General features: G+C 69.1%; 37 protein-coding genes (1 of these 37 only partly in view). 12 read left to right on the plus strand and 25 right to left on the minus strand.

Annotated features, from left to right (window positions below):
* Positions 1 to 384, minus strand: the start of a protein-coding gene (locus VZL07_RS28770; RefSeq protein ID WP_426751063.1) for a phytoene desaturase family protein. The gene continues 1104 nt to the left of window position 1, outside the view; the window shows 384 of its 1488 coding nt (coding positions 1–384); its start codon is at positions 382 to 384; the stop codon falls past the left edge of the window.
* Positions 385 to 693: 309 nt separating this feature from the next.
* Between VZL07_RS28770 and VZL07_RS28775 the strand changes: the two genes are divergently transcribed.
* On the plus strand, positions 694 to 1719 hold the full coding sequence (locus VZL07_RS28775) for a tetratricopeptide repeat protein (RefSeq protein ID WP_426751064.1): 1026 nt from the start codon (positions 694 to 696) through the stop codon (positions 1717 to 1719).
* Between the two features lie 9 nt (positions 1720 to 1728).
* On the opposite strand, the gene VZL07_RS28780 is transcribed toward VZL07_RS28775, so the two are convergent.
* The 3 genes from VZL07_RS28780 to VZL07_RS28790 all read right to left on the minus strand — a co-directional run bounded on the left by VZL07_RS28780 (position 1729) and on the right by VZL07_RS28790 (position 5198).
* Entirely contained in the window at positions 1729 to 2487 is a 759-nt protein-coding gene (locus VZL07_RS28780) for an energy transducer TonB (protein WP_426751065.1), read from the minus strand.
* A 168-nt stretch (positions 2488 to 2655) separates the two neighbouring features.
* On the minus strand, positions 2656 to 3372 hold the full coding sequence (locus VZL07_RS28785; protein WP_426751066.1) for a response regulator transcription factor: 717 nt from the start codon (positions 3370 to 3372) through the stop codon (positions 2656 to 2658).
* Positions 3369 to 5198: a sensor histidine kinase gene (locus VZL07_RS28790; protein ID WP_426751067.1), complete on the minus strand. Its 1830-nt coding sequence runs from the start codon at positions 5196 to 5198 to the stop codon at positions 3369 to 3371. Before VZL07_RS28790 ends, VZL07_RS28785 begins: the two co-directional genes overlap by 4 nt.
* A gap of 186 nt (positions 5199 to 5384) precedes the next feature.
* Between VZL07_RS28790 and VZL07_RS28795 the strand changes: the two genes are divergently transcribed.
* Positions 5385 to 6134, plus strand: coding sequence for a pyridoxal-phosphate dependent enzyme (locus tag VZL07_RS28795; RefSeq protein ID WP_426751068.1), 750 nt, complete (start codon positions 5385 to 5387; stop codon positions 6132 to 6134).
* Between the two features lie 22 nt (positions 6135 to 6156).
* On the opposite strand, the gene VZL07_RS28800 is transcribed toward VZL07_RS28795, so the two are convergent.
* The 4 genes from VZL07_RS28800 to VZL07_RS28815 all read right to left on the minus strand — a co-directional run bounded on the left by VZL07_RS28800 (position 6157) and on the right by VZL07_RS28815 (position 13497).
* Positions 6157 to 6927 carry a hypothetical protein gene (locus tag VZL07_RS28800; RefSeq protein WP_426751069.1) on the minus strand — a complete coding sequence of 257 codons (771 nt, stop codon included), beginning with the start codon at positions 6925 to 6927 and terminating at the stop codon, positions 6157 to 6159.
* A 129-nt stretch (positions 6928 to 7056) separates the two neighbouring features.
* Positions 7057 to 9459: an ABC transporter permease gene (locus tag VZL07_RS28805; protein WP_426751070.1), complete on the minus strand. Its 2403-nt coding sequence runs from the start codon at positions 9457 to 9459 to the stop codon at positions 7057 to 7059.
* A 161-nt stretch (positions 9460 to 9620) separates the two neighbouring features.
* Positions 9621 to 10301, minus strand: coding sequence for a hypothetical protein (locus VZL07_RS28810; RefSeq protein WP_426751071.1), 681 nt, complete (start codon positions 10299 to 10301; stop codon positions 9621 to 9623).
* A gap of 121 nt (positions 10302 to 10422) precedes the next feature.
* On the minus strand, positions 10423 to 13497 hold the full coding sequence (locus VZL07_RS28815; RefSeq protein ID WP_426751072.1) for an ATP-binding protein: 3075 nt from the start codon (positions 13495 to 13497) through the stop codon (positions 10423 to 10425).
* Between the two features lie 323 nt (positions 13498 to 13820).
* Here VZL07_RS28815 and hppD point away from each other — a divergent pair, with 323 nt between their 5' ends.
* From hppD to VZL07_RS28830, 3 genes are read left to right on the plus strand one after another with little or no spacing between them, the layout of a single operon-like run.
* Positions 13821 to 14894 (plus strand): 4-hydroxyphenylpyruvate dioxygenase, encoded by a 1074-nt coding sequence (gene hppD / locus VZL07_RS28820; protein ID WP_426751073.1) that lies wholly within the window; start codon positions 13821 to 13823, stop codon positions 14892 to 14894.
* A gap of 33 nt (positions 14895 to 14927) precedes the next feature.
* Positions 14928 to 16265 (plus strand): homogentisate 1,2-dioxygenase, encoded by a 1338-nt coding sequence (gene hmgA / locus VZL07_RS28825; protein WP_426751074.1) that lies wholly within the window; start codon positions 14928 to 14930, stop codon positions 16263 to 16265.
* 7 nt (positions 16266 to 16272) lie between these two features.
* Positions 16273 to 16653, plus strand: a complete 381-nt coding sequence (locus tag VZL07_RS28830) for a Rieske (2Fe-2S) protein (RefSeq protein WP_426751075.1) — start codon at positions 16273 to 16275, stop codon at positions 16651 to 16653.
* Between the two features lie 2 nt (positions 16654 to 16655).
* Here VZL07_RS28830 and VZL07_RS28835 read toward each other — a convergent pair whose 3' ends face one another.
* The 3 genes from VZL07_RS28835 to prtB all read right to left on the minus strand — a co-directional run bounded on the left by VZL07_RS28835 (position 16656) and on the right by prtB (position 20062).
* The gene (locus VZL07_RS28835; protein ID WP_426751076.1) at positions 16656 to 18062 is read right to left on the minus strand and encodes an MATE family efflux transporter; all 1407 of its coding nucleotides are present in this window, start codon (positions 18060 to 18062) and stop codon (positions 16656 to 16658) included.
* Positions 18063 to 18487: 425 nt separating this feature from the next.
* Positions 18488 to 19261 (minus strand): trypsin-like serine peptidase, encoded by a 774-nt coding sequence (locus VZL07_RS28840; RefSeq protein ID WP_426751077.1) that lies wholly within the window; start codon positions 19259 to 19261, stop codon positions 18488 to 18490.
* Positions 19262 to 19264: 3 nt separating this feature from the next.
* Positions 19265 to 20062, minus strand: coding sequence for a M57 family metalloprotease PrtB (gene prtB, locus VZL07_RS28845; RefSeq protein WP_426751078.1), 798 nt, complete (start codon positions 20060 to 20062; stop codon positions 19265 to 19267).
* A gap of 449 nt (positions 20063 to 20511) precedes the next feature.
* Here prtB and VZL07_RS28850 point away from each other — a divergent pair, with 449 nt between their 5' ends.
* Positions 20512 to 21693 (plus strand): DUF6068 family protein, encoded by a 1182-nt coding sequence (locus VZL07_RS28850; protein ID WP_426751079.1) that lies wholly within the window; start codon positions 20512 to 20514, stop codon positions 21691 to 21693.
* A gap of 180 nt (positions 21694 to 21873) precedes the next feature.
* Positions 21874 to 22995, plus strand: a complete 1122-nt coding sequence (locus VZL07_RS28855) for a hypothetical protein (RefSeq protein ID WP_426751080.1) — start codon at positions 21874 to 21876, stop codon at positions 22993 to 22995.
* A gap of 151 nt (positions 22996 to 23146) precedes the next feature.
* On the opposite strand, the gene VZL07_RS28860 is transcribed toward VZL07_RS28855, so the two are convergent.
* Genes VZL07_RS28860 through VZL07_RS28870 form a run of 3 tightly spaced genes read right to left on the minus strand, consistent with a single transcriptional unit; the run spans position 23147 to position 26935 of the window.
* Positions 23147 to 24061 (minus strand): putative DNA-binding domain-containing protein, encoded by a 915-nt coding sequence (locus tag VZL07_RS28860; RefSeq protein WP_426751081.1) that lies wholly within the window; start codon positions 24059 to 24061, stop codon positions 23147 to 23149.
* Positions 24045 to 24965 carry a DUF692 domain-containing protein gene (locus VZL07_RS28865; protein ID WP_426751082.1) on the minus strand — a complete coding sequence of 307 codons (921 nt, stop codon included), beginning with the start codon at positions 24963 to 24965 and terminating at the stop codon, positions 24045 to 24047. The genes VZL07_RS28860 and VZL07_RS28865 overlap by 17 nt, the downstream gene beginning before the upstream one ends.
* Before the next feature lie 20 nt (positions 24966 to 24985).
* Positions 24986 to 26935 carry a ferritin-like domain-containing protein gene (locus VZL07_RS28870; protein ID WP_426751083.1) on the minus strand — a complete coding sequence of 650 codons (1950 nt, stop codon included), beginning with the start codon at positions 26933 to 26935 and terminating at the stop codon, positions 24986 to 24988.
* A 1330-nt stretch (positions 26936 to 28265) separates the two neighbouring features.
* Between VZL07_RS28870 and VZL07_RS28875 the strand changes: the two genes are divergently transcribed.
* Positions 28266 to 30653: a DEAD/DEAH box helicase gene (locus VZL07_RS28875; protein ID WP_426751085.1), complete on the plus strand. Its 2388-nt coding sequence runs from the start codon at positions 28266 to 28268 to the stop codon at positions 30651 to 30653.
* On the opposite strand, the gene VZL07_RS28880 is transcribed toward VZL07_RS28875, so the two are convergent.
* From VZL07_RS28880 to VZL07_RS28905, 6 genes are all read right to left on the minus strand, one after another.
* Positions 30548 to 31975, minus strand: coding sequence for an ISKra4 family transposase (locus VZL07_RS28880; RefSeq protein WP_426750373.1), 1428 nt, complete (start codon positions 31973 to 31975; stop codon positions 30548 to 30550). The genes VZL07_RS28875 and VZL07_RS28880 overlap by 106 nt on opposite strands.
* 399 nt (positions 31976 to 32374) lie before the next feature.
* Positions 32375 to 32725: an integrase core domain-containing protein gene (locus tag VZL07_RS28885; RefSeq protein WP_426751086.1), complete on the minus strand. Its 351-nt coding sequence runs from the start codon at positions 32723 to 32725 to the stop codon at positions 32375 to 32377.
* A complete protein-coding gene (gene tnpC, locus VZL07_RS28890; RefSeq protein WP_426757397.1) occupies positions 32668 to 34188 on the minus strand; it encodes an IS66 family transposase in 1521 nt (506 codons plus the stop codon). The genes VZL07_RS28885 and tnpC overlap by 58 nt, the downstream gene beginning before the upstream one ends.
* A 55-nt stretch (positions 34189 to 34243) precedes the next feature.
* A complete protein-coding gene (gene tnpB / locus VZL07_RS28895; RefSeq protein WP_176416745.1) occupies positions 34244 to 34609 on the minus strand; it encodes an IS66 family insertion sequence element accessory protein TnpB in 366 nt (121 codons plus the stop codon).
* Between the two features lie 3 nt (positions 34610 to 34612).
* Positions 34613 to 34927, minus strand: a complete 315-nt coding sequence (gene tnpA / locus VZL07_RS28900) for an IS66 family insertion sequence element accessory protein TnpA (RefSeq protein ID WP_426751087.1) — start codon at positions 34925 to 34927, stop codon at positions 34613 to 34615.
* A 585-nt stretch (positions 34928 to 35512) separates the two neighbouring features.
* Complete coding sequence (locus VZL07_RS28905; protein WP_426751088.1) at positions 35513 to 36292, minus strand: TetR/AcrR family transcriptional regulator; 780 nt, start codon at positions 36290 to 36292, stop codon at positions 35513 to 35515.
* 179 nt (positions 36293 to 36471) lie between these two features.
* Here VZL07_RS28905 and VZL07_RS28910 point away from each other — a divergent pair, with 179 nt between their 5' ends.
* The 3 genes from VZL07_RS28910 to VZL07_RS28920 are packed head-to-tail and all read left to right on the plus strand — an operon-like array spanning position 36472 to position 40482.
* Positions 36472 to 37431 carry an ATP-binding cassette domain-containing protein gene (locus VZL07_RS28910; RefSeq protein WP_426751089.1) on the plus strand — a complete coding sequence of 320 codons (960 nt, stop codon included), beginning with the start codon at positions 36472 to 36474 and terminating at the stop codon, positions 37429 to 37431.
* Positions 37432 to 37463: 32 nt separating this feature from the next.
* Positions 37464 to 38219 (plus strand): ABC transporter permease, encoded by a 756-nt coding sequence (locus tag VZL07_RS28915; protein ID WP_426751091.1) that lies wholly within the window; start codon positions 37464 to 37466, stop codon positions 38217 to 38219.
* A 13-nt stretch (positions 38220 to 38232) separates the two neighbouring features.
* Positions 38233 to 40482, plus strand: coding sequence for an ATP-binding cassette domain-containing protein (locus VZL07_RS28920; protein WP_426751093.1), 2250 nt, complete (start codon positions 38233 to 38235; stop codon positions 40480 to 40482).
* Between the two features lie 231 nt (positions 40483 to 40713).
* Here VZL07_RS28920 and VZL07_RS28925 read toward each other — a convergent pair whose 3' ends face one another.
* Positions 40714 to 41259, minus strand: a complete 546-nt coding sequence (locus VZL07_RS28925) for a DUF1440 domain-containing protein (RefSeq protein ID WP_426751095.1) — start codon at positions 41257 to 41259, stop codon at positions 40714 to 40716.
* A gap of 738 nt (positions 41260 to 41997) precedes the next feature.
* On the opposite strand from VZL07_RS28925, the gene roxB reads away from it, so the two are divergent.
* Positions 41998 to 44061, plus strand: a complete 2064-nt coding sequence (roxB, locus tag VZL07_RS28930; protein ID WP_426751096.1) for a rubber dioxygenase RoxB — start codon at positions 41998 to 42000, stop codon at positions 44059 to 44061.
* A gap of 117 nt (positions 44062 to 44178) precedes the next feature.
* Here roxB and VZL07_RS28935 read toward each other — a convergent pair whose 3' ends face one another.
* The 4 genes from VZL07_RS28935 to VZL07_RS28950 form a co-directional block, all read right to left on the minus strand.
* On the minus strand, positions 44179 to 48846 hold the full coding sequence (locus tag VZL07_RS28935; RefSeq protein ID WP_426751097.1) for a MupA/Atu3671 family FMN-dependent luciferase-like monooxygenase: 4668 nt from the start codon (positions 48844 to 48846) through the stop codon (positions 44179 to 44181).
* Positions 48847 to 48887: 41 nt separating this feature from the next.
* Complete coding sequence (locus tag VZL07_RS28940; RefSeq protein ID WP_426751098.1) at positions 48888 to 49655, minus strand: alpha/beta hydrolase family protein; 768 nt, start codon at positions 49653 to 49655, stop codon at positions 48888 to 48890.
* Between the two features lie 83 nt (positions 49656 to 49738).
* A complete protein-coding gene (locus VZL07_RS28945) occupies positions 49739 to 56008 on the minus strand; it encodes a type I polyketide synthase (protein WP_426751099.1) in 6270 nt (2089 codons plus the stop codon).
* A gap of 127 nt (positions 56009 to 56135) precedes the next feature.
* Positions 56136 to 57629 carry a cyclic nucleotide-binding domain-containing protein gene (locus VZL07_RS28950; RefSeq protein WP_426751100.1) on the minus strand — a complete coding sequence of 498 codons (1494 nt, stop codon included), beginning with the start codon at positions 57627 to 57629 and terminating at the stop codon, positions 56136 to 56138.
* Positions 57630 to 57671: the final 42 nt, after the last annotated feature.

Consider the following 57671-nt stretch of genomic DNA (forward strand, 5'->3'; position numbering starts at 1 on the left):
CGCGAAGAGCCGCCGCACGGCGGGCGCCGGCGCGTCGGGCAGGGCACACAGGGACTCGACGAACCGGGCACGGTCGCGGTGCACGGGAAGCCGAAAGGCCGGCGTGCGCAGCTCCACCACCGGGTCCAGCCAGTCCACCGTCACCGGCAGGGCGAGCTCCCGAATCCACCGGCCGAAGAGCTGGTGCGGCTCGAAGCCGGAGAAGAGCGTGGCGCCCGCTTCGAATGCGTAGCCGTCCCGCTGGAAGGTGCTGGCGCAGCCGCCCGGGTAGTTCAGCGCCTCGCACAGGGCCACGCGCGCGCCCCGGCGCGACAGCTCCAGCGCGGTGGCCAGCCCGCCGAACCCCGCGCCCACCACCACCGCGTCGTACCAGGTGCCTGGCATCGTCCCCATCCGGAGCCCGAGGCTGCCTCTCCCACGCGTCCTAATGGATGCGGGGGGCGACTCGCGAGCCATTCGTCACCGCCTTCCAGATGCTTGCCTGGCGGTGGACATCTCGCGAAGCGCAGGCGCCGGCACATGTCGGCGCGTTTCGACGCTCCGGCGCGAGGGCGCCATGGGCGTAGACTGGGGGCACTCCACTCATGGAAGGGGCTCCTGCGCGTGCGCCAATCCTTCGTCTTTCTCGGCTGTGCCTTCATTCTCGGTTGCGCGTCCACGCCCCGGCCCGCGCCTGCTGCCCCGGAAGCCGGCGTGACGTCCGTGGTGGAGTCCGAGACGCCGCCGTACCTGTCTCCCTCCGAAATCGTGAAGCAGTTGGAGGCTTCGCCGGTGCGGTACCGCGTCGAAGGAAAGGACTCTCCGCCGGGCGGATGGGTGGACCAGCTCTGGCCCCAGCGCATGCCGTCGGTGGAGGTGCCCTGGGTGGTGGAGGAGAATGGCCGCCGCCTCATCCGCGAGTGGCCCGTCGAGGCTGAGGTGAAGGCCCTGCTCGACGAAGCCGAGCCCCACTTCCAGGCCCGGCGCTACGACGAGGCGGCGACGCTGTACGCCCGCGCCACCGAGAGGTACCCAAACAACTACGTGGCCTGGGTCTTCCGGGGGGACGCCGCATACTTCGCGGGCGACGCGGCCACGGCGCTCGAGCACTACCGCCGGGCCACCACGCTCAACCCCCATGACCACCGCGCGTGGTTCTTCCAGGGCAACGCGCTGGCGAAGCTCGGCCGCTTCGAGGAGGCCCTGGAGGCCTGGGCGTGGTGCCTGGTGCTGAACCCGCGCTACCCCGTCATCCGCCAGTTCTTCCGGACCAACGCGCATCTGGGGCTCGTCATCCGGGGGGATGTCATCGTCCCCCGGGGCTATGCGGAGCGCGACGCCGAGGGCGTCTCCATCCAGTTCGACCCCAACCACGACCCGGGGTGGTTCGCCTTTGCCAACTGCAAGGCCCTGTGGCTGGGCGAGCCGTCCCACCGGGAGAAGATGACCGGCTCCACCGAGGAGCAGTTCACCTCCGTGGAGGAGATGGAGTGCCTGGCGTCGGCGCTGGCCGTCCACGAGAGCCAGAAGGCCGAGGGCAAGATGGATGCGCTGGACCCCACGCTGGACCGCCTGTTCGACATCGCCCAGGAGGGCCTGCTGCTGGAGGTGGTGCTGTTCGAGGTGGGCGCGCGCGTCCACCCCCACGTCGTGCTCACCCTGGACGACGCGCTCCGCCAGCGGCTCAAGCGATACGTGCTCACGCACGTCCTGGTGCCGGCGGGGCGTCGCGAAGGCTGAGCGGCGCGGCTAACGGGGCAGCTTGAGCCGGATGGTGAACACGTAGGACACGCTCACGGGCCGGCCCTGGAACTCCACCGGGGCGTAGCGGCGGCTGTGCAGCGCATCGAGCACCGCCTCGTTCATGTGCGGCAGGCCCTTGATGATGCGGCAGCCCGTCACGTCGCCTCGCACCGTGATGACGCACCTGGCAATCATGGTGCCCTCCACGCGGGCGGCGAGCGCCTGGTGCGTGTAATCGATGCCCGGGCTTCCGAGCAGCCGGGGCGGCGTCATGCCCGAGCCGAAGTCGAGAACGTCCGTTCCCGTGGCCCCCTGCACCTGGTCGAGACCGGGGACGAACGCCACGCCCACCACGGTGCTGTCCTCGTAGCCATCCGGGTGTCCGCCCACCAGCCCGTCGCCGGGGTCCGCCTGTTCGTCTGTCGCGGCGCTGTCGTCGGTGCTCGCCACCGCTTCCACCGGCTGGGGCGGCGCATCCACCACCGGCGGCGGCACGCGTGAGGGCATGCGGTCCCGGTTGCGCGGGCGCGGCCGTGGCGCGGTGGCCTGCTTCGGCTGGGTGGGGGCGGGCACGCCCTTCGCCACCCGCGGCGCCTGGGCCACCCGGAGCACCAGGTCCGGCGGCTCTGGTGGTTCGACGGGGCCCTGCGGCCTCGCGGAGATGAAGAGCACCGCGCCGAAGAGCGCCGCATGCAGGGCGATGGACACCCACACGCCCGTGCCAAGACGTCCAGCCCGCTGCCGCTCGATGACCGACTTGAACATTCTGGATGGCCTCCTTCCGCGTCAGGCGCTCCCGGTGGAGGGCCGCGCAGGGCGGACCACACCGGCGGGGACGGGTGGCTTCGGAGCGCCCTGTCCACGCAGGAGTCAACCTACGGAGTCGGTGCCATCGAATGGCGGTGGGCCCGCCATTCCTTCGTCATCGTTGTGTCATGACGAGGAGACCTCCATGCGGTAGCCCACGCCCCGGATGGTGTGGATGGAGAACCCGGAGGCGCTCGTCCAGCCCAGCTTCTTCTTCAGGCTGGAGACGAAGTTGTCCACCGTGCGCGGGTCCACCACCACGTCGCGGCCCCAGACGGCGTCCAGGATTTCGCCCCGGGGCAGGGCCCGGTCCTTGTGGCGCAGCATGAAGGCCAGCAGGTCGAACTCCGTGCGCGTCAGCTCCACGGTCGTGCCATCCGGCCGGGACACCTGCCGCTTCCCCAGGTCCAGGGTGAAGCCGCTGAAGGTCATCTGCTCGGGCGGAGCCGCGCCCACCCGCCGCACCAGGGCGCGCACCCGGGCCAGCAGCTCCCGCAGCCGGTAGGGCTTGGTGAGGTAGTCCTGCGCGCCCACCTCGAAGCCCTTGAGGATGTCGTCCTCCAGCGAGCGCGCCGTGAGCATCAACACCATGCTCTTGTTGCCCTGCGCCCGCAGCCGGCGGCAGAAGCTGTAGCCGTCCTCGCCCGGCAGCATGACGTCGAGGATGAGCAGGTCGAAGGCGCGCTCCTGGAGCAGCCGCTCCGCGTCGCGGGCGTTGGGGGCCTCGGCGACGAGGTAGCCTTCGTCCAGCAGGTTGTCCCGAAGGCCCACGCGCAGGTGGGCATCGTCCTCGACGATGAGGATGGAAGGGCGGGTGGAGGCGGCGGGCGGGGCGGTGGTCATCGATGCGGCTCGTTGAATATCAGCGCGAACGTGGTGCCGTCTGGCCCCGAGGCGGCGACCTGGATGTCGCCCCGGTGCAACTTCATGATTCTCCGGCACAGCGCAAGGCCCAGCCCGCTGCCATGGACCTCCGTGCCGGGCGTTGTCACCCGGTAGAAGTCCAGGAAGGCGTTCTCCCATTCGGACGCGGGGATGCCGATGCCGTTGTCCTGGAAGAGCACCGTGCAGCCGTAGCCCGGAATCACCTGCGCGCGGATGGTGATTTCGATGGGGTCGCGCCGGTTGTAGGCGCAGGCGTTGCGGCCCAGGTTGGAGAAGAGCATCCGCAGGAGGCCCAGGTCGGCTTCCAGCTCCGCGCCGTCCACGTCCGCGGTGACGTGGACGGGGACGGACGTGGCGCTGGCCAGCTCGTCGCGCAGCGGAGGCACCAGCTCCTCCAGGCGCACGCGCGAGGTCCGCAGCCTCCAGCGGCCCTTGTCAATGCGGTTGAACGACAGGATGTTCTCCACCAGGAAGTGCAGCCCGTCCGCGGCCTGGACGATGCGGGCCGGGTAGTCCCGCACCTCCGGCGCCTGCGCGAGCTTGCGCTCCAGCGTCTCGCCCAGCAGGCGGATGGAGGCCAGGGGCGTGCGCAGCTCGTGGGACACGGTGGCCACGAAGTCGCTCTTGAGCTCCAGGAAGCGGTACTTGCGCTGCTGCGCCACCACCGCCAGCGCGAAGATGGCCACCGCCAGCGCGCCGCACACGGCCACCAGCAGCGTCTTCAGCCCGTAGCGCGCGTCGATGTCCGCCTCCTGGCGTGCCCACTCGGGCAGGTCCACCGCCAGCTTCAGCGTCCGCAGCGGCCGGAAGGCGCCCCCGGCGCGCAGCCGCAGCCGCCCCGTCGAGTCGAAGAGGCCTCGCGCCTGCATGTCCTGGGTAATCGGCTGGAGCATCGCCTCCAGGTCCACGGCGATGCCGTACAGCGCCTCGCCCCGGGGCTCCACGTACCAGAGCTCGCCCAGGAGGGTGGGCTCGTAGAGGTCCTCGGGAATCACCAGCATGCCGGCGCCCGCCTCGCTCGCGCGGGCGAGGAAGTCCGCCGTGGGCTCACCCAGCGCGGCGCTGACCTGGACGACGCGCGCATGGAGGAAGTCGAAGTCCGCCTGCGTGAAGCGCGAGCGCTCGCGCAGCAGGTCCCGCTGGAGCCCTGACGCCCGGGCGAAGCCGCCGAAGTCCTCCGGCAGCCCTTCGCGCAGCAGGGCCCGGACCAGGGGCGGCGTGGCGTCGCCGCGCTGGAGCCGCTCCACCACCAGCAGCAGGAAGGGCAGCTCCTGCTCCGGCGGCAGCCGGTGGGCGGCGTGGTAGCGCAGCAGCTCCTCCACCCGCATGGCCACGCCCCGTGCATCCTTCGCCGCCAGCGCGGCCTCCACGGCGCGCAGCCGCGTGAGGCGCGGCTCCCAGGCTCCCGCGGCCCCGCCGTCCTTCAGCCGGGCGCCGAGCCGCGCCCACAGGTCCCGGGCCGGCGTCTCGGTGCCTGGCATGGGGATGGTGAGCCGGGGGAGGAACTGGTAGTCGCGGAAGTTGAGGTAGAAGCCCTCGCCGGGCTCGAGCGGGTCCCCCACGGCGGCGTGGAGGGGGACGATGCTCTCGTCGAGCTTGCGCGTCAGGTTCTGCCGCAGGGCCTCCTCACCCGCGTGGGCCAGGGCGTCGCGGCGGGAGCGCAGCTGCGCGTGGGCGTCGTCGCGCTCGCGGCTGAAGATGCGCTGGAGGCTGACCAGCCCCCAGCCCAGGGCCAGGAGGCCACAACCCAGGGCGACGAGCGTAGGAAGGAGCCGGCGCAGCATGTGGAGCCGCCGACGACTATTGCACAGCCGCCTGGTCCCCGAGGCTTTTCGCGTCGGCCTCCTGGCGGGGCCGAATGTCCTGGGCCGGTGAGCGAGCGGACGCCAGGTCCACGTCCGGACAGCGCGTGCGTCACGCGGCTGGCGCCAGCGGGCCTCCCCGGGGACGTTGGGGCCGGAGGTTCACGCATGCGCGTCGTGTTTCCCTTGTCACGGCCCTGGCCGGGGGGGCCGGTGGTGCTCTGGGGTGGGGCGCTTCCGGCCGGGAGTCTGAAGTACCTGACGTTCTCCCATCACCTCGAGTCCGCGCCCGCGGAGACCAAGGGGCTGGTGGAGCTGTCCGGCGCGTCGTCGGCGCTGGCGCTGGACGCGCTGGGCCGCGAGCGCGGGCTTCCGGTGGTGGCCCTGACGGACTCCACCGGCTCGGCGTACCTGCGGGCCCACGGCTTCGGGGGTGAGGTTCGCACCGTGCACGGCTTCACCCAGGCCTGGGAGCTGGCGCTGGACTACGAGCGCCAGGGCTGGTTCTGGCCCCGGCAGCTCGCCAATGGCGCGCTGGTGGAGAGCGTGGAGTCGTGGACCACGCGGCTGCTCGACGTGGTGCAGGACGTGTTCCCGGCCGTGCGGTGCGTGGTGTGTGGCTTTGGCACCGGCGCCACCGTGGCGGGGCTGCACCGGCCCTTCACGGCGGCGGGCTATGAGGTGGTGGGCCTGCAGCCCGCGCCCGGAAGGGCGATGCCCGGCTGGCGCCGCTGGGCGGAGCAGAGCCTGGGCTCCAAGGACCTCTTCTTTCCGTACCGCGAGGACATCGCGCTGGAGACGGCGGAGCCGAAGGCGGCGGATGCCCTCGCCGCGCTGCTGGTCTGGGCCCGGTCGGAGCGGCGGCCCGACGAGGTCCTCGTCATCTCCCACAACGCGAGGCCCCCCTTCGACGGCTAGGCGCCTCGCGCCGGGGCGCGACTCACTGTCCGCGGCCCTGGCCGCCAGTCCGTCCCCCCGGGGGGCCGCCGAAGCGCCGGTCCCCGCGGCGCAGCGTCTGGTACTGGGCCCGCTGGCTCTCGTCGAGGATGGCGTTCATCTCCTGGTCGGTCTGCTGCGTCTCGGCGCGCAGCGCCTGCCGCACGTCGCGCATGGACTTCGTCCCGGCGCGAACCTCCTCCATGAGGGCCTGCCGCTTGGTGGACTCGGCCTCCAGCCGGCGCGTCAGCGTCTGCTCCTGGTTGTAGTTGAGCCGCGCGTCGGTGATGAACTGGCGCACGCGCTCCTGCTGCTGTGCCTGCTGCTGAACCTGGGCCTGCTGCCACCGCTGCTGGCGCTCCGCGCGCTGCTCGTCGCGCATCTCGTCCTGGACGTTGCGCACCATGTCCTTGAGGAAGTCGCGACCGCCCTCGGAGTTGAGCGCCTCGCCGGCGACCATGCCTTGCACCTCCGAGCGGAGCTGTTCCACCTCCGCCGCGAGCGAGGCCGGCGCCGGGGACGTCACCACCTTGCCATCCGCCGTCACGGTGGGGCGCTTCTCCACCTCCATCAGCCGCCGCGACAGGCCGATGGCGGTGTCCTCCAGGGCTTTCACGCGCCGCTCCAGGGCGATGACGTCCGCCGCGGCGCTGGTGGGCTGCTCGGGCGGCGGGGCCGGCGGAGGGGCCTGCACCGGCTCACGGGGACTCCAGAGGGCCACCACGAGCGCCGTGGCGGCCAGGACGAGGGCGGCAATGCTGGCGAGCTTGTTCACGTCTTCTCCGACGGAAGCTGAGACGGCTTATTCCATATCAGGCGCCGTCCAGCCGTGTCCGCCCACCTGCCCGGAAGAGGGAGGTCATCCCACCCCGGCAGGCGCGCCTGCCCACCAGGCGCTGGAAGCCTACTCCGCGCGCAGCGACACCGCGGGTGAGACGCGGCTGGCGCGCAGCGCGGGCACCAGGCACGCGAGCAGCGAGAGGGCGGCCAGCGCCACGGACATGCCCAGGAAGATGTCCGGAGCGAAGGGCTCCACCCCATAGAGGGTCGCCGCCATGAGCCGGGTGGCGCCGAAGGCGGCGATGAGCCCCATGCCCACGCCCAGGGCCGTCAACCGCAGGCCCTGGCCCAGCACGAGCCTCAGGACTTGCATGGGGTGCGCGCCCAACGCCATCCGGATGCCCAGCTCGCGGGTCCGCTGGCCCACGGAATAGGCCAGCACGCCGTAGACGCCGACGCCAGCCAGGATGACGGCGAGCACGGCGAAGGCGCCCAGCAGCCGCGCCGTGCCCGTGGGCCGGACCAGGACGCGCTCCACGCGGTCGGTGAAGGGAACCAGGTCGTAGATGGGCTGCTCGGCGTCCACGGCCTTCACCTCCTCCCGCAGCGCGGCCAGCGCGGATGCCACGTCATCGTGGGTCCGCACCACCATCGTCATGGTGCGCAGGGGATACTGGGCATAAGGCAGGTAGACTTCGGGCTTGGCGGGCTTCGTGAGGCTCTCGTGGCGGACGTCCGCCACCACGCCGATGACGTCCCGGAAGGGCTGCTGGTCATCCCAGTCCACCCGCACCCTGCGGCCCAGCGCCTCGCCACCACCAAGGAACTTCCGGACGAAGGCCTCGTTGACGATGATGACGGGCGCGCCCTTCTCGGTGTCCTGGGGCCCGAAGTCACGGCCCTGCCGCACGGCGATGCGCATGGCCTGGAAATAGCCGGGCGAGGCCACGCGGAAGTCCGTGTAGAACCGCTCGCTGGGGGAGGCCGTGCTCCCCTCCAGGGCGAAGTCGCCACCGGAGCTGGTGTTGCCCAGGGGCGCGTCGTTGACGATGCCCACCGCTTCCACGCCGGGCCGGGCCGCCAGCCGCTCCGCGACGCTGTCGAAGAAGGCCCGTTTGCGCGCGTCGTCCTCGTATTTCTCCGGAGAGAGCGACAGCTGCGCGCTGACGACGCCCGCCGGGTCGAAGCCCGGGTCCACCGCCATGACGTTGTAGAGCGAGCGCACGATGAGCCCCGTGCCCACCGTCAGGACCAGCGCGAGCGCGAGCTGCACCATGACGAGCGCGTTTCGCAGCGGATGCCCGGTGCGCGCACTCACGGCGCTCCCGGACTGCCGCAGCATGGGCAGCACGTCCATGCCCGTCGCGTGCAGCGCCGGCGCCAGGCCGAAGAGCAGGCCGGTCCCCACCGACAGCAGGGCGCTGAACGCCAGGACGGTGGCATTCAATTCCAGCGGCGCCACGCGGAGCATGTTGGCGGGCAGCAGCGTGCGCACCAGCTCCGCGCCCCACAGCACCAGCAGCAGCCCCACGACGCCGCCGAAGAGCGACAGGAGCACGCTCTCCACCAGGGACTGCTGGACCCGCCGCCCCCTGCTGGCGCCCAGCGCCGCGCGGATGGCGCCGTCCCGCTGCCTCGCCAGCGTGCGCACCAGCATGAGGTTGGCCACGTTGGCGCACGCGATGAGCAACACGAAGCCCACCGCCGCCCACAGCATCCACAGCACGTCCCGCGTGTTGGACGTCAGGTGCTCCTGCCAGCCCGTCACGCGCACGGTGTGGAGCTGCTGTCCCGGCTCGGGGATGCCAATGGCCTCGGCCACCCGCTCCAGGTCCGCCCGGGCCGCCTCCAGCGAGGTTCCCGGCGCCAGCCGGCCCAGCACCGACTCGTAGTGGTTGCCGTGCCGCTGCGGGTCCAGCCACTCGGGAATCCACAGGTCCATGTCCTCCGAGAACTCCGGAAACGAGAAGTCCTCTGGCAGGACGCCCACCACCGTGTGGCTGCGCCCGTTCAGGACCAGCGTCTTGCCCACCACGTCCGGCGCCCCCGCGAGCGCCCGCTGCCAGTAGCCGTGGCCCACCACCACCACGGACGTCTCGCCTCCTGCCGGTGCGTCCTCCTCGCGGAAGTCACGGCCCTGCGCGGGGTGGACGCCCAACAGGGAGAAGAAGTTGGTCGTCACGCGCCCGGCCCGGACCCGCTCCGGCTCGTCCGTGCCCGTCCGGTTGAGGTTGACGCGCCCGAAGCCCGCGAACTGGCTGAAGCCCTTCGCGTGCTCCCGCCAGCCCAGCAGCTCCGGCGGGGACACCGATGCGTGGCTCACCGACTCCTGCGCGCACCAGATGCGCACCAGCGACTCTGGCGTGGGAAAGGGCAGGGGGCGCAGCAGCATGGCGTGGATGGCGCTGAAGAGGACGGTGTTCGCCCCGATGACCAGCGCCAGGGTGAAGCCCGCGGCCAGCGTGAAGCCAGGGGTGCGTGTGAGGGTTCGCAGCGCGTAGCGGAGGTCCTGGCGGAGGGAGTCCATGGCGTCGGCTCTCAGCGAAGGACATGCCAACCCGCCATGTTGGTGCAATCACCGGGCAGCCGGAGGGGCGCCGCCCCGCGGCGCGCGGTGGACTGCTCGGATACGGGAACACGCGTCCCGCAAACGGACACGCCGTGAAGGCCCGTGCGCCCGGGGCGCCCTCAGTGGACGGGCCAGCGGGCGGCGATCTCCTCGCAAGCCAGCACCACGTCGTTCATGCGGCGCTGGCGTGCCCGGGGCGCCTGGTAGAGCCGGCCCGCGAAGACGTCGAAGACGCCCACCAGCCGCGGATCCACCGGGCCACGCTGCTCCAGCCGCTCCTCGGCGTAGCGCAGGAGCACGGTGGCGATGTACTGCCCGGAGCGCTCATCCAGCGGCGTGTGCTTGGAGAAATAGAGCTTCAGGAGCCCCGAGCGCATCATCCCCTGGGCATCCACGCTGCGCAGCAGCACCTCGGGCCGCACGCTGACGTCCACGCCTCCCAGCGCCAGGGGCGGCAGGTCCGCCTCCGCGGGGCTGGCGACGGCGCGCGACGCCAGTCCGTCCATGGCCACCAGGCAGCGCTGGAGCGCCTCTGCGCACAGCGCCAGCCGGTGGGCGTCATAGTCGGATGCGGGCTGGGCATTGAGCAGCCGCCGCTGGTGATAGCGGAGGATGACCTCGTCCCGGCCCTCACACAGGAACTCGACGATGGCCTCGGCCGCGGCGGGGTAGCGCAGGTACTGCGGATCCACCGGGTGCTTCTGGCCCTGGATGATGCGCTTTCGCAGCGACGGCGTCGCGGTGAGGTACTGGCCCAGCTTGTTGACGGAGACGCGCGGATTCTCACGGGTGACAGGCATCTTCAGGCCTTCCTTTCCGGCTTCGGGAATGAAGGAAGACTACCGGAAGGGTCTGACATGCCGGCGGCGGCCCCGGAGGCCGCCGCCCAGAGATGGGTTCCCCCCTGACAGGTAGGCCGCATCACCCCCGCGCTGGCGGCCTGCGGTTGGCCATGGAGGCGATGACGGCCAGCAGCTCCACGGGCTCGATGGGCTTGGGCACGTGGGTGGTGAAGCCGGCCAGCAGCGCCCGCGTCCGGTCCTCCATCCGCGTATAGGCCGTGAGGGCCACCGCGGGGATACCGCCGCCCTCCGCCGCTGACAGGGCTCGCACCCGGGCGATGAAGTGGTAGCCGTCCTCCACGGGCATGCCGACGTCGGAGACGAGCACGTCGAAGGGGTCGCGGCGCAGGATGGTCAGCGCCTCCTCGGCGGAGCTGGCCGTGGTGACGATTCCTCCGCAGGTCTCGAGGATGCTGCGCAGCAGCTCGCGCGTGTCCTCCTCGTCATCCACGACGAGCAGCCGGAGCCCCGCGAGCTGGGGCGGGCAGGGCAGGTCCTGGGGCAGCATCGGGCTGCGCAGCGCGGGGGGCACCAGGACCTCCCGCCGCAGGGCCACGGCCTGGGGCAGGCTGACCACGAAGGTGGCGCCCTTGCCTTCGCCCTCGCTGGCCGCGGACACGGTGCCCCCGTGGAGCTCCACGAGGTGACGGACGATGGACAGGCCCAGCCCGAGCCCGCCCGTCTTGCGCGTGGTGCTGCCATCGGCCTGGCGGAAGCGCTCGAAGACATGGGGCAGGAACCCGGGCGGGATGCCCTGGCCAGTGTCCGCGACGGTGATTTCCACCGAGGAGTTGCGCCGCTCCACCAGCACCTGGACGCGGCCCTCCTTGGGGGTGAACTTCACCGCGTTGGACAGCAGGTTCCACACCACCTGCTGGAGCCGGCTGGTGTCGCCCATGATGCTGCCACCCGAGTCAAGCGCGGCCTGGACGCGGATGCCCTTCGCCTCGGCGGCGGGTCGTATCGACTCGAGCGCGGCCTCGACGACCTGGCTGACGTCAACGGACGACACCTCCAGCTTCAGCTTGCCCGTCATGATGCGGCTCACGTCGAGCAGGTCCTCGATGAGCTGGCCCTGGGCGCGGGCGTTGCGCTCCACCGTGGCGAGCGCGCGCTCCCGCTTCTCCGGCGGCAGCGTCCCCGTGCGCAGCATCTGCACCCAGCCCAGCACCGCCGTGAGCGGGGTGCGCAGCTCGTGCGAGACGGTGGCGAGGAACTCGTCCTTGAGCCGGTTGGCCTCCTCCGCCTCCTCGCGCGCCGCGCGCTCGCGCACGAGCAGGCGCTCCCGCTCCGCCTCCAGCCGCTTCTGCTCACGGATGTCCCGGCTGACGGTGGCGATGCCAATCTGCCGCTGCGTTCCGGGCTCCATGAGGGCGAAGGTGTTGTACTGCGCCGGGATGGGCGCCCCCGTCTGGAAATGCCGGAAGCGGAACTCCCCCTCCCACCGGCCGCCCTGGAAGATGCGAGGGGCGATGTGGCTTTCGACGTACGGCCGGTCCTCCGGCATGAAGAAGTCGGTCAGCGAATACTGACTGACGTCCTCGTCTCGGCCGATGCCCAGGAGCCGCCGGCCCGCCTCGTTCACATACAGGGCCGTGCCCTGCTCGCTGCCCACGCCGATGAAGTCGGTGGATTGATCGACGATGGTGGCCAGCCGCTCCCGCTCCAGCTCCGCGCGCCGCTGTTCCGTTACGTCCTGCAGGGCGCCCACGACACGGTCGGGCCGTCCCTGCGCGTCGAAGTGCGTCTTCACCATGGCGAGCAGCGAGCGCTCCACGCCGTCCCAGCCTCGTACGCGGCACTCCAGGCGCGCCGCGCCGGCCCCCGGGTGCAGGGCCTGGTCGACGATGCGGTGCGCCCGCTCCGTGTCGTCGGGGTGGAGCCGGGCCACGGCGTCCCGGAGCGAGGGCTGCTGTCCAGGGGGCAGGCCGAAGAGCTGGAGCGCCCGCTCGTCCCATTCCAGCACGCCACGCGCGTACTGAAGCTCCACGACGCCGAGCTGCCCGGCGGCGAGCGCCATCCGCAGCCGCTCCTCGCTGGCCCGGAGCGCCGCCTCCGCCTGGGCCCTTCGCGCCACCTCCGCCTCGGCCTGGGCCCGGGCCTCCTGGGCACGGGCGAAGGCCTCGCGCTCGGCGCGCTTCTCCTGCTCCACGGCCAGGTGGGTGGCCAGCTCGCGCGCCAGGTCCTCGAAGAACTGGCGGTAGGTGGCGTCGAAGCGCAGGCGCGGGCTGATGCCCAGGACGACCACGCCGCGCGACCCATCCGCGCTGGAGCGCCGCAGGGGCAGGGCCAGCGCGGACTCCGTGGGCTCCGGCCAGTAGCCGACGTGGCGGGCGCCGAGGAGCGTTTCCGCCGGCTCGATCATCACCGGCGCGCTGGACTCCACCGCCTGCCGCGCGGCCTCGGTGAGGCGCTCCAGGCCCGCGGGCGCGTGCTGCTCAAGCCCGTCCAGTCCCGTGGTGGCCGTGAGCTCCAGCCGCTGCGCGTTCCGGTCCCACTGGTAGATGAGCGCGAAGGGAATGTCCTTCGGGTTGTCCGCCAGCGCGCGGATGGCGTCCTGGGTGGGGCTCTCCGGAGGGGCGTCCACGCGGGGGGCCAGCGCGCGGAGCGTCGCCAGGCGGCGCTCGCCGAGCACGACGTCGGTGACCTCGAAGACGACCTGGAGGATGCCCGCGATGGCGCCGTCGTCGTCCCGCAGCGGGCTGAAGTCGAAGGTGAAGTAGGCCTCCTCGTTGAACCCGTAGCGGGTGAGCAGGAAGAAGGCCTTCTCGACCTGGGTGACCGCGCCCGTCTCCAGCAGCTTGCGCATCCACGGATGGATGACGGGATAGGTGTCGGGCCAGCATTCCCGGTAGGTGGCGCCCAGGTACTTCGGATGCCGAGGGCCCATGATGACGGCGTAGCCGTCGTTGTAGAGCTGGATGAGCTCGTGGCCCCAGAAGATGATGGCGGGGGCCGGCATCTCCAGGATCATCGCGACGAACGACTTCAGCGGCCGCGGCCAGGCTTCGTAGGGGCCCAGCTTCGTGCGGCTCCAGTCATGGGTGCGCAGCAGCGCACCCAGCTCGCCACCGGGCACGGGAGGTTCCGTCTGGGAAGTGAGATGTTTCACGCGGTCGGTCGTGGTCGAAGTCGGACTGCGGCCTGTCCCCATGGAGTAAGCAGCCTGCCTGTTTCTGGCCGCATGGGCATGGCTGAGTCGAGGCCTGGCGAGACGCCGAGCGCCCGGTGTTTCGCCAGCGTCTGCTCGTGAACACCCGCGCGTCCCCACCGTGAAGGCGCGCCGGGAGCGACTTGAAGCCCGGTTCACGACGCGAAGCGCTGTGCAGCCGCCTGACAGTCTCTGGCAGGTCTTTGTACTTTTTCCGCAAGGGGGGCATTCCTACTTTCGGCGAGGGAAGGGCCCCGGTGTTAGGGGCATCTCGTGACTCGCGCGGCAGGAGCAGGCCGCGCTCAGCGACACATGGAGGTGGCGTCATGGTGGATACGGCAGAGAACCCGCTGGGGCTGAACGGTTTCGAGTTCGTGGAGTTCACGAGCCCCGAGCCCGAGGTGATGGAGCGGCTCTTCGAGCGGCTGGGGTTCACCGCGTACTCCAAGCACCCTTCCAAGGAGCTGATCCGCTACAAGCAGGGTGGCATCAACCTGCTCGTCAACCGCGAGCCGACGGGGCAGGCCGCCGAGTTCCGCGCGGCGCACGGCCCGTCCGCCAGTGGAATGGCCTTCCGCGTGGCCAACGCGCGCGCGGCGTACGAGATGGCGCTGGAGCGCGGCGCGAAGGCGGCGGACCCGGAGCGCGGCTCGCTGGGCGAGGGCTCCTATGTCCTGGAGGGCATCGGCGGCAGCCTGCTGTATCTCGTGGACCGTCACGGGGCGAAGGGCTCGCTCTATGACACCTGGCAGGAGATTCCCGGCGCCGAGGAGGCCGAGGCGAAGAACAGCGTGGGCCTGGAGACGCTGGACCACCTGACGCACAACGTGCGCCGGGGCCAGATGCGCACCTGGTCCGCCTTCTACAGCCGCATCTTCGGCTTCACCGAGCAGAAGTACTTCGACATCAAGGGCCAGGCCACGGGCCTGTTCAGCCAGGCGATGATCGCCCCGGACCAGGCCATCCGGATTCCGCTCAACGAGAGCCAGGACGACAAGTCGCAGATCGAGGAGTTCATCCGCCAGTACAACGGCGAGGGCATCCAGCACCTGGCGCTCACCACGCAGGACATCTACGACACCGTGGAGCGGCTGCGCGCGCGCGGCGTGGCCCTGCAGGACACGCTCGACACCTACTACGACCTGGTCGACAAGCGCGTCCCGAACCATGGCGAGGACCTGGCGCGGATGCGGAAGAATCGCATCCTCATCGACGGCAGCGAGGAGGAAGGGCTGCTGCTGCAGATCTTCACCGAAAACCTCTTCGGGCCCATCTTCTTCGAAATCATCCAGCGCAAGGGCAACGAGGGCTTCGGCAACGGCAACTTCCAGGCGCTCTTCGAGTCCATCGAGCTGGACCAGATTCGCCGCGGCGTCATCAAGGTCGACCCGGCCAGCTAGTCCGCGCGTCGCGCTTCCTTCGAGGAGATTCCGGTGACCACTCAGCCTCACACCGAGGTGTCGCCGGGGAGCGCCCTCAAGGCGGCTCCCGGCGCCTATCTCTCCGGCTTCGGCAACGAGTTCGCCACCGAGGCGGTGCCCGGCGCACTGCCCGTGGGGCAGAACTCGCCGCAGCGGGCGCCGTATGGCCTCTACGCCGAGCAGCTGTCGGGCTCGGCCTTCACCGCACCGCGCCGGGAGAACCGGCGCTCGTGGCTGTACCGCCTGCGGCCCAGCGCCGCGCATCCGGCGTTCCAGCCGTTCCCCCAGGGACAGGTGCGCAGCGGGCCCTTCGACGAGGTGCCCGTGCCGCCCAACCGGCTGCGGTGGGACCCGCAGCCGCCGCCGTCCGCGCCCACGGACTTCGTGGAGGGGCTCGTCACCTACGCGGGCAACGGTGACGTGGGCACGGGCGCGGGCATCAGCATCCACCTCTATGGGGCCAACCGCCCCATGGTGGACCGCGTGTTCTTCGACGCGGACGGCGAGCTGCTCCTCGTCCCGCAGGCGGGGCGGCTGCGGCTCGTCACGGAGCTGGGCGTGCTGGAGGTGGCCCCGGGCGAAATCGGCGTGGTGCCCCGGGGCGTGCGCTTCCGGGCGGAGCTGCCGGAGGGGCAGGCCTCCGGCTACGTCTGCGAGAACCATGGCGCGTATTTCCGCCTGCCGGACCTGGGGCCCATCGGGGCCAACGGGCTGGCGAACCCGCGCGACTTCCTGACGCCCGTGGCAGCCTTCGAGGACGTCGAGCGTCCCACGGAGGTGGTGCAGAAGTTCCAGGGGAAGCTGTGGTCGGCCCGGTACGGGCACTCGCCGCTGGACGTGGTGGCGTGGCACGGGAACCTGGCGCCGTACAAGTACGACCTGGCCCGGTTCAACACCATCAACACGGTGAGCTTCGACCACCCGGACCCGTCCATCTTCACCGTCCTCACCTCGCCCAGCGAGGTGCCGGGGACGGCCAACTGCGACTTCGTCATCTTCCCGCCGCGGTGGATGGTGGCCGAGCACACCTTCCGGCCCCCCTGGTTCCACCGCAACGTGATGAGCGAGTTCATGGGCCTGGTGCACGGCGTCTATGACGCCAAGGCGGGTGGTTTCGCGCCGGGCGGCGCGTCCCTGCACAACTGCATGAGCGGCCACGGCCCGGACCGGGCCAGCTACGAGCAGGCCGTCCAGGCGGAGCTGAAGCCGCACAAAATCAAGGACACGCTGGCCTTCATGTTCGAGTCGCGCTGGGTCATCCGCCCCACGCGCTTCGCCATGGAGTCTCCGGCGCTCCAGCCGGACTACGACGCGTGCTGGGCGGGCTTCCAGAAGGCCCGGCTGCCGTGAGGGCCGCGTGAGCGCGGGCGGTGAGACGGCGGGGCGCAAGCGCGTCTGGGCGACCCCGGCCAACGTGAAGCTGCTCCCGTTGAGTGCCCTGGAGGATCCGGGGGCGCGCAACCTGGTCCTCCAGATAGGGGACGCGTTCTTCCACGGCTTCCTGGTGCGCAAGGGAGAGGCCGTCCACGGCTACGTGGACCGGTGCCCTCACGCGGGCCTGCCGCTGGCGCGCGAGCTGGACCACTACCTCACGCCCGACAAGCGCCTCATCGCCTGTGCCTGGCACGGGGCGCTGTTCCAGGTGGAGGACGGGCTGTGCGTGGGCGGCCCGTGCTCGGGCGGCCGGCTCACCCCGTGGCCGGTGACGGTACGCGACGGGATGGTCGTCACCGCCTGAGCTCAGGCGGCCACGGCGACCGGCGCGGCCTCCGGCTCCGAGGTGGGGGAGACCAGGGCCTGCTTCTCCCAGGCGCGGCTCCTCCAGCGCAGCCACATGGTGATGCCGCGCACCCATTCGTCCGCGGCCACCGCCAGCCACACGCCGGCCAGCCCCAGGCCCATGTGGAAGACGAGGTAGTAGCCCAGCGGCAGGCTCATGCAGACCATGGACGCGATGCCCATGTAGACGGTGAACGTGGCGTCACCGGCGGCGCGCAGCGCGTTGATGAGCACCAGGTTGAAGCAGCGCCCCGTCTCGAGCGCGAGCCCGATGACGATGACCTGCGCCGTCAGCTGGATGATGTCGGCGTTGTGGGTGAACTGCGAGACGAGCGGGACGCGGAAGAGGATGACGGCCGCGTCCACCGCCACGGTGATGCCCAGGCCCCACTTCAGGCTCCGCAGCGCCTGCTGGAACGCGTCGTCCGCGCGGTTGGCACCCACCAGGCGTCCCACGATGATGGACGTCCCCATGCCGATGGCCAGGCTGCACAGGAAGACGTACTGGGAGACGGAGTGCGCGTACTGCCGGGAGGCCATCGCCACCGGGCCCAGGAACGTCACGTAGTACAGGAACACCGTCTGGCAGCCCTGGTACGTGGCCTGCTCGAAGGCGGAGGGCAGGCCGACCTTGAGAATCTTGCGGACGTGGTCCCTGGAGAACGCCACGTAGTCGCGCGGCTTCATCTTCACCGGCATCACGCGGTACAGCACCCAGACGAAGACGCCCAGCGCGACGGCCCGGCTCACCACGGTGGAGATGGCCGCGCCCGCCACACCCAGCGCGGGGACGCCGAAGTGGCCGGCGATGAGCAGGTAGTTGCCGCCCACGTGCAGCACGTTCATGCCCAGCGAGACGAACATGGACGCGCGGGTGAAGCCGTAGGTGCGCAGCAGGCCGGCGAAGACGTTGATGAGCGCCTGGAGGAACAGGAAGCCGCCGACGATGTGCAGGTACGTCTTGGCGTACGCCAGCATGTGGCCCTGCAGGTTCATCCCGCCCAGGATGGCGTCACCGCTGAGCAGCAGGCCCGCGCTGACGGTGAGGCCGAGCGCCAGGTTCATGGTGACGGCGATGGCGGAGATGCGCGCGGCCTCCGCCTGCCGGCGCGCGCCCAGGTACTGGGCCACCACGATGGCCGCGCCGTGGCCCACCACTTCCATGATGAGGATGCAGATGAAGACGTACTGGTTGACGACACCCACCGAGGCGACGGCGTCGTCCGACACACCGCTGAGCATCAGCGTGTCCGCCGTGCCCATCATCATGAACAGGAGCAGCTCCAGGAAGATGGGCCAGGTGAGGCGGAAAAGGCCCAACGAGGCTGCGTCGTTGGACCCGGCGTTCGGCGATGCTGCGACTTCCATGGGGGCGTCTACTCCGTGAGGCGAGCGCGACAACGCCTCGGCTCGCGCCAGCGTCTCGCATGTCGCGAGCAGCGCGTCGAGTGACGTGAGGTGCGGGTGCCATTGCTTGATTTGTGTTCAAACAACAGGAGCCCCTCGCACGTCGCCCGGCGACCGCTGGCGCGGTGAGCCGTGCGGATAATCGGCACGGCTCTGCGCGTCAACGGCACCTGAGTAACAGCTGGGTTCCGGCGTCTGGTTTGAACACCAATGGCTTGACGTCAGCGCGTGGCTTGCCTGGCTTTCGAAGCCGCCGAATCGGTGGTTCATGAGGGCTGCGCGTCGAGCGCATGGCCGGGCTGCAACCGGGGGAGGGCGTGGACGCCAGCCGCTGACCGGTCGTTGCCAATGCCGCCCGGCAAGCGTCGGAACGGTCGCGCCTCGACTCAGCGCTCGGCGATATCCTCGCCTTGCAGGTATGAGGAGGCTTCGACAATCGACTCCGCGGTCCAGCCCCGGTTGGCGCCCCGGCCGCTGACCTCACAGTCGCCGTCGGTGTGGACACCCACCAGGTGCCCCTGCCGGTTGAGCACGCCCGCGCCGGAGCTGCCGACCAGGGTGTCCAGGTCCCCGTAGAAGATGAGCTGGTTGCACGAGTCCAGGTACCGGCCCTCGGCGATGGACTTGGGGTAGCCGCGGGGATGCTGGACGATGGCCAGCTGCTCGGTGGCCAGGGTCGTCAGCAGGATGGGGGTGACGTCCGGGAGGACGTCGAGCTCGATGAGCGCAAAGTCGGGCTCCACCGAGTGCTCGATGACCGTGCCCGCCGTAATCAAGGGGTCGCCGTCCTCGTCGTCCTCGAAGTTGAAGACAATCAGCGGCACGTCCCCGAGCCGGACACAGTGGCCCGCGGTGAGCACCACGGGGCCGGCGCTCGCTTGGATCAGCGTTCCGGTACAGCGCCCGTCAATGAGCACGACGGCGTCTTCCCGGTCCTGGATGACGTCCGAGAACTCGCCCACGTAGCTGTTGATGGGGGTGAAGTCGAGCGTCGGACCGCACTGCTCGAAGGCACGAACCTCCGGTCTGGAGGGAGGCTCACAGACCGAAGGCTCGGTCCGCTCGGACCGTCCTCCACAGGCGGTGAGGCCCAGGAGGACGGTCCCAGCGAGGAGCGAACCCCACAGCGTCATGCGGGAATCCGTGGGGTGTCGCGCCATGACTCAGTACAGGGTCTGGAGCGCCGTGACGTCGGAGCTCTTGAAGTTACCGGTCTCGGACGAGCCGAAGCAGGAGTTCATGAGCGAGCCGCCCCGGGTGGCCGTGGTCGGCGTGTTGGGGATGTGGATGGCGCCCACGCCCGCGGAGCCCTCGTTGGTGGCCGCGCCACCGCAGCTGATGCTGCGGTTGTAGTAGTCAGAGTGGCGCAGGCCCACGCAGTGGCCCAACTCGTGGGTGATGACGTGCTCGACCACGGCCACGCCGTAGCTGGCGGTGCCGGTGCCGATGTTGATGATGCCGTAGGGACGGCCGCCGGAGGGGAAGCCCGCCGAGCCGCCAGCGCCGGACATGGTGCGCGCGGAGATGGTCGCGCTGCAGCCGGAGCCGCCACGCTGCATGGTGAAGGACAGGCCCAGGGCGTTGTAGTTCGCGATGGCCCGGTCGAGGGCGGACATCAGGGTGGAGTTGTTGGAGAAGGCCGCGTTCGGAACGATGCAGATGCGGCTGATGGAGGAGCTGACGAGGTTCGTCGTGCGGTACTGCTCCTGCGTGTGAGGGTCCGTCTGGAGCATCTCGCGGGACGCATCGAGCGTCACGTGCGCGTCGCGGCCCACGTACACCTGGCCGTCGGCGACCATGATGTCGTCCGCCGGGAAGCCGGCCTCGACCAGGTTGGAGATGATCTCCTCGTGCTCGCCCTGCGTGTCGGCCTGCATGTCGGTACCGCAGCCGGCCAGCAGCGCGCTACCGCTCACCACGAGGACTGCAGCTCCCTTGAACATCTTCTGGAACATGGGCATCGGAGGTTCCTCGTACTCAATGACTTCGGGGGACGCGTCGTCCGCCTGGTGTCCACCAGCCGCGGCCAGACGCGCCCCGCCTCTGAGCAATCGAAGGGCCAACCCATCCCACAGACTGATAAAGCAGAAACCGTTGTTTAGTCTGGAGTGCCAGCGCACCAGGGCTCGGTGTCGAACTCGTAAACGGGTTTGACGTCCGGGGCGCCAACCCCGCACCAACACAGGGGATTCTGCTTGAAAGGAGGGGCGTTGCGAAACCACACAGTGATGTCTGGTTATCGGGCACCTGCCCCATGGGGCAAAGACACCCCAGTCATTGTTTGCCACAACTGAAAACAAACTTCATCCCTGAAATGACGCGGCCGCTGAAAAGTGAACTGACGCACGGCTGCGCGCGTCATCCGGGAAAGATGGCCATGTCAACACTTGCTCGGTGTATCCAGTCACCCATGCCAATGCGCCACGTCACCTATCCCGTCGCCGCGCTGCTGGGCGCGGCTCTGTCGTTCCTTGCTGGCTGTGGGGGAACGAAGTCGAGCAGTCCCTCTCCGCTGAATGCGCAGGGCCAGGAGTCCTCGGCTCGCCAGGCGGCTGAAGCCTGGAGTCGCGCTCGCGTGGGGGACCGCGTCACCTATGCCTTCTCCGCGAGCCAGGGGCCCTCGCCTGAGGGCGGCGATACCGCGCGGACCCTGGAAGGGCAGTTGACGCTGCAAGTGGTCTCCGTCCAGCGGCCCTGGGTCTGGGTTCGCGTGGCGTTCACGGACGCCTCGGGTGGCGCGCTGGCGCATCCGCGGTTGGCGAGGGACCTCATGGTGCCCGTGCGCTCGGATGATACACTCGCGCTCGAGGTACCGCACCCGGGAACGGCCACCGCGGAGCGCCCGTCCATCGCGGGCCGTACGTGGGAGGCCCTTCGTTACGTCAGCGATCAGCGCCCCGTGGATGGGCCGCTGCGCTCACGCATGTATGCGAATGAGCCAGGGCCGCTCTATCTCACCCGGGGACTGCTGGAGGCGAGCGTCGAGACGGCCGGGTTCCGCACGCCGGGCCGCATCCAGCTGTCGTTGCGTGAGCTGAATGAGGGCTCGCCCGCCACCCAAGCACCCGCGCCCGCGCTGGAGCGTCCGCTGGGGCCTGGGGCGTATTTTGATCGACAGGTGGACTTCGCTCCCACCCACGAAGTGCTGCGTGTGTGTTTCACCGCGGAGCGTGGCTACGTCCTCCGCTCGGAGGGGCCGGTCGGTGACGGGGCGGACCCGTGCTCCGACTTCTCCCAGGCGGAGCCGGAGCCCCTGGAGGACCTGCTGATGGGGCTGCCCTGGGAGGTGCTGTCCTCGGGTGACTGGCCTCCCGGTGGCGCCACGGGCGCCCGTGGCACCTTCACGGCGGAGGGCCGCTCCATTCCCGCGGTCACTGACCAGCGCCCCGAAGACGTCGAGGGCACGCAGCACGTCTTCTCGGAGACTTATGCGGAGGACCCCTGGGCCCCGGGGCTCGCGGGTCTGCCGTATGAAGCGCGCTTCCAGGCGCTCGTCAGTGGCACCGAGCGCACGGGGCCAGGAGGCCAGCGTGAGTCGGCGGGTGGGGCGCGGCTCGTGAAGTGGGGGCCCTGGCTCGGCGGGCAGGAGTAGGGCGCGCCCGTTCGAGTCGACGCAGGCGCCCCATGTCGCGCGAGGCGGGTGGGGGTAGCGGGAGGTGCGGAGGCCGCTGCGCCGTGAGTGGCCTCCGCTGCCGGGCCCGAGGCTGGGCGCTGCGGTTGGTGCCCGCCGACATGCCGAGCGGGGCTACACTGCGCGCACACCGGAGGCTTCATGCACCTTGAGAGATTCCGTCGGCTGCCCGCGCTCCTGCTTCTTGGACTGTCCTTCACGGGGGCGATGGGGTGCTCGGAGGATGACCCGGGCGTGGACACGCCCAACCCGCTGACGAATCCCAAGGATGGGCCGCCCGCGGGAAATCAGAACCCGGAGGCCACGTGCACCATCCCAGCGGAGGCGGGCCTCGCGGACGTCTCCCGGCCCACCTCGGTGGTGGGCACGGGAAGCCCGGAGAGCTGTACCAGTGACGCGTTCATCGAGGCGGTGGCCCGGGGTGGAGTGATTACCTTCGACTGCGGACCCGAGCCCGTCACCATCACCCTCGACCGGACGGCGAAGATATTCAACGACACGGGGCCGGAGATCGTCATCGACGGCAAGGGGCTGGTGACGCTCAGCGGGGCAGGGCGGCACCGCATCCTCTACATGAACACCTGCGACCCGGAGCAGGTGTGGACGACGGCCCACTGCCAGGATCAGGACCACCCCCGGCTGACGCTGCAGAACCTGACGTTCGTGGACGCCAGCTCCAAGGCGGAGACCGAGTACGACGGCGGCGGCGCGGTCTGGGTGCGCGGTGGGCGCGTGAAGGTCATCAACTCCCGGTTCTTCAACAACGTCTGCGCGGACGTCGGACCCGACGTAGGGGGCGGCGCCCTCAGGGTGTTCAGCCAGCACCGGAACCAGCCCGTGTACGTGGTGAACACGACCTTCGGCGGCAGGCCCGGCTACGGCGGGACCTGCTCCAACGGCGGCGGCATCAGCAGCATCGGCGTGTCGTGGACCATCATCAACAGCCTGTTCTCCTACAACCGGGCCGTTGGCAATGGGGCGAACCCCGCCCAGCCGGGGACGCCGGGTGGGGGCAGTGGTGGGGCCATCTACAACGATGGGAACACGATGACGCTGTCCCTATGCGGAACGCGAATCGAGCACAACGCGGTCAACGCGCATGGAAGCGCCATCTTCTTCGTGAGCAATGACCACTCGGGCGACATCCGCATCGACCGCTCCGTCATCCGGAACAACACGGGCGGCTCGTGGTACCCGACGTATCCGCAGATCTCCAATCATGACGACACGCCCATCCGCGTGACCGACTCCACGATTGAGTGAAGGCGCTCTTCCAGGGCGATTGCGGCGGGTGGGGTTCAAAGCCTTGGCGCTGACGCGCGATTCCAGGAGCGGGTGTACCGAGAGGCGCGGGTCACCCAGGACGGGTGCCATACTTCGGTGCCCCGTCTTGCCCGCCAACGCCTGCTTCCGTTCACTTCGGCATGTCACCGAGGGGGCTTTGGACCTGGCTTCGCTCACGCTCCGTGAGCGTGACAAGCCCTTGCTCCCGCGCGACCGGCAGCCACAAGGTGAGCTCCGCCAGCATCGCCCCTTCGGTTTCGCCGACCCGCACCGCGAGCTCCTTCGCCAGCTGCGGTAGCGGCCGTGGCGTCGCGCAGCCTTCGAGCGTTACCCGTTGCCAGTCGTGTAGCGGCGCCATCGTCGGGCGGAAGTCCATGCGGCTCACCGCCAGCACCGTGCGTGCTGGCGGCGGCGCTTCGGGCTGAATGCCGCGCTCCACGGCCGCGAGGAAGGGGCGAACGTCGTGACGAGCCTCGACCAGCCGCAGACACGGCGCGGTCGCGACGACCACTTCGGTACCGAGCAACAGCCCGTAGGGGCTGATGTCTGGGCTCGTCACCGTACCCTCCAGCCCCGGCGCCCGCAGGGCTTCGAGCCTTGCGCGCTCCACCCGGGCCAGGTCCGCGGGCAGGTCCAGCAGCGCGCGCCGCTCCTCCGGCACCGAGGAATCGGGCGGCCGGGTTCGCTCGAGGTATCCAGCGAGGCCCGCCCCCAGCTCGAACAGGTCGTAGCTTCGTGGGGGACTCGACCAGAGATAGCCCACCACGAAGCGCTCGAAGAGGGCCTCTCCCACCAGCGCCCGCAGGGCCGGGAAATCAGCCCGCAGGCACTCCTGGAGCCGGGCGAGGTAGCCCTGGGCGTAGATGGCGACGCGCTCCGGAGCCCCGAGCCCCCGGGCACCGCGCACGAACGCCTCGCATCGCGACGAGGCGGTGTGACCTCTCGCGGGGAACCCAGGGGCGGTGATGACTGTCAGGAACCATGTCTGCAATTCCCGCAGCGAGGGCCCTCCGGTCCGTGTCTCGGTCTCAGCGAACGAGGTCATGGAGCACCCCGAGTGGCAGCGGGTTGGCGTGGACGCCTTCTCGGACCGGACCGGACAGTGGCACGTCTGGCAGCTCCCCCGCGAGCACGCCTCGGGCCTTGTGCAGCTCCGCGACGAGGTCGGGGTAGCTGGGGATGGCCGCGTCCCACTCGAGCAGGGTCGATACGCCTCCGGTCAACTCCTGCGCGAGTCGGTAGAGGCGCCAGACCGGTGTCGGGACAGGGTGGTCGTGGGTATCGATGAGGTACTGCCCGAAGTCGGTCGGCCCGGCGATGTGAAGCTGCACGATGTGCGCGTGGGGGAGCTCGCGAACGTAGTGCTCCGGGTCGAAGCCGTGATTGTGGGACGAGACGAACACGTTGTTGACGTCGAGCAGCAGGCCGCAGCCAGTTCGCCGCGCGAGCTCGGACAGGAACTCCCACTCGGGAATCGTCGAGGCGTGGAACTCCAGGTACGTGCTTGGGTTCTCCAGCACCAGGGGGCGGCCGAGGACTTCCTGGACGCGAAGGACCCGTTCCGTGACGTGCTCCAGCGCCTCCTCCGTCAGTGGCAGCGGCAGCAGGTCGTGGCTGGTGCGCCCGGCGACGCCGGTCCAGCACAAGTGGTCCGAAACCCACGCCGGCGATACGGCGTCCGCCAGGTGGCGCAGCTTCGCGAGGTAGTCCATGTCCAATGGGTCCGTCGAGCCAATGGACAGCGAGACGCCATGCATGACGATGGGCACCTCGCGCGCCAGCTTCAGCAGCACATGGCGAGCGAAGCCGTGATCGCCCATGAAGTTCTCACTGATGATTTCGAACCAGTCCACCTGCGGCGGGTGATGCAGCAGGTGGTGGAAGTGCTGGGCGCGCAGTCCGAGCCCGAGTCCGAGCGCAGGCAGGCCCAGACGCGCTGGCGTTTGCATTGCCGGGTACCTACGAGCCATCAAGTGGAGGGAGGGAAGGCCAGGCGCAGGTCATCCGGCTGCGAGGGCTTCTGGGGGGGCGTCTGCTGGCGGTACTGCAACACCATGCAGTAGGCGTCCCATGCGACGTCATAGACGGGCGCCCCCTTTTCGAACGGCAGGGTGCCGATGGGCGTGGACTCGGTGTTGGCGTGGATGTCGAAGACCTGCATCTTCCCGGAGTTCGGGAAGAGCTGCGCGGCGGCGATTGGCACTGCGCAGCCCCCGAAGCCACCGCAGCGGTTGTCGCTGGGAGCGCTGTAGAGCGTGTCGCCGCCACCACACAGGACCTGGGCCTTGAGGGACGTCCCGCAGCTGCCGCCTCCATTGACGGACTGCACGAAGCCGCAGCCGCCCTGGCCCTTGCAGGCATTGGAGCCCCGGCAGGTGTGGTACGTTGAAATCGATGGCATCCCGCCTTTGCCCGGCTGGTCGAGGCTGAGCCCCTGGCAGGCGTGGTAGAGCGTGCCCGGCTTGGCCTCCTCAATGCCCAACGAGAGGTCCGGAGCCTGGCCGAGCGTGGCCCAGCACATCGCCATCCGGTCCCCGGAGCCGCTCATCGAGGGGAAGGGGAACTGGCTGACCTTCCCGCTCCAGTAGTCGTTCAGCACGCGGGTGATGCCGGCAATGGCACCCGCGGCAATCTGGCTGAACTGCGTGTGAACGCTGCCGTCCCGGTTGCGGGCCTTGAGCCGGTTGAGCGCCGCCGCGACATCCGCGGCCGGGGGAATCTTCGAGGAGGGATCGACCGCCGTGCCGGTCAGCAGGTCCGCGGGCTTCCACGGCGCTCCGCCGCGGTCCGCGTGCCACTTGGGCCACGTGACAATCTTGCCGAGGAGCTCCGTCTTGATCTTGGAGAAGCGCTCGTAGTGGTCGGACGCGTCATTACCGTAGCGAGCCGAGGCGTCCCGGGATGGCGCCAAATTTCCATTGGCGTCGTAGGAGGGATAGTCGGCCTTCAGCGCAGGCTCGGAGGACCGGTAGTTGGGGGCCACGACCTCCAGGCCCTCGAGCCCCTCGCTCTTGAGCATGGCTCGGAGCTTGACGCCCACGGTGCGGCCTTCGCCCTGGTCGGTGATGGCGTTGATCATGTTGATGGCCGCGTGCAGGGCCTCCGCCTGGGTGCCCTTCGGCAGCATCGCAGCGAAGCCGGGATATTCCGCCATGGTGTGGCCGGGGCTGGACGTGTTGAAGAGGTCCCGTTGGACCCCCGAGGGGGTGTAGACGCGTTCCCACAGCGTCGTGCCATCGCTGTAGCGAAGTTGCATGTACTGAACCATGCACTCGTACATGTATCCGATGGTCCCAAACAGTGGCAGGTCCGACTCCGTCTTGTTCGGGGTCCAGTCCTTGAAGGGCACGGCCGGGAAGTACTTGGAGAGCGCGCTGGGCTTGATGCGCTCGCGGGCCGCGTTCTCGGGCTCCTCGATGGCGAGGAACAGCTCGATGAGGTTCTTGTCGAGTGCCCCGATCTGGACCTTGATGTTCTCGTAGGTGGTGGTGTCACGGAGATCGATGATGTGAGGAATGGTCGACAGGGTGGGGCCGTAGCAGGTCCAGCCGTAGCGGGGCGTCTGCAAGGTCCTGCTGGTGAAGTCTGGCTTCACCCCCATGCCCGTGGCGAGGTTGGCCGCGAGCTGAAGGTGGAGCATCTCCTGGATGAAGACGCTGAAGAGGATGTTGAAGGCCTTCTCGTTGGCGGTGCCAGGCGCGTGGGTCGTCGCGGCACCGGGCCAGCGCCGACCCTTGTAGAAGGTCTGCTTCGCGGCGTTGATCTCATGCATGCCCTGGATGGAGTACATCCCCGCCATGTAGAGCGGGATGGTGAAGAGCTCCACGTTGATGGCGGCCTGGGCCAGTGCCCGTAGTGCCGCGGTATCCGTGGGAATGAGCGAGGGATCTCGGGCAACGGTGTTTTGAGAGGTGGTCACGGCTGGGGCTCCGGTTCGGGTGGGGAACGGATGCGGAATGCGAGGGCAGCGGCCTGGCATTCCGAGGCCCGGCATTCAGCAAGGTCTGTGCCTCTCAGTGCCCACAGGATGGTGCGATGAACTGTCATTGGCCACCGCGTCCTTTGAGGACGCGCCGCGTCCCCGGCGTACGCTCCACGTGGTTGAAGCCCCCTGTGTCAGGAAAGTTGTGTGATGCCTGGAGGAACTCATGGACCCGTAGGGTGAGAGTCCCGAAGCGGCAACAGGTCGAAGCCGCATAGCTGGGGTGGCGCCGACAGGGGAGACCCCTCCGGTGAAGCCCACCGACAAAGCCCCGCTTCAGCGGGGTGAGCGAGTGCGCGGGCCGTAACGATGCGTGAACGCCTGGTCGAGGCCCCGTCAATTGATACCTCCGGGTGCCGAGCCGTCACAACTACGGCGAAGGCAGCAGGACGTTCCTGCAGAACGACCGAGGGGACGTACCACCCGGCGGGGTAGAGGGTGACGGCACGTGCACAAGGACATGAGTGGAAACAGGGAAGGGCTCCTCGTCCCGCGGAGAAAACCCGCGGAAGCAAGGTAGCCGCGGCGAGCCGACGAGGCGAAGCCCGGCGAAGGCGAGAGCCCGGCGGATGGGGCCGTAGTAGCGCAGAAGCGGGGTAACGCCCGTGGAGCGAAGGGCCCCTACCGGAGGCATTCCGAGTGAGGAGCGAGGCGGGAGCGGGATGACAAAGCCGGTGAGCGTCAAGGTAGTTGTCGCGTGAGAGAGTTCAACCGATGCGCTTCAACTCCTGCACGGCCGGGGTGGGGTTCGGGGAGGAGTTGAGGCGCACCGGCCCTGCCGGTGTCCAGTCGCGCGTGTCGCGGCTCCAGCGCTCGGGGTGACGGACGCGGGCGCGCTGGTACACTTGGTGGCGCTGGGTGAGGAGCGCGGCCTTGCGGCCGAAGTGCCTGTCGTCGGGCGTGACGAAGCGGATGGCGGAGTGGCGGTGCTCGGTTCGGCCCCGGATGCCACCGCGCGCCGGAAGGCTGCCACGGTTCCGGGATACAGCTACCTGCTTGCACTCGTCCCTTGGGGTGGTCGCCTCGGCCGGTCGGCCGAGGCGACCAATTCCCTGACACAGGGGGCAGATTGCCGCGCGGCAAGTCCACGTCGGCCTCCTGGAGCACGATCAGCTCGCCTTGCCGCAGTCCTGTCTTGAGCCCTACGATCACGAGCTGGCACCTTGACCATAAAGGGACAGCCTCACTAACGTGTCAGCAGGCCCACCCCAGTTGTGTCGGCCGAGAACCCGCCTCAGCCAGGACAAGAACGCAGGGAGACGACGCGATGGACTTCAAAAGCTTAGGTGGCGGTAGCGCGGCAGACAAGCTCATCGTCCCTCGGGATCTCTTTAATGTTCTTCCGGCCAAGGCGCCCCGCTACCAGTACCCACGCGACGTTCAAGCCGACGTCTGGAACCAATGGTTTAACCGACGCAACGAGCGCGATCTCACCATCAAAATGAACACCGGCAGCGGGAAAACCGTCGTCGGGCTGCTTATTCTTAAGAGTTGCTTGAACGAAGGGGCGGGACCTGCGGTGTACGTAACGCCGACGCCCTACTTGGTCCAGCAAGTCCTCAAGGAAGGACGCGATCTTGGGCTTGAGCTTACGGAGGATCCTCGATCGCCCCGCGTAATGAGCGGGAAAGCCATTCTGGTAATCAACGTTCACAAGCTCATCAACGGACAGTCCGTTTTTGGCGTTGGCAGCGAAGGGGTCGAAATCCCAATTGGAAGCATCGTAATCGACGACGTCCACGCGTGCCTCGCCGAAACCGAAGAGCAGTTTTCAATTAAACTCGTCTCGCCTGTCCAAGCCTACAAAGACCTCCTAAAACTCTTCATCTCCGATTTTGAACATCAGTCGCTTTCTGGGGCAACAGAAATCACCGAACAAGAGCCCAACAGAAACATGCTTGTCCCGTATTGGGCGTGGGAAAGCAAACAACAGCAAGTCCAACAGATCCTTCGCGAGTTCGTTCGCAAATTTAAGAACGACAAGGACAAGGACAACAAAGAATATAAGGACATTGCCCTGTTTAGGTATCCCCTAATCAAGGATCACCTGAGTCTATGCGAATGCGTGTTTGGCGAAGGAGAGGCGGAAATCACCCTGCGCTGCCTCCCAATTTCGGTGATTCCCAGCTTTCAATCAGCACAGCGCCGCATCTTCATGAGCGCCACAGTCAGCGACGACAGCGTACTCGTGACGCACTTCGACGCCGCGCCCGAATCAGTTCAAAAGCCGATCCATCCGGAGAGTTCCGGTGACATTGGGGACCGGATGATTCTTGTTCCTCAAGAACTCAATCCATCCCTTACCGACGACCAAGTCAAAGAGTACCTCAAGCAATGCGCCCAAGTAGTTAACGTTGTTGTGATCGTTCCATCCAACTTTCGCGCCAAGTACTGGGCGGACGCAGCCGCAGTCACACTTAGCACCGACGATCTTCAAGCGGGAATCGCGAAACTCAGGCAAGGCCACGTAGGGCTAGTGGTGCTCGCGAACAAATATGACGGCATCGACCTTCCCGACGATGCCTGTCGCATCCTCGCGATCGATGGGCTTCCAGATGTTCGAGGCCGTCTTGAAAAGATCGAACAGGGCATGCTGTTTGGCAGCGATCAAGTTGTTCGAGGCTCCATACAGCGAATCGAGCAAGGAATGGGACGTGGCATTCGGTCCAACGAGGACTACTGCGCCGTATTCCTGATGGGGCGCTCTTTAACAAGCCATCTCTATGCACGAAACGCGAAGTCGTTCTTTAGCGCCGCCACCAGGGCGCAACTTGAGTTGTCGGAGCAGCTTGCAAAGCAGTTCAACAATCCAAGCATTAACGACATTCATCAAGCTGTGCGACAGTTTATCAAGCGAGACCCCGACTGGATCCAGGCGTCCAAAGCAGCCATTGTTGGCGCAAAATACGCAACGGGCCAGACCAGCCACATAGCACTAAGTCAGCGACGCGCCTTCAACTCTGCCGTCAATGGTGACTATCGCGACGCACAGTCCGCGATGCAGAACGCTGTAAATGCCGAAAAGAACGACAAGACAAAAGCTTGGCTGATGCTGCAGATGGCCGAATATCAGCATCGCACCGACGCAGTGCAGTCACAGCTAATACTCAAGGAGGCGGTTCGCCTTAATCCGCAGATTACCCCGCGTCCGCTGGAGGGCATCGAGTACACCAAGCTGCCAAGCAAGCTGGCGGAGCAAGCAAGCCTCTGCCTGTCGTATCTGCGCCAGCAGTATCCGAGCCCGAACACCTTCATTCTCCAGATGAACGCCTACCTTGATGCGCTCATATTCAAACCGGGTACAGCGCCGGTTTTTGAGAAAACCCTGGCAGACCTCGCGCTTACAATCGGATACCTCAGCCAAACTCCGGAAGGCACAACGGGTAGAGGCCCCGACGTACTATGGAGCTTAGGAAGGCAAAAGTTCTACGTCATCGAATGCAAGAACGGCGCAACCGTCGACACCATTGCCAAGGATTACTGCAATCAACTCACAGGCTCTGTGACTTGGTTCACGGAGAAGTACGGAGGGTGTGGCTCCCATCCTGATCATGCTGCGCGCCGCACCTCGGCCCGCTGCGGCGCAAGCGTGAGGCGCATGGCCGCGTCCCACCGTTCCGAGAGCACCAGGGCGCGCAAGTCCAGGATGTGCTGACCGGACGCCTCCTTCCAGCGGGCTCCAGGGCGCTTCATGCGCAGGGTGACGAGAGACTTGCAGGTGGCCTCCACGTTGCCGCTGCCAATGGGCAGCCCCCGCGCTCGCGCCTCCGCGTAGTGCATTCGCTCGCCGTGGTTCTCCAGGTAGGTGAGGGCCTCGTGCACCGGTTGGCCGTCGCCGAGGACGACATGCCGTTTGCCGCTGGCGTGCAACGCGATGGCAATGGTCCACGCCGCCCCGGGCGTGTTGAGAAGGGACAGCTTCCACTTCTCACGCAGCGCGGAGGCCTTCTCTTCCCCAGCCACCACGCGCGCCGCACTCCCAAGCTTCTCCATCAGGTGCCAGAAGTCCACCAGGCGCGCCAGCTTCTTGGCCCCGGGGGCGTGGGTGGCCAGCGCCTCGTCCAGCAGGGCGTGCAACTCAGGAGCGCCATCGGTGAGGACGACGACGGACAGGTCGCGCCGTCTGGAAACCAGGGTTTGGACGTCGCGGGCCAGGCGCTCGGCAACCTCGCGGGCCTCGCCCCGCGGCATCCGCCCGTAGCGGAGGGTGCCCAGCGCTTCGCCGTGGGCGTCGTGGAAGGAGAGGCAGGCCGCGTAGGCCATGCGCCAGACGACGTCCACCGGGCGCGTGGGGGCGCCCTTGCGAGGGCGGCCCACTGGCCGCTTCTTCGGCTCCTCCATCGGCACGGCCACCCTGTCCATGCTGACGCTCACGCCGCGGGTGCCTCGGGGCACTCGCAGCTCCCGGGCCTGCGCCGCCTCCACCCGAGGCCGCTGGCCGCCATACAGCGCTCCCACCGCATGCCCCACCCGCTCGAAGGAGGCACGGCAATAGGGCAGCACGCCCACCTGGCGCGCCGTCGCCTCCGCCTCCCGCGAGGTGCCCCGGGCCAGCAGGTACGCCATGGGCACCGCCGCCTCCGGCAACCAGCCGTCAGCGACGCACCCGGCTTGGACGCTGATGGTGTCCACTGTGGGGCCATTGCGCTCACCCACCCGCCGGTAGAGGCTTCTCTCTATTTCGACGGGGCCTTGCCGCGTTTTGTACGTCGCCGCGTACCGTCCGACTCGGACGTAGGGCTGGCCGTCGATGAGGACTCGTGCCGCGTCGAGGTCGAGCCCTCGAAGCAACCTCCGCTTCACCAACCGCTCCGTCCGCTCCGCTCCGGCATTCACCTCCTGCCATGCGGCGTCGAACGCGGCCAGGTCCCCTCTACTCGCCCCCTCCACGCCTCGGTGGGCGCGCTTCAGCGTCTCCTCCAACTCCTTGACGCTGTCCTCGAACCCTTCCGGCACTTCGATGGTGACCTTCGGCATCGTTTGATGTCCTCCGGTGGCACAACCCACCAGAAACCTCTCATTCTGCCGGCTACCAGGCTCACAGTGAGCCCCCTACCTGGCTGCTCACTCGTTGCTCAGTTCCAGAGCCACACCCAGTACGGACCAACCTGCACGGCCACTCCCATCATGGTGCATCCCGCCTCTGTGATTGAATACGCAGCGACAATGCACCCTGACGCACGCGTCATGACAACGCCCCATCTAGATGCATTGAGAACTGTGAGGTGGACCCCATCGGCTGGACCACTTTGGGGCAATCCATCTTTGCGCCTGAGCCGACGGTGAGAGTGTGTTGATACGTCGTCGTCGTGGTCGTGTCGAGGGGGGCGCGGGGGGAGACTCGTAACCTGTGGATAGCTGTGGAGGCCTGTGGAGTCACGCCGCGTGCTCGATGAGGCCGGTGCGGTAGACATGCATGGGCGTGCGGTACCCGAGCGCCTGGTGCGGGCGCTCGAGGTTGTAGAAGCGCAGCCAGCGGCCCACGCCCGCCCAGGCCTGGCGCACGTCGGCGTAGGCGTTGAGATAGACCTCCTCGTACTTGAGGCTGCGCCAGAGCCGCTCGACGAAGATGTTGTCCACGCACCGGCCCTTGGTAACCGTCCGGCCAGTGACGTGGCGTGAGCGGTTGCAGACGGACGAGGACCGTGGTCGGCGAGCACCGCGAGGATTTAGAGGCTGGGCTGGAAGAGTGAGTCGGGCGGGTCGGCGGCGCGTCGACGAATCCACTCGTGGGGCAGCAGCTCACCGATGCGTGAGTTGGGATGCGTCTGCACCCGCAGCAGCACGTCGGCCAAGTACGCTTCGGGATTGACGCCGTTGGCCTCGCAGGTGGCCACCAGCGCGTAGAGGCCGGCGAGGTTTTCGCCCGCGGCCTCGTGCCCGACGAAGAGAAAGTTTTTACGGCCCAGGGCCGCCTTCCTCAGTGCTCGCTCCGAGGCATTGTTGTCCAGTGGCAGCCGCACGTCCTCGACGAAGCGCGTGAGGGCCTCCCACTGCTTCATCGCGTAGGAGATGGCCTGGCCCAGTGGACTTTTGGGCGGGTGACGCGGTGCCTGGGCTTCCAGCCAGACGCGCAGTCGCGCGAGGACGGGGGCGCTATGCACCTGGCGCAGCTCGCGGTGGGCGGCCGTACGCACCACGCCCGCCTCGCGCGCCTGGGCTTCCACCCGGTAAAGCTCGAGGATGAAGTCCAGGGCCTCACGCGCCTGGGGGGCGGTGGCCAGCGCGTCGAAGAAGCGGCGGCGGACGTGGGCCCAGCAGCCGACGCGCACCCGGCCCTTTGGCAGCGTCACCGCGTTGTAGCCGGTGTATGCGTCCACCACGAGGGCGCCCGAGGTGCCACCCAGCACCTCCTTCGGCGTCCTGCTGGCCCGGCCCATGCTGAAGCGGTAGCCGATGAGCCACTCGCCCGCCTCATTCTGGGTGAGGAAAGTCCAGAGGTAGCCCAGCTTCGTCTTCTTCACGTCCAGCACACGCAGCGGCGTCTCGTCGGCCCACACCACGTCCGCGGACGCAATGCACTGCAAGAGGTGCTGGGAGAGAGGCAGCAGCACCGAGGCAGCCTGGTGAAAGAGGTCCGTCAGCGTGCTGCGGCTCATGGGTACGCCGCTTCTCTCGACTCTTTGCGCCAGCCGGTGCAGCGGCATGGCATCGGCGCACTTGGACGTCACCACGTGCGCCAGGAAGCCAGGGCCATACTCGCCCCTGTCCACCACTCGGGCCGGAGGCGAGGCGGTGACGACGCCCCGGCCGCACGTGCAGGCCAGGACTTCCTGCACGTGCACCTGCTTCTCGAATCTCGCGGGCACGTACTCGTACACCACCGAGGCACGGCCTTTTCCCAGCGGCTTCAGGTCCTCGCCGCCGCACGCGGGGCAGCAGCGCTCCTCGGCTGGCACCGCGTGGCGAATCTCCCGTGCGGGTGCCTCCTCGGCTTTCCGGGCCGCCCTTTCCCGGCGCTTCTTCTTCGCCGCCTCGTCCCGGGCCGCCTTCGAATCCGCCTCGGACGCGGCCCCACGAAGCTCGGCGGCCACCGTGGGCAGCTTCTCAGTCCTGCGGCCGAAGACGTGGCGCTGCAGGGCCGCCAGCTGCCCCTTGAGCGCGTCCACCTCTCCGCCGATGCGGCTCACCTCGGCCTTGAGCTCCTCGGCTTCCTCGCGCCAGGGGCAGAAATGGTCTTGAGGCAGCACTCGCGGCACGTGGCCTCAACACGCTGCCGCCACGCTGCGTCCCGAGCCGGGCCCGTCAGGTGCCCGTGCGCCCGGGAGGCGTCCAGGCGGGCTGACGCCGCACCTGGGCCACGTCAATGCCGTCCAGCAGCATGGCCAACTGCGTGGCATCCAGGTGCACCACCTGCGCGCCCGCGTCCACCGGAGGCAGCCGGAAGCGCCCCGTCTCCAGCCGCTTGTACAGCAGCACGAAACCTCCCCGGCTCCACGTCAGCACTTTGACTCTGTCGCCCTTGCGCGAGACGAAGGCGAAGAGGTGCCCTGAGTAGACGTCCTCGCCCCACTCAGCGCGCACCAGCGCCATGAGGCCATCAATCGACTTGCGCATGTCCACGGGCGCCGTCGCCAGCACCACGCGTACCGACGCAGGTAGGGCGAACACGTCTCAACGCCCCAGCGCGGTGACGAGCCGGGCCACGTAGTCGACGTCGGTGCCCATGGAGAAGCGCACCCGCGCTCCGCTGGCCAGCACCACCTCCAGCAGCGCCGGACTCGGCTGCGGCGTGCCCGTTACCTCCACCGGCAGCAGGCGCACCGGCTCCGCCTTCCTGGCCAGCTGGCGCCTCCGCCGGTACACCCACGACTGCAGCGTGCTCAGCCGCAGCCCCCGCTGCGACGCGAACTCCTGCTGCGTCAGCCCGCTCGCCTCGAAGGCTTCAGCGACCCGGAACCACTCCTGCTTCTCCACCGGCTTCGACATGCCGCCAGGGTCCACGGCGCCGACGCCTCACTCAACGTCCCTCCGCACGTCGTTGGCCGGACGCTTACGCCACAACGCACCGGGCAGGTGCCACGGCTCGGCCTTGGCATTCGGCGTGGGCGCTGGCGGCCGCAACGCACCGGGCAGGCACCACGGTCTGGGGTGGTGCTCGGCACGAGCCCTTGCGGCCACCACGCACTGGGCAAGCGCCACGGCCCGAGGTGGCGCTCGGCACGGGCAGGCGCCTCGGCTCCGAAGTGGCATTCAGCGCGGGCTGGCGCCACCCTGGCCCGGAGTAGCGCGGGGCTTGTATGCTGGCCCCCACAGCGCGCCGGTTAAGCACCACGGCTCCAAGGCGGCGCGGCGCCCGGGTTTGATGCCCCGCAGGGACCAAAAAAGAACCAAATCCAATGGACGGTCCTGGACTCACCCGGACGGAAGGCCACCCCTCTTTTCAGAGGGAAAACCAGGCGGGCAGCCTGTGGCCCGAGTAGGGACCAAATCCGCCTGTGCGGCTTCGATTCCCGCCGCCTCCGATGGTAGCTGCCTATTGCCGTCGGAATCCGGGCAGGTTTCGCTGCTACATCATCGATGCGCCTTGACTTTCGTTTTCCCCTCGATAAACGCAGCCAACCCATCCAGCACGCGCTCCATCCCGAACGCAAACGCGCCTTCGGGGTCGTGCGCCCCGTAGGTCTCACCGGCGGTCTTCCCGACACGGGCCAGCACGGGGTAGGGCGTGTAGTCGACGGTTTCGAGGAACGGTGCGACGCGGTACCACCATTCCTCGTCCGTCATTCCGGTCAGCTCCTTGACCATCTTCTCGCGGGCCGCGTTGCGGACCGCTCCGTGGACGTAGTCGAGGACCATCGTAATGATGCGGTCCATCTCCAGGTCCGTGAGCCCGAGCCCTTCGATGGCGCTCAGGGCAATGTTCGCGGACCGGAACGTGTTCGGACCGAGCACGGTCCGGTGCGTCACCAGTTGAATCACCCACGGGTGGGCCAGGTAGAACTGGCGATAATCGTTCGCCACCCGGGCCAGGTTGGCCCGCCATGCGGCGGGCTTGAAGACGGGCTGGTCCTTGAGGATGTCCCCTGACACCGCGTCCAGCATCAGGTCGAGCAGCTCCGCCTTGCCGGGGATGTGCGTGTAGAACGACATGGGCGAGATGCCGACCGCTTCCGCCACCCGGCGCGTGCTGACGGCATCCAGGCCCTCGGTGTCCGCGATGGCCACGGCCGCTGCCACCAGGTCCGCCACGCTCGCCTTGGCCTTCGGGCCCCGCTTCGGCGCCTCCGTCCGCCCCCACAGCAACTGCAGGGATTTCAACGGGTCGCCCCGTCCCGAAATCTCGTCGCTCATCCGTACCCCGCGATAACTATTTACAGCGTACGGGGTTGTTGTGCTAAACCTCGTGCGCTGTACGAAGTTACGGCCCGCCTGAAGAGATGTCGAGCGATTTGCTGAACGCCCGCCCGTGGACGCGCCTCGTCCGCGGGACGGGAGTCGTCTGTCCAAAGTCCCAGCGAGAGGAGCCCCTCATGATTTCTGCTCGCGGTTTGACGCGCAGTTTCAAGACCAAGACCGGCACGGTGGAGGCTGTCCGAGGACTCGACCTGGAGGTGGCGGAAGGGGAGTTGGTGGCGTTTCTCGGGCCCAATGGCGCAGGGAAGTCCACCTCGGTGCGCATGCTGACGACGCTGCTGCCTCCGTCATCCGGGACTGCGCGCGTGGGCGGGTATGACGTGGCGGCGGAGCCTGCCTCCGTGCGCAGGCAGATTGGCTACGTGGGGCAGGGGAGCGGCTCGGGGCCCTACCACCGCGTCCGCGATGAGCTGGTGACGCAGGGCCTCGCCCAGCGCATGAGCTCCGCGGCGGCCCGGAAGCGCGCGGATGAGCTGCTCGGCATGCTCGAGCTCGAAGGGCTGGCGGACCGGGACTGTGCCTCACTCTCGGGTGGGCAGCGGCGCCGGCTCGACGTGGCGCTGGGCCTGATGCACACGCCCAGAATCCTGTTCCTCGACGAGCCGTCCACGGGGCTCGACCCACACAGCCGCGCCAACCTCTGGGAGCACATCACCCGCCTCCGCAAGCAGAGCGGCATGACGCTCTTCCTGACCACCCACTACCTCGACGAGGCCGACACCATGGCCGAGCGGGTCCTCATCATGGACCACGGCGTGGTGATTGCCGACGACACGCCCGAGAAGCTCAAGGCCGACCTGGCCGGCGACGCGCTGCGAGTCACCGTGAGCGACGAAGCCCAGGCCGGCAAGGCCGCCGAGCTGGCCCAGGCCCTGCCTGAGGTTCGCGAGGTTCGCCGCGAGGACCGCTCCGTCTCGGTGACGCTCCGCGATGGCGAGATCATGCTCCCCGAATTCCTTCGTAGGCTGCAGCGCGCGGGAATCGAGGCCGTGAGCGCCTCGGTCAAACGCCCGACGCTCGATGACGTGTTCCTCGGTCTCACCGGCCGGTCCCTCCGTGAGTCCGCCGCGTCCTGACCGCGTCCTCCTCATTCTCGGAGAACTCCATCATGCGTTTCCTCATCGACACCCGGATTGCGTTCGGCCGTGAGATTGGTCCCACGCTCCGAAGCTGGTACTACATCGTCTTCGGCGTCATCCAGCCGCTGCTCTACCTGGGGCTCTTCGTTCCGTTGCTCGGGAACGTGCCCACGGGCGCGACGGGCAGTCCGCTCCAGTGGTTCGTGCCCGGCATGGTGGTCATGCTGGTGCTCTTCACCACCGTGTCCTGCGGCTGGAGCCTGACCGAGGAGCTGCATTCGGGCTCCTTCGAGCGGTTCCTCGCCACGCCCATGAGCCGCCCCGCCATCCTCGTGGGCCGGGCCTTGAAGGAGTTGGTGCCACTGCTGGTCCAGGCGCTCATCGTCATCGCCGTGGCGGTACCCTTCGGGCTCGAGCTCCACGCCGTGTCCATGCTGGTGGGGCTCGCGCTGCTCCTGGCCTTCGGCGTCGGCGTGGCGGCGCTGTCCTACTCCCTCGCCATCGCGAGCAAGCGCGACGGCTCGCTGTTCTACCTCGTCTCCCATTCCGTCTCCCTGCCGCTGATGCTCCTGGGCGGCGTGCTGCTTCCCATGGAGATGGCGCCGCGCTGGCTCTACATTGCCTCGCGCTTCAACCCCCTGGCGTACCTGGTCGAAGCGGAGCGGGCCTTGTTCGCGGGGGAGTTGTTCACACGGACCGTCGTCCAGGGCGTGGGCGTCGCGGCGGTTGTGGGTCTGGTCGGCCTGGCGGTGGGCGCCACGGCCATCAAACGTGCCTCACTCTGAGGAGAAGGTGTCCATGTACGGTTCCATCAAGATTCGTGGGGCTCGCGAGAACAACCTGAAGAACGTCTCGCTCGACATCCCCAAGCGGAAGATCACCGTCTTCACCGGCGTCTCGGGCTCGGGCAAGTCGTCTCTCGTCTTTGGCACCATCGCGGCGGAGAGCCAGCGCCTCATCAACGAGACCTATCCGGCCTTCGTGCAGCAGTTCATGCCGCACTACGGCCAGCCGGACGCGGACAGCCTGGAGAACATCTCCGCGGCCATCATCGTCGACCAGCAGCGGCTCGGCGGGAACTCGCGCTCGACGGTCGCCACCGTCACCGATGCCGCGCAGATGCTGCGCGTGGTGTTCTCCCGGCTGGCCGAGCCCCAGCTCGGCAGCCCCGGCTTCTATTCCTACAACGACCCGCGTGGCCTCTGCCCCGACTGCGAGGGCATCGGCCAGGTCGCGTCCATGGACATGGACGCGGTCATCGACACGTCCAGGTCCCTCAACGAGGGCGCCATCCTCCCCAAGGACTACGCGGTCGACAGCTGGAACTGGGCCATCTACGCGCGGTCCGGATACTTCGACCTCGACAAGAAGCTGTCCAAGTACACGAAGGAGGAGCTGGACAAGCTCCTCCACCTGGACGACGGCCGGAAGATCAAGGTGGACAAGCTGAACCTCACCTACGAGGGGCTCGTCCCCCGGCTCCGGCGGACGCTGGGCTCCAAGGACCCGGAGAACGTCCAGCCGCACGTCCGAGCGGAGTACGAGCGCATCTTCACGCGCGCAACCTGTCCCGCGTGCAAGGGCGGGCGCCTCAATCAGGCCGCGCTCAACAGCCGCGTCATGGGGAAGAACATCGCCGAGTGCTCCGCGATGCAGGTCTCCGACCTCGCCGTGTTCGTCCGCAAGATTGCCGCGCCCTCCGTGGGACCGATGCTGGAGGCCCTGGCCCACCGGCTCGACAACCTGGTGACGATTGGCCTGGGCTACCTCAGCCTCGACCGTGAGAGCTCGACGCTGTCGGGCGGTGAGAGCCAGCGGGTGAAGATGGTGCGCCACCTGGGCTCCAGCCTCACCGACGTGACGTACATCTTCGACGAGCCCAGCGTGGGGCTCCACCCGCACGACGTCGGCCGGCTCGCCGGGCTGATGAAGCAGCTCCGAGACAAGGGCAACACCGTGCTCATCGTCGAGCACAAGCCGGACATGATTGCCATTGGGGACCATGTGGTCGACATGGGGCCCAAGGCCGGGGCGCACGGAGGGACGGTGGTCTACCAGGGCACCTACGAGGGGTTGCTGACCTCAGGGACGCTCACGGGCAACCACATGAAGAAGCACCAGCCCATCAAGACGACGCCGCGCAAGCCCACGGGCCAGCTCCAAATCAAGGGCGCACGGCTCAACAACCTCCAGAACGTCTCCGTCTCCATTCCGAAGGGCGTGCTGACGGTGGTGACGGGCGTGGCGGGCTCGGGCAAGTCGTCCCTGATTCAGGGCTGCCTGCCCAAGGCCTATCCGGAGACGCTCATCATCGACCAGAACCTGGCGCGGGGTTCGCGCCGCTCCAACACCGCCACCTATACCGGCATCCTCGACAACGTCCGCAAGGCCTTCGCCAAGGCGAACAAGGTGGATGCGGCGCTGTTCTCGGCCAACTCGAAGGGTGCCTGCCCGGACTGCAACGGGCTGGGCGTCATCTACACGGACCTGGCCCACCTGGACCCCATGGTGACGCTCTGCGAGACGTGCGAGGGCAAGCGCTTCACCGAGGAGGTGCTGGCTCACCGGCTGCGCGGCAAGTCCATCAGCGACATCTACGAGATGTCGATCAGCGACGCCGTGGCCTTCTTCACCGAGCCGGCCATCGCCAGGATTCTCCAGGGGCTGGATGACGTGGGCCTGGGCTACCTGACGCTGGGCCAGCCGCTCTCGACGCTGTCCGGCGGCGAGCGCCAGCGCCTGAAGCTCGCGGCGGAGCTGGGGCGGTCGGGCAACATCTACGTGCTCGACGAGCCGACCACGGGCCTGCACATGAACGACGTGGATACGCTGATTGGCCTGTTCGACCGCCTGGTGGATGGCGGCTCGACGGTCATCGTCATCGAGCACAACCTGGACGTGGTGTCTCGCGCGGACTGGGTGATTGACCTGGGGCCCGGCGCCGGTCACGAGGGCGGACGCGTCGTCTTCGAGGGCCTTCCCGCACAGCTAGCCGCTCACCCGGGCTCGCTGACCGGAGAGCACATGGCCCGTCGCCAGAAGGCGTAGTGGCGGGACTGCCGGAGCGGCGCCAGACGCCGTGCGCCGCTCCGGTGGAGAGGAATGACTCAGGCCGCCGCCGGCTCCAGCTTCCAGGGAACGAGGTTGTAGTAGTCGTCCTTGGGGTAGAGCTTGCCTTCGGTGCCGTAGAAGGCGAGCGACGCGTCCGTGCGGCGGTCGCCCTTCTCTGCCTGCCACCGGCTGCGGATGTTGAGCCCGTCCTTCTTGAAAGGAGGATGCCTACGCCCGTGCCGCGATGTGCGAGAGCCCCCGGAACGCGGTTTCCGTGGTGGCGCCGTACACCCAGTGCGCGGCGAGCGCGCCCAGGTGGCTGCTGGCGGGCGTCTTGTTGGGCGGCGGTGAGAGCTTCAATGCGGGCACCGCCACCTCGTCGCCCGCGAGGAAGAGGACCGTGCCGAAGCCCAGGCCCCAGAGCTTCCCGAGCAGGGGCGTGCGCGACCACAGGGCGCCGTAAATCGCGCCCCACATGGTGCCGTAGGTGAGGTGCACCAGGTTGCCGAGCCGCTTCTTGCGCTGCCCCTCGACCCGGACGCCCAGCGGGGACAGCGCCTTGCGCGCGACCTTCTCCGTGGAGGACTCCTGCGCGCCTCCGCTCGATTCCTCCTCCAGCAGCCGGCTGATCAGGCTCGGGAGCTTCGATGTCACCGACGTCATGGCGAGCGTGCCGAGCAGCCCCGCCGCGGCCCCCATGGCCGTGTCTCTCAGCAGCGAGTCATGTCCTGACCTGGAAGACGCGAAGCGACGCGGCAGTAGAGAGCGAACCATGGTCACAGGCCTCCTGGAAGGTGATGGAGCCATCACTGGCATCCCCGTGGAGGTGCGCACGGCCCGACGCGGCATCAGGGAACGGACGGCGCCATGCCTGCCCCGGGCCACTGCCTCCCTGCGTGCTTTGACGCCCTGCCAGGCCGCAATGCGCGCCGGGGCTGCCCTTGCCTGGCGGCACGGCACGCCTCCAAGGGGGCAATGACAACCAGCGCGAGCAGCTGATGCACGACGTGGCCGTGGGCCGCAAGCGCACAACGGCAGTCCATCCCGGCGGGACGCCGTTCGAGTCGACCCACCTGGGCGGGAACAGCCAGGACCCTGACCGCGCAGTGCTCGCCACCATCGAGCATCCAGGCACTGTCGCGCTCCCCAAGCGCCAGGACCACTGACGCCGTGCGTTGGGACGTTCCAGCTTCAAGTCAGACGGTGCAGGGCAAACGCTTACGTCTGGATATGAAGTGGGCGCTATTGACGGAATGCCAATAGCGGTCCATCATCTCCAAGAAGTCGAGCTTCGCGTCGTTCCCGTGACCAGCCAGTCCGCCTGACGATTGGGTGTCGAGCAGGCCCAAGCCCAGGGCTCCACCGGCCCGTGGTGCGCAATGGCTGCGGGATGACCGTGGCATGACAGCTGAGCCTGGCGAGGCGCTCCGTGATGAGTCTTTCCTCGAACCTCTGCGTCGCCGCACACAGCCGGCAGGGAGCCGGTAACACGCAGTGAGGGAGGAGGGACCCATGAGCACCGTGAGGGAATCGTTCGCGACGGTCAGGACCACCGTTCCGTTCATTCGAACGTTGTTGGTCGCGGGAGCACTGGCGAGCCCCACCGTGGCCGGTGCAAGCGATCTGCTCGGCAGTCGCCGAGGTGGCTCCGTGCAGTGGGACTTTTGTTATGGCAAGCCAGACAGCGCCCTCTTGCCAGTGGACCCGCGAACCCTGGTGCAGCCGGGTATCAGCAATGGTCGCGCGGTGCATTTCAATGCGTTCTGGAAGGACTGTCATGTCGACCCCGAGGCGGTGCAGGAGGAGGGCCCCGCGCGAACCTGTGGGGAACTGCGCCAGCGCTACAATCGTGGCGCGGCCCTGCTGACGAACGGTCACCCCGGCGTGGGCGCACTGTTCACCGGCACCGACCCCACGGCGATCGAGTCGGCGTTTGGCATCTCCACCTTCACGGCCGCGCAGTACAATGAGCTGTGGCGTGTCTGGGGCTTTCTCTTCCGTCCCGACAACTTCGACGCGCTGGTGGCCCAGCGCTACGGGTCAGGCCTGAGCACCGAGCGAAACCCCTACCCGCTGCCCGGGCAGAACCCCAACCGCACCAATGGCGGGAGCGGGCAGTTGCCACAGATGCTCACGCAGCTGCGGAACCCGGACGGAAGCTGGAGCGGACGCATCGGCGTCACATGCCACGCCTGTCACAGCGGCGCGGTGGGGACTCCCGCGGACGGGCCCGGGCTGGGCGTGGTGGAGGGGGGCGGCAGCAGCCTGGCGGACCTGGACCTGTTCCTGAGTGACTTGCTGCCCCTGGGCTATCCCGCGTCGCTGGCCACCTTCCTGAACCTCAATCGCACCCGTGGCACCAACAACGCGAGCGACATCAACCTCGCCTTCCTCTTCCCGGATGAGGAGCCACTGACGCCCTCCGAGGTCATCGGCCTCATCAACTCCGGGTCCACGGCCGGTATGGATACGCCCGCCTGGTGGAACATGGGGCATCGGCCGGTGAAGTTCGTCGATGGGGTGTTCCCCATGGATGCGCCGCGCGTGGACATGGTGTTCTACACGCCGTTCTTCGGCTTGTTTGGAGGCATCGGTGGGCCACTGAGCGAGGCGGGGCAGGACTGGATGCGCTCCAACGGCCCGCCGCTCAACACCTGGGTCGAATCGCTCAAGTCACCTGCCTATCCTTTGCCCATCAACCAGACACTGGCGGAGCAGGGGGCCGTGCTGTTCCACACGCTCGACATGTGGGCGCCGGGGCGCAACAACCCCGTGCCACGGCCCCAGGGCAACGGGTCCTGCGCGAGCTGCCACGGCGCCTACTCGCCTCGCTATGTCAATGACCCTGCCTTCCTCGCGACTCCGGCGCTGGAGGGGATGGCGAGCTACATCGTCCCCCTGGACATCATTGGCACGGACCCCGTCCGGGTGAATACCAACAACCATGCGGTGCAGACCGCTGGCGCCAAGAACTTCTTCGGCTACCCGCCGACGGCCGGCACCGCGCAGGACTGTGGCCCGCAGAACCAGCCACACATCCGGGGCGACCGGAAGCTCGGTTACCTCGCGCCGCCGCTGTACGGTGTCTGGGCGACCGCTCCGTACTTCCACAACGGCTCGGTCCCCAACGTCTGGGAGGTGCTCAAGCCCTCGGACCGCAAGCCCATCTGGCGCCGGGTCTCCGCGCCAGCGCGCTGGGACCAGCCTGGCGTCATCATGGGCTTCGACACCAACCTCCAACGTGCCTTCGACCCCGTGAAGCTCGGCTGGAAGTACGACACCATCGCTTGTCAGTGGCGTTCACCGCTGAATCCAGCGGTGTCTCCGTACATCAACTGCGACCCAGGCGACGAGTTCCGAACGCCCCTGGCGCAGGAGATGATGAGCGTTCTCTACAGCAACCTGATTGTCACCTGGAACATCCTCTTCCCGCCGACCCGCACGCGACGGCAGCTCGAGGATCGGAAAATCTACAACACCCACGCCTTTGGCCAGGACAACGGCGGGCATGAGTTCAACGCCGTGCTCACCGACCCGGAGCGCCTGGCGTTGATCGAGTACCTCAAGACGCTGTAGCTCGGGGCTGCGGCGGCCCCTGTTCGCGGAGCCCTCTGGCTGCGCGAACAGGGCAGGTCTCCGTGGCGGGGACGGGACGCCCGAGCAGGCTCGGCGACCGGCCCCGCCAATGAACGCCTACCGGCGACGGCGCTGCTGCATGGCGCGGCGAGCCGCGGCACGTGCCTCGCCGCGCGCCGCGACCTCCTTGAGCGCCGCTTCCTCACCGCTGTCGCCCGAGAGGAAGCCGGAGAGCGCGCGGATGGTGGGGTAGCGGAAGAGGTCCACCAGCGTGAGCGGCTTCTCCACCTGCGCCTTGAGCTTCTCCAGCACCTGCACCATCAGCAGCGAGTGGCCGCCCAGGTCGACGAACTTGTCCTCCACGCCGACCTTGTCGAGCTTGAGCACGTCCTGCCAGATGGCGGCGATCAGCGCCTCCGTCTCGCCCTCGGGCCGGACGAGCTCGCCGCGCGCCTGGGCCTGCTCCGGAGGCGGCAGCGCCTTGCGGTCCACCTTCTTGTTCGGCGTCTGCGGGAAGGCGCTCAGCGTCACGAAGGCCTGCGGCACCATGTACTCGGGCAGGCGCGCACGGAGGAACTCGCGCAGCGCGTCCGCCGCGGGGGGCTCGCCCGGCTTCGCGATGAGGTACGCCACCAGTCGCTTGTCGCCCGGGATGTCCTCACGGACGATGACGACCGTCTCGCGCACCGCGGGGTGCTCGCCCAGCCGGGACTCGATTTCGCCCAGCTCGATGCGGAAGCCCCGCACCTTCACCTGGTGGTCCAGGCGGCCGATGAACTCCACCACGCCGTCCTGCCGCCACCGCGCGGCGTCACCGGTGCGGTACATGCGCGCGCCCGGCTGCGAGGAGAACGGGTCCGGCACGAAGCGCTCGCGGTCCAGCTCCGGGCGGTGGTGGTAGCCCCGCACCACGCCCGCGCCGCCGATGTAGAGCTCGCCCGCCGCGCCGATGGGCAGCGGCCGCTGCTGCGCGTCCAGGACGTAGAGCTGCGTGTTCGCGATGGGCGTGCCGATGGGAACGCTCTCGCCCACGTTCTTCACCGGCTGTGTGGAGGACCAGATGGTCGTCTCGGTGGGCCCGTACATGTTGATGACGTCGCCGGAGACCGTCTCGGAGAGCTGGCGCGCCAGCGGGACGGGGAAGGCCTCGCCGCCCACCATCATCTTCCGCAGGCGCTTGAGGCCCTCGCGCGAGCGCTCCTCGGCCAGCAGCATGCTCGCCTGGGACGGCGTGCACTGCAGGTGCGTCACGGCGTGGCGCTCCAGCAGCGCGGGGATGGAGCCGTCCAGCTCGGGCTCGGCGCTCGGCTGGCCGACGCTCGCGTTGGCGCGCTTGCGCACCTCGGCGAGCAGCGGCAGGTGCTTCATCACCAGCTCCGTGGGGACGCCGAAGTCCACGAGGCAGGCAATCTCGTCCACGTCCAGGCCCTTGAGCCGGTCCACCAGGGCGACGCACGTGTCCACGCTGCCGAAGAGGCCCGAGGACTGGAAGTAACGCTCGAAGGAGAAGTCGAGCAGGGCGTCCATCTCCTCGGCGGAGAGGTGGTCGGTGCCGAAGTTGCCGTTGGCCAGCGTCGTCTGCGCCTTGAAGGCCGGGAAGCTCCAGGCCGCCTCCTTGATGAGCCCCACCGACGACTTGAGGTAGGCCTTCATCGGGCCGCGGACGACCTCCTTCACGGATGCCTCGGAGTCGCCGACGAAGGTGTGCAGCATCAGGGACACGGTGCCCTTGCCGGGGTGCCCGGCCTTGGCCCACGTCTCCCGGTACAGGGCAATCTTCTGCGCCACCTCCTCCACGGACTGGCCGAGCAGGTGCGTGAGGACGTGGCAGCCGGCGCGCGCGGCCTCCTCGAACGTCTCCGGGTTGCCGGCGGTGGTGACCCAGATGGGCAGCTCCTTCTGCACCGGCCGGGGCAGGGTGCGCAGCTTCACCGGATGGCCCGTGCCGCTCTTCGTCTCCAGCGCCTCGCCGCGCCACAGCCGGCGCACGTCTTCAATCTGCTGGAACATGACGCGCTTGCGGTCCGGGAAGTTCTCCGGACGCAGCGCGAAGTCGTTGGGCTGCCAGCCCGCGGCGAACGAAATCCCCACGCGGCCGTGGGAGATGTTGTCCACCACGGACCAGTCCTCGGCGATGCGCAGCGTGGGGTGCAGGGGCGACACGAGGCTCCCCGCGCGAAGCTGCACGTTGCGCGTCACCGCCGCCAGCGCGGCGGACGTCACGGCCGGGTTGGGGAAGAGCCCGCCGAAGGCGTGGAAGTGCCGCTCCGGCGTCCACACGGCGCAGAAGCCGTTCGTGTCCGCGAAGCGCGCGCTCTCCAGCAGCAAGTCGTAGCGGCCCTCGGGACGCTCACCCTCGTCGCTGGAGAAGTAGAAGAGGCTGAACGCCATGGCGCGCGAGGCGTGCTGGCCCTCCTGCGCCGGGCCGTGCCGCTCCGCGTGGATGACCACCGTGAAGCCGCGCGTGAGCGTCCAGAGCAGCTCCAGCACGGAGATGTCGAAGTTGAGGCTCGTCACGGCCAGCCACGTCCCGCGCTCCGTGCCCAGGCGCTCGTCCATGCCGATGCCGAAGTTCACGACGTTGCGGTGCTCAATCATCACGCCCTTGGGCTTGCCCGTGCTGCCCGAGGTGTAGATGACGTAGGCCAGGCTGTCCGGCGTGGCCGGCGGCGTCCGGGCCTCCGGCGCGGCGGCGATGCGCTCCCATTCCTGGTCCACCGCGAGCACGCGCTGTGCCGCGGAGGGCACGCGCGTCAGCAGTCGCTCCTGGGTGAGCACCAGGTGGCAGCCCGCGTCCTCCACCATGAAGGCGATGCGCTCGGCGGGGTAGGCCGGGTCGAGCGGCACGTAGCAGCCCCCCGCCTTGTGCGTGGCCAGCACGCCCACCATCATCTCCAGCGAGCGCTCCATGAAGATGCCCACGCGGACGTCGCGGCCCACGCCCTGGCCACGCAGATGCCGGGCGAGCGTCTCGGCGCGCGCGTCCAGCTCTCGGTAGGTCAGCGAGGCGCCCCGGCAGATGAGCGCGGTGGCGTCCGGCGTGCGCTGGGCCTGGGCCTGGAAGAGGGAGGCCAGGGTGGCGTCGTGGGGGAACTCGCGCCGTGTGTCGTTCCAGCGGGCCAGCAGCTGGCGCTCCTCCGCGCCCAGCAGGTCGTGCTCGCCCACGGCCTTGCCCGGGGCATCCCGGAGCGAGGCGAGGAACGCGGCGAGCTGGCGCGCCACGTCGTCCACGCGGGCCTTGTCCACGCGCGTGGCGTCGAAGTGCAGGTGGGCGTGACGGCCCTGGGCGTCCACATCGATGACCAGCGCCGCGCCCCCCACCCCGGGGTTCGGCGCGCCGATGCGCAGCGCGACGGGATAGGCCACCTCACCGCCGTGGCGCTGGAGGCTGGACAGCTGAGCGGAGCGGCCCAGCACGTCCCGCGCGAGCACGCCCTTGTCGCGCAGCTGCGTCAGCGCCTTGCGGAAGGCGCCAGCGGCCTGCTCCGGCGCGTCCTTCATCGGCAGCTCGATGCGCAGCGGGAGCTGCGAGGCGAAGAAGCCCTCCACGCCCTCGATGCGGGCGCGTGTGGAGGCATCCGCGTAGCCCACGTCGAAGCGGGGCTCGGGCGACAGCCGCGCGAGGAAGGCCGCGGCGGTGAAGAGCAGCCGCTCCTCGGGCGGCAGGTCCGTGGCCCAGCCCGGAGCCAGGTCGCTGGCCTCGAACTTCAGCGTGTGGATGCCCGTGTCCTTGGAGCTGCCACCCAGGAAGGGCAGGTCCGGCGGCGACAACGTCTCCAGGCGGTGGAGGAAGAAGGACTCCGCCTTGCCCGCCAGCATGCCCACCTCGGTCAGCCGGGCGCGCAGCTCCGGCGAGGCGACGGGCAGCACATCGCCCCGGGCGAGCATGCGCGCGCCGAGCAGGTCCGGCCACGCCAGCGGCGCGCCGCACAGGCCCTTGGGGCCCTTCAGCGTGAGGTCTCCGCCCTGGAGCGCCACCGTCAGCGCGTCGCCCTCGATGTCGAGCACCGTGCCCGGGGCCGCCTCGGAGGCTGGCTCGGCGCGGCGGGCCTCGGAGATGGCGACGGGCCCGTTGCCCAGCCACACCTTCGCGAAGGCCAGCGGGTTGGGATAGCCGCCATAGTCGAGCGCCGACACCAGCGCGTGCGCCACGTCCACGTCACCGTGGAGGTCGAGCACGGCCGCCGCCTCCGGCCGCTGCGCGAGGCCGAAGTAGCTGCGCTGGGAGAAGTCCTGCTCCTTCGGCTCGGCCGTGCCCGCGACCAGCTCCTCCGCGAGCTCGGCGAAGGTCTCCATGCCCAGCGTGTAGCAGCGGGCATTGAGGCTGAAGGCTGTCTCGCCCGGGGCGATGTCGAAGAGGCGCTGCTTGAGGATGCGGCCCTTGTCCGCGCCCTGCGTCATCTCGTGCCAGGTGACGCCGTGCCGCGACTCCCGGTTCAGCAGGGCCCACGAGGTGACGTTGAGACCGGCGTAGCGGGGCAGGGGGCCGTCATGGAAGTTGATGGCCATGCGCCGGGGCAGGCGGAGGATGTCGTCCTTCACCATGCTCAGGTTGACGATGCTGAAGAGCCAGTCGAAGGGCTCCTGGGACAGGAAGGGCAGCACCTGATCGCCAGGGAGCACGTGGGGGATGCCCTGTTCCTCCGCCCAGCGCTGGAGCGCGGGCTCGCGCGTGACGAGCCCGAGAATCCGGACGCCGCGCTCGGTGAGCGCCTGCGCGCAGGGGACGACGAGGGTGCCCTCGCCGATGATGAAACAGCTGGGCGACTCCGGAGCCGCGCTCATTCAGTGCCTCCTGGGTTTCTGCGATTCGGGTGTCCCACGGCTCAAAGGCCCAGGCCCTGTCGGGCGTCGGCGAGCGCGGGGGGATGCTTCAGCAAGTCGGCGTGTCCGATGTCCTCGTAGAACTTGAGGGTGGCGCCCAGCCCGCGGCTGACGAGCTCGCCCTGGACAGTCGGCAGGGCGCTGTCGGCCATGCCATGCAGCACGAGCGTGGGCGGCAGTTGCTTCACCTGGAGCAGCGGCCGGTTGTCGTAGTGGTGCTGCCTGTAGAGGCGGCCCAGGAGCCCCTCGGGGCGCACCTTCATCTGGTGGAAGGGCGCGAACAGCACCAGCCTCCTGGCGGGGGTCGCCCGCTCATGGAGCGTGTGGGCCGCCGCGAGCGCCGCCATGCTGCCCATGGAGAAGCCCACGAGGTGGATGCCCTGAGCGGAGGAGGGGTGTGTCGACACCAGCCAGCGCATGGCGTTCGCGGCGCTGTCGCGAAGCGCCTCGGGGGAGGGCTGCCCCGGCGAGCCATCGAAGCCGGGCGGCGCGAAGGCGGCCAGCCCGAGCCCGCGCCCCTGGTCCAGCGAGAGCAGGATGGACTTCGCTTCGGCGAGGTATCCCGGCGTGTTGCCACCGAAGTAGACCAGCCACCGCGTCTCTCCGTTGGAGGGAGGGCGCGTCAGCGCGACATTCGAGGGCACCGCGTCGGGGCCCGTGAGCGTCCAGCCGCCAGCCGCCAGCTCACCCCGCTCCGCCGCTGTCAGCGGCGCGCCGGTGTACGGGAACGGGCCAGGGATTTCAGGGTCGTGTCGAGGCCATCCCACCATGAGTATCCACACCACCAGCACGACTGCGATTGCAGGCGTCGCGTTCCGTGCTGAGAAGCGACCCACTTCACGGCTGGATGTCTTTACCTCGAACCAGTCCATCGAACCTCTCCCCGCGAGCCGTGTTGCGCCTCGTCCAACGCCTCGCGCAGCAGCCGGCCCAGGACGTGGACGTTGGGCTCGCGGACCAGGCTGTCATGGTCGCCCGGTACCTCGCGGATGGTCAGCGCCGGCACCAGCGGCTCCCAGCCCAGGCTGGTGCCCATGTGCGCGTAGATGGCGTGAATCTCCTGCGCGCGGAACAGCGTCACGGGGCCCGCGTAGGGGCTGGGCGTGTAGCGGCTCGCGAGCAGCTGGAAGCGCTCGGTGAGCTGGAGGTTGCGCAGCTCGATGGGCAGGGCTTCACCGCGCTGCTCGTACCAGCGCAGCCTGAGCTGGCTCCACAGCCGGGTGCCGTCGCGCTCGACCTTGGTGCGCAGCTTGCGGGAGACGTAGCTGGCAGCGCCTTCGCGGCGCAGCTCACGCAGCCGCTCGTTGAAGGACTGGCGCCGCTCCTGGGTGGCCGGGTGGAAGGTGTCCAGGAACGCGACCAGCGCCACCGGCTCACCCAGCGCGTGCAGCCGCTGCGCCATCTCGTAGGCGACGACGCCACCTCCGGAGTAGCCACCGAGCAGGTACGGCCCGTGGGGCTGCACCTGGCGGATGCTCTCCAGGTAGATGTCCGCCATCTCCTCGATGCTGTCCGCCGGGGGCAGCTTGCCGTCCACGCCGCGTGCCTGGAGCCCGTAGAAGGGCTGCTCCTTGCCGAGCGCCTGCGCCAGCTCGCGGAAGTTGAGGACGTTGCCTCCCGCGCCGTGCACGCAGAAGAAGGGCAGGGCGTTGCCACCCTTCTGGATGGTGACCAGGGGGGACCAGCTCTTCGCTGCCACCTTGACCGCCGGGGCCTGTGCGGCGGGCGCCGCGTCACCGGGAGCCGCGTCCGGCGTGAAGGGAATCCCCGCGGCCTCGCGCACCAGGGCGGCGCACTGCTCCAGCGTGGGGGCCTCGAACAGGGTGGCCAGCGTGAGGTCCGCGCCCAAGGTCTTCTTGATGCGCGCGAACAGGCGCACCGCGATGAGCGAGTGACCGCCCAGCTCGAAGAAGTTGTCCTTCAGGCCGACCTTGGGTGCGCCGAGCAGCTGTTGCCACAGCTCGGCCAGCTTGCGCTCCACGTCGTCGCGCGGGGCGTCCGCGGCGGCCGTGTCTGCCGCCTGCCCGTCGTGAGCGGACGTGGCCGGAGCCGGCGAGGACTTCGCCGCCTCCTGCTTCGGACGCATGCGGGCCGCGAGGGCGTGCAGGTCCATGGAGCTGACGAAGAGCGCCGGCGTGTCCTTGAGCGACAGCGCGCGCAGGAAGGCGTCCTGGCCTTCCGCGGGCTTGATGCCCAGCGGCAGCCAGCTCTCCAACATCGAGCCCTTCTTCTGCGGCGCGCGGCCGAATCGCCGCGCCTCGACGGCCGCGACCAGGTAGCCCTCGATGGCGCAGAAGACGTTGCCGTCCGTGTCGGTGAGCGTCACGTCGAGCAGCGCGCCGCGGCCCTCCTCCTGGCGCACGCGCACGTGGCTCATGGCCACCTCGGGCCACGGGCCCCAGACCTGGAGCTGCCGGTACGAGACGGGCACGTGCAGCTTCCCTGGCTGCCCCGCGTCGGGGAGCAGCGAGAAGGCGAAGCCGGACGCGATGTCCAGCAGCCCGGGCGGAATCCCATACGTGGCCAGGTCCTCGCGGAAGGCGCGAGGCAGCTCCAGCCGGGCCAGGGCCTCGGACGTGCCGAAGCCCGCGGTGCGCAGCACCTTCCAGCGAGGACCGAACGCGATGAGCGCGTCCTGCGGCAGGGACTGCTCGCCCTCGCCAAAGGTCAACGGCCGCTCACCACACCGCGCCCGGACGGTGGACAGGTCCAGCGCGGCGGGGCGCGAGCCCTGGGCCGCGTGGAGGCGCGCGGTGGCGTGCTCCGTCCAGGCGTTTCCGGACGCGCGGCTGCGCACGCGGAAGGAGCAGCCGTCGCCCTCGGGGGCCAGGGAGACCTCCACCTCGCGGACCTCTCCATCCGGGACGTCCAGCGGAGACACGAGCGAGAGCTGGGACAGCTCCAGCGGCTCGCCGGGACGGGCCAGCGTCCAGGCGGCACGGGCCAGCTCGACGTACGCGGTGCCGGGGAGGACGGGGCCTCCTCCGCGCATGCGGTGCTCGTCCAGCACCCAGAGGGCCTTCGCGTCGTAGATGGCGCGGAAGACGTGGTGCCCCTCCGGCGCCTCGACGCGCCGCTGGAGCAGCGGATGACTGACGGCCTCACCGGGCGGCAGTTGCGGCGCGAGCTGCGCCGCGGCCATGCCCACTTCCTGCCAGACGCCCCAGCCCAGCGCGAGCGCGCGCTTCGCGATGCCCGTGGCCTCCAGCCGCGCGGCCTGGGCGAGCAGGAATGCGTTGGCGGCGACGTAGTCCACCTGTCCCGGCGGCGCCAGCCAGGCGCTGGTCGACGCGAAGCTGACGAAGAAGTCCAGCGCCGCGCCTTGCAGGGCCTCTTCCAGCGCGAGCGCCCCCAGGGCCTTGGACGCGAGCACCCGCAGCGCCGAGTCGCGCGTCTTCGCCTCCAGCGGCCCGTCCTCGAGCGTACCCGCCGCGTGCACCACGCCGTGCAGCGCGCCGAAGCGCTCCTTCACCTGGGCGATGGCCGCGCGCAGTTGCTCAGCGTCGGTGACGTCCGCCTTGAGCAGCAGCACCTGGGCGCCAAGCCCTTCCAGCGTGCGTTGCAGCTCCGCGTGCGAGGCGCTGGCCGCCGACCGCGACACGAGCGCGAGCCGGGCCCTGGCCTTGCGCGCGAACAGCTCGGCCAGCGTGCGGCCGATGCCGCCCAGGCCGCCCGTGATGAGGTAGACGCCCTCCTCACGCAGCGGCGTCGGGCCCTCGTCGAGCGCCGTCCGCTCCAGCACCTGCACCAGCCGGCGCCCACCGCGCAGTGCCACCGGGGCCTCGACGTCCGGACGCAGCAGCTCCTCCACGAGCTCCCGCGCCTGGCCCATCACGTTGACCACCAGTTGCAGGTCCACCACGCGGGCCTTGAGCTCGGGGAGCTCCTTGGGACCCACGAGCAGCGGACCGAAGCTGAGCGCCTGCTCGGGGCTCGTGGCATGTCCTTCGGCCGGAAGGGCCTCCTGCGTCACCCGCACGTAGCGGAGGCCTGACGGGAGCGACTCGGCGGTCAGGGACTGCATCAGCGCCAGCGGTGTGAGGAAGTAGCGCGACACCGCGCGTTCCCATCCCAACGCGGCAAGGTCCCGGCCGGTGACGTCCACGATGCGAGGCGGCACGCGCCGCTCGCTACCCATCGCATCCCAGAGCGCTTCCCAGTCCTCGCGTGCATCGAGCCGCAGCGTGAAGCGCCGCTCGGCCGCGCGTCCGAAGGCATCGCCGGGGAGCACGCGTGATACCTGGGCGCCGCGCGCCGACAGCTCGCGCGCGAGCTCGTTGACCAGCACGGTGTCTTCGCCCACCAGGAGCCAGCGCTCGTTCTCCGCGGGCACCTCGGGGGCCGCGCCGGCCTGCTCCCGGAAGCGGGGCACGTAGCCCCAGCGCGACACATTGTCCTCGCGCACCAGCGGGCGCTCGCCTTCGCGCCGCGCCATGAAGGTGCCGCTGCCCGGCTCCACCCAGTGGCGCTCGCGTTCGAACGCATACGTCGGCAGCGCCACGCGGCGCCGCTTCTGGCCGTCGAAGAGCGCCGCGGCGTCCAGGTCCACGCCGGCCGCCCACAGCCGGCCGAGCGCGAGCTGGAAGAACGCGAGGTCCGCGACGGAGTCGTTCGGGTGCCGCAGCGACGGCACCAGCTGCTCGGCCTGGGGCTTCTCTACCTGGGCGCGCAGCAGCTGCGTGAGCGTCTGGCCGGGGCCGACCTCCAGGTAGACGCGCGCCTTGTCTGCCAGGAGCACGCCCGCGCCCTCGGCGAAGCGCACCGGCTGGCGCAGGTGGCGCACCCAGTAGTCGGGCGAGGTGGCCTCCTCGGGCGTCACCCACGTCCCGGTGACGTTGGAGATCCACGGCGCGGTGGGCTTGGAGAAGCGCACCGTGCCCAGGAACTCGCGGAACGGCGCGAGGATGGGCTCCAGCATGCGCGAGTGCGCGGCCACCTTGATGTGCAGCCGCCGCGTCTCCACCTCACTCGCCTTGAGCTGGGCCTCCAGCGCCTCGATGGCGGCCACCTCGCCGGACACGAGGCACAGCCCCGGCGCGTTGTGCGCGCCCAGGTCCAGGCCCTCGCCCAGGAGGGGCCTCAGCTCGGCCTCGGGCAGCTCCACGCTCAGCATCGCGCCCGCGGGGAGCTGGTCGAACAGCCGACCACGGCACGCGACGATGCCCAGGGCGTCCTTCACCGAGAAGACGCCGTTGAGCTGGGCGCAGGCGTACTCGCCCATGCTGTGACCCAGGCACGCCTGTGGCGTCAGCCCGCGCGCCTTCCACAGGGCCGCGAGCGACAGCTCCACGGACAGCAGCGCTGGCAGCGCGTACGTGGCCTGCTCCAGCTGGGCGCGGGCATCCGACTCTGCGCCGGGCTCCGGGAAGAGCAGGGGGCGCAGCTTCAGCGACTGGTGCTGCTCCAGCAGCGCGAGGCACTCGTCCAGCGCGCGGCGGAACACGGGCTCCTGCTCGTAGAGGCCCTTCGCCATGCCCGGGTACTGCGCGCCACCACCCGGGAAGAGGAACACCACCGGGCGGCCCTCTGCCTCCGTCTGCGCCTGGGCCGTCCGCGCGGCCTCCGGCTGCGACAGCAGGCGCACGGCCTCCTCGCGCGATGACGCCACCACCGCGCGGCGGTGCGCGAAGCGGCGGCGGCCGGCCAGCAGCGTGTACGAAGCGTCACCCAGGTTGGGCGCGTCCGGCTCGCCCAGGCGCTGTGCCAGCCGCTGGGCGGCGCGCTCCAGGGCGGCGGGCGTGCGCGCGGACAGCCACAGCGTCTCGAAGGGCCGCGCTGCGGATGTCTGCGGCTGCGCGGGCGCCTCCTCCAGGATGACGTGTGCGTTGGTGCCGCCCACGCCCAGCGAGTTCACCGCGGCCCGGCGCGGACGGCCCCTGGCCGCGGCCCAGTCGCGCAGCGTGGCATTCACGCTGAAGGGCGAGCGCGCGAAGTCAATCTGCGGGTTGGGCTTCTCGAAGTGCAGCGTGGGCGCCATCTGCTTGTGCCGCAGCATCTGGACGACCTTGATGAAGCTCGCCACACCCGCGGCCGTGTCCAGGTGGCCGATGTTCGTCTTCACCGAGCCGATGCGGCAGAACCCGCTCTTCTGCGTCTGCGTGCGGAAGGCCTGGGTGAGGGCGGTGATTTCAATCGGGTCGCCCACCGGCGTGCCGGTGCCGTGGCACTCGATGTAGTCGATGGTGTCGGCGCTGATGCCGGAGACGTTGAGCGCCTCCACCACCGCGTCCGCCTGTCCGTCGACGGACGGGGCCAGGTAGCCCACCTTGCGCGCGCCGTCGTTGTTGACCGCGCTGCCCTTCACCACCGCGTAGATGGTGTCACCGTCCGCCAGCGCGTCCTCCAGCCGGCGCAGGACGACGACACCCGCGCCGCTGCCGAAGAGCGTGCCCTGCGAGCGATGGTCGAAGGCGCGGCAGTGCCCGTCCGGTGAGAGGATTTCCCCTTCCTGGTACAGGTAGCCCCGGTAATGCGGCAGCTCCAGCGTGACACCGCCCGCCAGCGCCAGGTCACACTCGCGCGCCAGCAGGCTCTGGCAGGCGGAGTGGATGGCGACCAGCGACGTGGAGCACGCCGTCTGCACATTGAGGCTGGGCCCGCGCAGGTCCAGGCAATACGAGACGCGCGTGGTGAGGAAGTCCTTGTCGTTGCCCGTGTGCCGCACCAGGAACAGGCCGACCTGCTCCATGAGCTGCGGGTTGGTGAAGAGGTTGTAGGGCATGTACGCGTTCATGCCCGAGCCGCCAAACACGCCGATGGGGCCCTTGAAGCGCTCCGGCGGATGGCCGCTGTGCTCCAGCGCTTCCCAGCACACCTCCAGGAAGTGCCGGTGCTGCGGGTCCATCAGGGACGCCTCGCGCGCGCTGAAGCCGAAGAAGCCCGCGTCGAAGTCCTCGAGGCCCTCGTACACCATGCCCGACTTCACGTAGTTCGGGTCCTGGAGCAGCGCGGGGTCCACGCCCGCGCTCAACAGCTGCGCATCGGTGAAGTGAGTGACGGACTCGACGCCGTCGCGCACGCGACGCCAGAACGTGTCCACGTCGCGTGCTCCAGGCAGTCGCGCGGCCATTCCCACCACCGCGATGTCTGGAGACTCCGATAGCCCCTCAACGTCTTCCGTCATGACAGTGATCCTGCAAAGTACCGCTTCCAGCAGTTCAATTCAGCACAGGACGAGGCGGGTCGAAGCCGCCCCAGCTTTGGAATCGGAGTACCGAGGTCTGTCACGGCATCCCCCCGCTGCTTCCAACCTACTCGTGTGTGGCGTGGAGCCCGAATATCTGGCGCAGCCGCCCGAGTATACGACCGACTTCGGCGGGAATGGCGTCGGTGCTCGGTCCGCTCGCCTCGGCCACGGCCCGCAGCTGGGTCCGTCGCTGGGCGAGCATGGAGGAGAGCTGCCGGGCCAGGCCGGGGTATTCGCTGAAGAGCCGGGCGAAGGTGGGTCGGTCCACCTCGAGGAGCAGCGAGTCCTGCACCGCCACCACCGTGGCCGAGCGCCGCTCGCCCGTCAGCAGGGACATCTCCCCGAAGTAGCTGCCGCGTCCCAGGCGGGTGACTTCTGACTGGGCCCTGCCGGCGCGCACGCTGACCTCGCCGGAGGCGAGCACGTAGAAGGTCCGGCCCTCATCGCCCTCCTGGATGATGCGCTCGCCCGCGCCGAAGCGGCGCACCAGCGACTCCTGGCGCAGCCGGTCCAGGTCCTCGGCGTTCAGCGTCTGGAAGAGGTCCACGGCGCCCAGGACGCTGCGGATGGTGTCCTCGGACAGCTCCGCGCGCGCCATTTCCTGCTTCACGTGCACGGTGCGCTGCGCGTAGGGAATCTCGATGTTCTCCCGGCGCAGCCGGTACCACAGGCGGGTGTGCAGGTCCTCCTTCACCGCGTCGGCCATGCCGTAGTCGGCGATGAAGAAGCGCACCATATAGCGGATGGCGTTGTCCTCGTAGCTCAGCGTGCGCGCGATGGGCGAGGGCTCCGGCAGGACGAGCGGCGTCTCCCGCAGCGTCTCCAGCAGCGCGTTCTTCACCTGGTTGGGCGGGGTGTCCCGCGACAGGCGGAACTCCACGTCGATGCCGACCGGGTTCAGGTCCTGGGTGAAGTTCTGCACCAGCTCCTTGGCCACCATGCTGTTGGGCAGCGTGATGACCTCGCGGCGGAAGTTGGACAGCCGGATGGAGCGCCAGCCGATGAAGACGACACGCCCGGTGTGCGTCCCGATGCGGATGAAGTGGCCCACCTCGAAGGGCCGGTCCAGCTGGAGCGACAGGCCGGCGAAGAGGTTGCCCAGCGTCTCCTGGAGCGCCAGACCGATGACCACCGACAGCACCGCGGACGTGGCCACCAGGCCCGCCAGGTCCACGTCGAACTGGGTGCGCAGGAGCGGCAGCACCGCCAGCGGGTACAGCGTGAAGTCGATGACGTTGCGGAGGATCTTCGGCGTGCCCACCGCTGGCGCGCGCAGCCGGATGAGCTTCAGTGCCAGCGCCACGGAGGCGCGGATGCCACCGAAGGTGAACATCAACATCCAGCCCACCTGGAGCGCCTTCTTCAGGCCGCCGGGGGCCGCCTCGGGCATGGCCCACGAGGCCAACCGGAGCACGACGAACGCGATGAGGAGGCGGATGGCGCTCTTCAGGTCCTGCCGAAGGTCGGGGTCATGGGAGGCGGTGCGCACCCCCATGAGCACGACGATGAGCAGCGCACCCACGGCCAGGGACAGGTTGCTCTGAAGGAAGGGCAGCAAGGCGGGGGGAATGTCTCCCGCCATCTGAGTGAGGGTCAAGGC

It is taken from the genome of Pseudomyxococcus flavus, from assembly GCF_050038885.1.
Taxonomy (GTDB): Bacteria; Myxococcota; Myxococcia; order Myxococcales; family Myxococcaceae; genus Myxococcus; species Myxococcus flavus.

What these genes read in the sequence shown, in the direction of transcription:
- VZL07_RS28780 (WP_426751065.1), bottom strand. Translation starts at nt 2,487, where the DNA reads ATGTTCAAGTCGGTCATCGAGCGGCAGCGGGCTGGACGTCTTGGCACG.
- VZL07_RS28785 (WP_426751066.1), bottom strand. Translation starts at nt 3,372, where the DNA reads ATGACCACCGCCCCGCCCGCCGCCTCCACCCGCCCTTCCATCCTCATC.
- VZL07_RS28790 (WP_426751067.1), bottom strand. Translation starts at nt 5,198, where the DNA reads ATGCTGCGCCGGCTCCTTCCTACGCTCGTCGCCCTGGGTTGTGGCCTC.
- VZL07_RS28795 (WP_426751068.1), top strand. Translation starts at nt 5,385, where the DNA reads ATGCGCGTCGTGTTTCCCTTGTCACGGCCCTGGCCGGGGGGGCCGGTG.
- VZL07_RS28805 (WP_426751070.1), bottom strand. Translation starts at nt 9,459, where the DNA reads ATGGACTCCCTCCGCCAGGACCTCCGCTACGCGCTGCGAACCCTCACA.
- VZL07_RS28810 (WP_426751071.1), bottom strand. Translation starts at nt 10,301, where the DNA reads ATGCCTGTCACCCGTGAGAATCCGCGCGTCTCCGTCAACAAGCTGGGC.
- VZL07_RS28815 (WP_426751072.1), bottom strand. Translation starts at nt 13,497, where the DNA reads ATGGGGACAGGCCGCAGTCCGACTTCGACCACGACCGACCGCGTGAAA.
- hppD (WP_426751073.1), top strand. Translation starts at nt 13,821, where the DNA reads ATGGTGGATACGGCAGAGAACCCGCTGGGGCTGAACGGTTTCGAGTTC.
- VZL07_RS28835 (WP_426751076.1), bottom strand. Translation starts at nt 18,062, where the DNA reads ATGGAAGTCGCAGCATCGCCGAACGCCGGGTCCAACGACGCAGCCTCG.
- VZL07_RS28840 (WP_426751077.1), bottom strand. Translation starts at nt 19,261, where the DNA reads ATGGCGCGACACCCCACGGATTCCCGCATGACGCTGTGGGGTTCGCTC.
- prtB (WP_426751078.1), bottom strand. Translation starts at nt 20,062, where the DNA reads ATGCCCATGTTCCAGAAGATGTTCAAGGGAGCTGCAGTCCTCGTGGTG.
- VZL07_RS28850 (WP_426751079.1), top strand. Translation starts at nt 20,512, where the DNA reads ATGCCAATGCGCCACGTCACCTATCCCGTCGCCGCGCTGCTGGGCGCG.
- VZL07_RS28855 (WP_426751080.1), top strand. Translation starts at nt 21,874, where the DNA reads ATGCACCTTGAGAGATTCCGTCGGCTGCCCGCGCTCCTGCTTCTTGGA.
- VZL07_RS28860 (WP_426751081.1), bottom strand. Translation starts at nt 24,061, where the DNA reads ATGACCTCGTTCGCTGAGACCGAGACACGGACCGGAGGGCCCTCGCTG.
- VZL07_RS28865 (WP_426751082.1), bottom strand. Translation starts at nt 24,965, where the DNA reads ATGCAAACGCCAGCGCGTCTGGGCCTGCCTGCGCTCGGACTCGGGCTC.
- VZL07_RS28875 (WP_426751085.1), top strand. Translation starts at nt 28,266, where the DNA reads ATGGACTTCAAAAGCTTAGGTGGCGGTAGCGCGGCAGACAAGCTCATC.
- VZL07_RS28880 (WP_426750373.1), bottom strand. Translation starts at nt 31,975, where the DNA reads ATGCCGAAGGTCACCATCGAAGTGCCGGAAGGGTTCGAGGACAGCGTC.
- tnpA (WP_426751087.1), bottom strand. Translation starts at nt 34,927, where the DNA reads ATGTCGAAGCCGGTGGAGAAGCAGGAGTGGTTCCGGGTCGCTGAAGCC.
- VZL07_RS28905 (WP_426751088.1), bottom strand. Translation starts at nt 36,292, where the DNA reads ATGAGCGACGAGATTTCGGGACGGGGCGACCCGTTGAAATCCCTGCAG.
- VZL07_RS28910 (WP_426751089.1), top strand. Translation starts at nt 36,472, where the DNA reads ATGATTTCTGCTCGCGGTTTGACGCGCAGTTTCAAGACCAAGACCGGC.
- VZL07_RS28915 (WP_426751091.1), top strand. Translation starts at nt 37,464, where the DNA reads ATGCGTTTCCTCATCGACACCCGGATTGCGTTCGGCCGTGAGATTGGT.
- VZL07_RS28920 (WP_426751093.1), top strand. Translation starts at nt 38,233, where the DNA reads ATGTACGGTTCCATCAAGATTCGTGGGGCTCGCGAGAACAACCTGAAG.
- VZL07_RS28925 (WP_426751095.1), bottom strand. Translation starts at nt 41,259, where the DNA reads ATGGTTCGCTCTCTACTGCCGCGTCGCTTCGCGTCTTCCAGGTCAGGA.
- roxB (WP_426751096.1), top strand. Translation starts at nt 41,998, where the DNA reads ATGAGCACCGTGAGGGAATCGTTCGCGACGGTCAGGACCACCGTTCCG.
- VZL07_RS28935 (WP_426751097.1), bottom strand. Translation starts at nt 48,846, where the DNA reads ATGAGCGCGGCTCCGGAGTCGCCCAGCTGTTTCATCATCGGCGAGGGC.
- VZL07_RS28940 (WP_426751098.1), bottom strand. Translation starts at nt 49,655, where the DNA reads ATGGTGGGATGGCCTCGACACGACCCTGAAATCCCTGGCCCGTTCCCG.
- VZL07_RS28945 (WP_426751099.1), bottom strand. Translation starts at nt 56,008, where the DNA reads ATGACGGAAGACGTTGAGGGGCTATCGGAGTCTCCAGACATCGCGGTG.